The organism is Salinisphaera sp. LB1 (genome assembly GCF_003177035.1).
In the GTDB taxonomy this organism is placed as follows: domain Bacteria; phylum Pseudomonadota; class Gammaproteobacteria; order Nevskiales; family Salinisphaeraceae; genus Salinisphaera.
The window spans coordinates 460,819-518,161 of record NZ_CP029488.1 but is presented as its reverse complement, the minus strand read 5'-3'; the positions used below and the strand labels follow the sequence as shown (position 1 = coordinate 518,161).

Sequence of the window (57,343 nt, the reverse complement as noted above, 5' to 3'; positions counted from 1 at the left end):
GACCGGGTATGCGTTTTAAAACCCCGACATGAACACATCTGCGATGCGATCATGAGTAATGCTTCCAGTGTGTCGATCGAGCGCATCAAGCGTGATGCGAGAGCGCCGTCAGGATGCCGCATTCGTGCACTTCGTGTTCGCCGCCGCGCGACTAGCGTCGGTGCCCGGCGAGGCGCAGCAAATCGGTGACCGCATCCACCTAAACCCCAAGCGCAGCCTCGATGCGACTGCCGCGCGTTCGAGCGCATTGTCGTCGTAGAGATCGTCTGGCTGTTCCTGCTCACCCGCCATGGCGAACACAGAGGGGGCTGTCGGGGTGGTGACGGATACCGCCCGATCCGGCGTCATCGTGGGTGCGGCCATCGCAGTGTTGTTTCTGCAGCAATCCTTGGTCGAGTTTCGCCCGACGCATGCCGGCGGCGCAGGCGAATGATGAGGCCGCTCAGGTGCGGTTTCGGCCCGGATCATTGCGGCAAGCGCGCAAATCGACAGCCGCAAACGAACACGGCCGGCATAGCGTGGGCCGTGTTCGTTCAATGGGGCGGCTACCGGGTAGCCTTCTATACTTCGAGATAATCCAGAATGCCCTTGGCCGCTTCGCGGCCTTCGAACACGGCGGTGACGACCAGGTCTGAGCCGCGCACCATGTCGCCGCCGGCGAAGATCTTCGGGTTGGAGGTCTGGTGCTTGAAGCGGCCCTGCTCGGGCGCGATCACGCGACCGCCGTCATCGCATTCGATCTCGTGGGTGTCGAACCAGTCCTGCGGGTTGGGGCGGAAGCCGAAGGCGATGATCACACGATCCGCCTCGATGACTTCCTCGGTGCCGGGCACGGGCTCGGGTCGGCGCCGACCACGCTCGTCCGGTTCGCCGAGCTGGGTGGTGACCATCTTGATGCCTTCGACGTGGGTGTCGCCCACGATTTCGACCGGCTGACGATTGAACAGGAACTGCACGCCTTCTTCCTTGGCGTTTTCCACCTCGCGGGCGGAGCCCGGCATGTTCTCTTCGTCGCGCCGGTAGGCGCAGATGACTTCCTTGGCGCCCTGGCGAATGGACGTGCGGTTGCAGTCCATCGCGGTGTCGCCGCCGCCGAGCACCACCACGCGCTGGCCGGACATGTCGACGAAGGGATGCTCGCCCTTCACGCCGATCTCGCGATTGATGTTGCCGACCAGGAAGGGCAGCGCTTCGTAGACGCCTTTCAGGTCCTCGCCGGGGAAGCCGCCCTTCATATAGGTGTAAGTGCCCATGCCCATGAACACGGCATCGTATTCTTCCATCAATTGTTCGATGCTGATGTCGTGGCCGACTTCGACACCGAGCCGGAATTCCACGCCCATGCCTTCCATGACTTCGCGGCGGGTTTCCACCACTTCTTTTTCGAGCTTGAAGGGCGGGATGCCGAAGGTGAGCAGGCCGCCGATGCGTGGGTATTTATCGAACACCACGGCCTTGACGCCGCCGCGCACGAGAATATCCGCTGCACCCAGACCGGCCGGGCCGGCGCCGATCACGGCGACCTTCTTGTCGGTCCAGACCACGTTGGAGACGTCCGGCCGCCAGCCCTGCTTGAAGGCCTCGTCGGTGATGTACTTCTCGACCGAGCCGATGGTGATGGCGCCGAGGCCATCGTTCATCGTGCAGGCGCCTTCACACAGGCGGTCCTGCGGGCAGATGCGGCCGCAAATCTCGGGCAGGGTGTTGGTGGCGTGCGACAGCTCGGCCGCCTCGAACAAATTGCCCTCGTTGACCATCTTGAGCCAGTTGGGGATGTAGTTGTGCACGGGGCACTTCCACTCGCAATACGGGTTGCCGCAGGAAATACAGCGCCCGGCCTGTTGCGAGGCGGTCTCCTTGTCGAACTGGCCGTAGATCTCGGCGAATTCGTGAATGCGTACGGGCACGGCCACCTTGGCCGGGTCCTGACGCGGCACGTCGAGAAACTGAAGATTGTTCTTTGCCATCGATGTCTCTTGTCGCGATGCGGGATCGGGCCGCGGCCGATTGCCGCGGCCCATGACCGCCTTAACTAGGCCGCGCGGGTGAGCGTGTCGAGAATGGTCTCCACGCTTTCCGCCTTGGGCTTGACCAGCCAGAACTGGCCCACGTAGTCGCGGAAGTCCTCCAGGATTTCCGAGCCCCAGGCGCTGCCGGTGGCGTCTACATAGGCCTCGATGAGCTGATACAGATAGTGGCGATGGGCCTCCATGTTCTCGGAGACCACGCGGTGGATATCGATCAGCTCGTGGTTATAGCGGTCAACGAACTCACGTTTTTCGTCCAGCACGTAGGCTGCGCCGCCGGTCATGCCGGCGCCGAAGTTGACGCCGGTGCCGCCGAGCACGACCACGCAGCCGCCGGTCATGTATTCGCAGCCGTGATCGCCCACGCCCTCGACCACCGCGGTGGCCCCCGAGTTGCGCACGCCGAAGCGCTCGCCGGCCTGGCCGGCCGCATACAGCGTGCCGCCGGTGGCACCGTACAGGCAGGTATTGCCGATGATTGCTGCCTCGCGCGCCACGAAATCGGAATGCTCCGGCGGACGGATGATGATGCGACCGCCGGCCATGCCCTTGGCGACATAGTCGTTGGCGTCGCCGGTGAGCTGGAGATGCAGCCCGCCGGCGTTCCACACACCGAAGCTCTGGCCGGCGGTGCCGGTGAGCGCCAGCGTGATGGGCGCATCCTCCATGCCGAGATTGCCGTGGCGGGACGCGATCTCGCCCGACACCCGCGCGCCGATGGAGCGATCACTATTGCGCACGTCGTATTCGAACCGGCCGCCCGACTTGTTCTCGATCGCATCCAGCGTGTCCGCGACCATGCGCTCGGCCAACTCGCCCTTGTCGAAGGGTTCGTTGTGCGGCGAGACACAGTACATTGGGTTGTCGTCGGCCAGCCCGCCCTTGGACAACAGCGGTTTCAGGTTGAGGCCGGCCTGTTTGGAGGTCTCGCCGGGCAGGATTTCCAGCAGATCGGTACGCCCGATCAAATCCTCCAGCCTTTTCACGCCGATCGAGGCCATGATCTCGCGGGTATCCTGGGCGATGAATCGGAAGAAGTTCTGCACCATTTCCGGAATGCCGATGAAATAGCGCTCGCGCAGAGTCTCATTCTGCGTGGCGACACCCGTTGCGCAGTTGTTCAGATGACACACGCGCAGGTACTTGCAGCCGAGGGCCACCATCGGGCCCGTGCCGAAGCCAAAGGATTCCGCCCCCAGGATCGCCGCCTTGATCACGTCCAGCCCAGTCTTGAGACCGCCGTCGGTCTGCACCCGGACTTTTTCACGCAGGTCGTTGGCGCGCAGGGTCTGGTGGGTTTCGGACAGGCCCAGTTCCCACGGCGTGCCGGCATAGCGCACGGACGTCAGCGGCGAGGCCCCCGTACCGCCGTCATAGCCGGAGATGGTGATCAGATCGGCGTAGGCCTTGGCCACGCCGGCGGCGATCGTGCCCACGCCCGGCCCGGCCACCAGCTTGACCGAGACCAGCGCTTTCGGATTGACCTGCTTGAGGTCGAAGATCAGCTGGGCCAGGTCCTCGATCGAGTAGATGTCGTGATGCGGCGGCGGGCTGATCAGCGCCACGCCGGGCCGCGAATAACGCAGCCGGGCGATCATCTCGTTGACCTTGTGGCCGGGCAGCTGGCCGCCTTCGCCGGGCTTGGCGCCCTGGGCGATCTTGATCTGCAGCACTTCGGCGTTGACCAGATAATGCGGTGTGACGCCGAAGCGGCCCGAGGCCACCTGCTTGATCTTGGACATTTTGTCGGTGCCGAAGCGGGCCGAATCCTCGCCACCTTCGCCGGAGTTCGAGCGCCCACCCATGCGGTTCATGCCCTGGGCCAGCGACTCGTGCGCCTCGGGCGACAGGGCGCCGAGGCTCATGCCGGCGGAATCGAAGCGCGGGGTGATGTCCTCGATCGACTCGACTTCGTCGATATCGATCGGCGCCAGGTCGTCGCGCAGGCCGAGCAGATCGCGCAGCACGGCGACCGGCCGGCCCTGCACCACGCGGGCATATTCCTGGTACTTGGCATACTCGCCGGAGGACACGGCTTCGTGCAGTGTGGCAATCACGTCCGGGTTGTAGCAGTGGTATTCCTGGCCGTACACGAACTTGAGGATGCCGCCCTGGTCGATTGCGATACGCGTGTTCCAGGCGTGCTCGGCCAGATGCGCGGCATCGGCCTGCAGATGCGCGAAGCTCGCCCCGCCGATACGCGAAACCGTACCCGAAAAGCACAGATCCACGACCTCGTCAGCCAGGCCCACGATTTCGAACAGCTGGGCACCACGGTAGCTGGTGATCGTGGAAATGCCCATCTTGGACATGATCTTGTACAGGCCCTTGTTGATGCCCTTGCGATACGAGGCGCACAGTTCGTCGGCGTCGCGGCCCTGGATCTGGCCGACGTGCACCAGGTCGTTGAGGCATTCATAGGCCAGATATGGATGGATCGCGGTCGCACCGTAGCCGATCAGGCAGGCGAAATGATGGGCATCGCGTGCCGTGGCCGTATCCACGACGAGGTTGGCGTCGCAGCGCAGGTTCTCGCGGGTCAGGCGGTGATGCACCGCGCCGGTGGCCAGCAGCGCCTGGATCGGTAGCTGCCCTTGTTCGACGTTGCGATCGGTGAGCACGATGATGGTCTTGCCGCCGCGGACCTCGTCGACCACGCGATCGCAAAGCGCCTCGATCGCCTCGCGCAGATCGTCGTTGGCCGGATAGGTGAGATCCAGCGTGACGTTCGCATAGTCTTCATCCTCGACCGATAGCAGGCGCCGGAACTTGCCGGTGGACAGCACCGGCGAATCGACTACCAGTCGTTTGGCGCGGGCCTCGGACTCGTCGAAGACATTCAGCTCGCGGCCGAAGCAGGTCTCCAGGCTCATCACGATGCGTTCGCGCAGCGGATCGATCGGCGGATTGGTGACCTGGGCGAACTGCTGGCGGAAATAATCGAACAGCACCCGGTCCACGCGCGACAGCACGGGAAAGGGCGTATCGTCGCCCATCGAGCCGGTGGCTTCCTGGCCGGCCTCGGCCAGCGGGCGTAAGACCTGGTCGCGCTCTTCGAAGGTCACATGGAATAGCTTTTCCAGCGATTTGAGGCGCGGGCGCTCCATCCAGGCTTCGTCGCGCGTATCGGTCAGGCGCGACTCAAGGATACGGGAATGCTTTTTCAGCCACTGCTTGTACGGCGCGCGGCCGGCGAGGCGTGCATCGATGTCGCGCGGGTTGAGCAACTCGCCGTTGTCGGTATCGATCGCCAGCATGTCGCCGGGCTTGAGCCGGCCCTTGGTGACCACGTCCTCGGGTTTGTAGTCCCACACGCCGATTTCGGAGGCCAGCGTGATGTGGCGATCCTTGGTGATCACGTAGCGCGCCGGCCGCAGGCCGTTACGGTCCATGGCACAGGCGGCATAGCGGCCGTCGGTAAGCACGATACCCGCCGGGCCGTCCCACGGCTCCATATGCATGGAGTTGTATTCGTAGAAGGCACGCATGTCGGCCGACATATAGTCGACGTTCTGCCAGGCCGGCGGCATCAGCAGGCGCATGGCATAGAAGATGTCCATGCCGCCGGCGAGCAGGATCTCGAGCATGTTGTCGAGGCTGCAGGAATCCGAGCCGTCCATGGACACCAGCGGCAGGATGGATTCCAGATCCGGCAGGTCCTTGGAGGCGAATTTGGAGGCTCTGGCGGTCGACCAGTTGCGATTGCCGGTGATGGTGTTGATCTCGCCGTTGTGGGCGAGATAACGGAACGGCTGGGCCAGGCGCCACTGCGGCAGCGTGTTGGTCGAAAAACGCTGGTGGAATACACACAGCGAGGTCTCGAGCCGTTCGTCGGCCAGATCCTGGTAGAACACGGTGAGATAGCTCGGCATCACCATGCCCTTGAACGAGAACACGCGCGCCGACAGCGAGGGCACATAGAATGTGTCGTCGTCGGGCAGGGCGTTCTCGGTCCGCCGGCGGGCGATGATCAGCCGGGTCTCGAACACGTCACGGTCCATGTCCGCGGGCGCATTGACGAAGATCTGCTCGAAGCGGGGCAGGGTTTCCAGCGCCTCGGCGCCGCAGGCCGATTCGGCATCGATCGGCACATCACGCCAGCCGGCGACCATCAGACCGGCGGCTTCCAGCTGTTTTTCCAGCTCGGCCCTGGCGGCGCCGGCGGTGTCCTCGTCCAGACTCAGGAACACAATGCCGCTGGCATAGTGTTCGCCGAGTTCGATGCCGGCTTCGTGGGCGACGGTGCGCAGAAACGAATCGGGCTTCTTGATCAGCAGCCCACAGCCGTCGCCGGTCTTGCCGTCGGCCGCGACCGCCCCACGATGGGTCAGGCGCTCCAGCGCGCCGATCGCGGTATCGACCAGCCAATGGCTGGGCTTGTCGTCCATATGGGCGATCAGGCCGAAGCCGCAGGCGTCTTTTTCGAACTCTGGTGAATAGAGTCCGCCTTCAAATTTGTGCATAGTCCATTCCCTCGGATGGGCTACGGCCCGGAAAGCCGAGCGCAATCGCGCTGGACCGGCCGGACCCGGAAGTCGTCGCCGCGCAAACCGCGGCCCGCCAAGCGGGTTACGCAACGGGGGGGGAGCGCGGTTTCGGCAGCGACGGGCGGCGCCACTCTTCTGGCGCGCGAGCGGTGGAACCGCTGAATTCAATATAAAAGGCCAGCGAGCGACAATCAATCGCCGAACGCTGTCAAGACCTCAGGCGGCCAGATAATGGTGCAGTGTATCGTCCAGCGCCGCACCATAGTTTTCGTAAATCACAGCCTGTCCGATATCGGTCAGCAGCACCAGGCGCAGCGCGCCGGCGGTGACTTTCTTGTCACGCTGCATCAGGTCGAGAATGCGCCTGGCCGAGGTCTCGCTCGGCGGGGCGGTCGGCAGGCCGGCGGCGGCAATCACCGTTTCGATGCGCGCGACATGCGCCGCGCTTAGCCAGCCCAGCCGCCGCGACGTGTCGGCCGCCATGCACATGCCTGCGGCCACGGCCTCGCCGTGTAGCCAGGCGCCGTAACCGAGTTCGGCCTCGAGCGCGTGACCATAGGTATGGCCGAGATTGAGCAGGGCGCGCTGGCCGGCTTCGCGCTCGTCGGCCACCACCACCTCGGCCTTATTAGCGCAGGAGCGACGGATGATCTCGGTAATCAGCGCCGGCTCGCGCGCGTTGATGCCGGCCATGTTCGCCTCCAGCCAGTCGAAGAAGTGGGCGTCGCGGATCAGGCCGTACTTGATGACCTCGGCCATGCCCGCGGCGAATTCGCGCGCGGACAGGGTGGCGAGCACGTCGATGTCGGCCAGCACGCGCTTCGGTTGGTGGAAGGCGCCGATCATGTTCTTGCCCAGGCGATGATTCACGCCGGTCTTGCCGCCGACCGAGGAATCGACCTGGGCCAGCAGCGTGGTCGGCACCTGGACGAAATCGATGCCGCGCTGGTAGATCGCGGCGGCGAATCCGGCCAGATCGCCGATGACGCCGCCGCCGAGGGCGACCACGGTCGCGTCGCGCCCGTAGCCGTGGGCCAGCAGGTGCTCGGCAATCGTGTCGAGCGTGGCCATCGATTTATGGGCTTCGCCGTCGGGTAGAATCAGCGTATCGACCGCGTGCCCGGCGTCACGCAATGCGGCCTCGACCGGTTCGCGGTAATGGCGCGCGACCGTGTCGTTGGTCACGATGAGCACCTGCTGGCCGCGGATCGCCCCGTCGTAGGCGGCGGCCCGGCCGATCAGCCCAGGGCCGATGAGGATGTCGTAGGCACGGGTATCGAGTTCGACGCGCAGGGTGGTTGCGGCAGGGGTATCACTCATTGTTCCATCCGGTCTGGGGGCTTGAGGCGTCATCGGCGGCTTCGAAGCGAACAGGCTCGACCGTGCGCCGACGACGCACGACCACGCTGCCGGCGATTTTGTCGTGCCAGCCCTGTTTGCGCGAATCAATACCCACCCAGATCAGGCCGAGGCCGAGCGGCAGGGTGGAGACGTAGTAGCCCAGATAGCGCAGGATCGATTGCGCGGTGCGCAGGCGCTCACCGGTTTCGGCATCGACCACGCGGGCGCCGATCGCCATCTTGCCGGGCGTGGCCTCGCGGGTTAGCCAGAAGATGACGACGACGACCGCCGGCAATAGCCAGTACAGAACCACATGCAGCGGCCCGGGCGGCGCCAGGGCGAGCGCGTCGAAGTTGATGCGTCCCGAAGCGGTAAACAGCTGCGGGGCCGCGCGGTTTGCTCGCGCGGCCCCGGGAATCAGCGACAGCAGCGGGAAGACCAGAAACAGCAGGAGCGCGCTATCGATGATCGACGCCCATACACGGATCCAGAATCCGGCATAGATCCACGCGCTGCCGGTTTCCGGCTGCCTCATCAGGCCGTGCCGATGGCTTCCAGCTGCTCGACGATTTCGCGGGCGAGCTTGCGCGCCTGTTGATCGCCCGTGGTGACCACGACGTCGGCAATCGAGCGATATAGCGGGTCGCGAACTTCCATCAGCTGGGTGAGCGTGGCTTCCAGATCCTCGCTGCCCGCCAGGATGGGCCGGCTGTTGGACTTGCGCGTGCGCGCAAGCTGCTGCTCCAGCGAGGTCTCGAGATAGACCACGACGCCGCGGGCGGACAGCAGATCGCGCGTGCTCGGGTCAAGCACGGCGCCGCCGCCCGTGGCCATGACGGTGTTGGGCTGTTCCGACAATTCCGCGATCATGTCACGTTCGCGCTTGCGGAAACCTTCTTCACCTTCCATGTCGAAGATGAAGGAGATATCCACGCCGGTGCGCTTTTCGACTTCCTGATCGGAGTCGACGAACGTCATGCCCTTGAGCTCGGCGATACGCCGGCCCACCGTGGTTTTGCCGGCCCCCATGGGGCCGACCAGATAGATGTTCGGGTTTAATGCCATGTACTCGTTACAAGTAGTTGAATACGAAAGCCACGACCACGGGTCTTAATCCGTGTTCGGATCGTAGGTCGTCGCGCATACGCCGTCCATGCCGAACGGGCTGATCTGGCCCGGAGGATCGTCGGAGCTGGTGCTGACGTCTGCTGCGGCAGCCGGCACAACAATAAAGCGTTCCGCATCGTGTCGCTGCCCTGCGCAGAGGCCGCCGCACGCCAGCGTACTTTAACCCAACCGGAGACGCTTTTTGGATAGGTTATATCAATTTCGGTCGTGCCGTCGTCGTTCGGACCGGCGGGACGCGGCACGCTCGCGACGGTGCCAACAATGAGTGTGCCATTTTCGGCCAAGTCTTCGCCACTATTCGGCAGACTTGCGCCAGGGGCGGTTGCGGGCGCCGCCGAAATCGTTCGCGATCCGCCGCGGGCGCGGAACCATCGGATGTGTTCGTCATCCGTCGGCTGTCGGTGTTCGTCGCGGCCGTAGATGGTCGCAATGCCGAACCGGTTGCCTGCATCCGCGGGCCGGTGGCCCGGCCAGCGACGACCCGGGCGTGGCCGGGCTCAGTGGCTGTCCGCCGTCAGATTGTTCTGCAGTATCTTCGGTGTGACGAAGACCAGCAGTTCCTGCTTGTTGCGTTGACGCGAATGGTTCTTGAACAGAGCGCCCAGCAGCGGGACCTTGCTCACGAACGGGACATCGCCCGTGGTATCGCGATTCGTCTGTTCGAAAATGCCGCCGAGCACCACGGTGTCGCCGTTATCAACCAGGACCTGGGTGGTGAGGCTGCGGGTGTCGATCGACGGCACCGAGCCGCCCTGGGAGGTCGGGACGTATTTGCCGACCGAATCCTGGGTGACCTTCAGGTTCATGATGACTTTCTTGTTCGGCGTGATCTTGGGCGTGACGTCGAGGCTGAGCACCGCTTTCTTGAACTGGACGCTCGTGCCCTGATTGCTGCCCACGGTGCCGGACTGATAAGGAATTTCCTGGCCCTGTTCGATGTTCGCTTCCTGGCCGTCGGCGGTGATGATGCGCGGCGAGGAGATGATCTCGCCGTTATCCTCCGACTCCATGGCCGACAGCTGCAGGTTAAGGCTGAACGTGTCGGAGATGATGCTGGCCGAAAGGAGGCTCGTGGCACTGGTTGCCGGCAGACTGACCGAATAGCCGCCGTTATTGGCGCCGTAGGCACTGCCCAACGAGCCTGAACTCTGGGCGCTCAGGGCGTTATTCAGCTTGGAGTTGTTCACGCCGGTCTGGGAAATACCCAGGCTGCGGGTGAAATCGCGATTGGCGATCACGATGCGTGACTCGATCAGCACCTGGCGGACAGGGATGTCGAGACGATCGATCAGGCTGCGGATCTGGTCGAGTTTTTCGCGTGTGTCGGTAACCAGCAGGCTGTTGGTGCGATCGTCGACCGTGACATGACCGCGCGGTGAAAGCAGGGACTGGTTGTTGCCCGAGCCGCCGGCGTTACCCGACGGTGCGGCGTTGCCGCCGCCCGAAGATGCCGTGCCGTGCGGCGCCGCGGTATCGGATTTCAGAATGTTGGCGATGTCCGAGGCGCGGGCGTAGTTGATCTGGATGATCTCGGAATGCAGCGGGGCGAGATTGTTGGTCGCCTCGCGGGCGGCAGCCTTGGCTTTTTCGCGATTGGCGATCTCAGTCAGCGGCGCGACCGTGATCACATTGTTATTGCGCGTCATGCCCAGGCCCTTGGCATTGAGAATGATATCCAGTGCCTGATCCCAGGGGACGTCGTCGAGCTGCAGGGCAATGGTGCCGGATACGCTATCCGAGACCACCATGTTCACGTTGGCCACGTCGGCAATGATCTGCAGCACCGAGCGAATTTTGATGTTCTGGAACGACAGCGAGATCTTTTTGCCGTTGTACTGTGGGTGGGCCTGCTCGCGCTGTTTCTTCTGGGCGCTGGTGAGCGGCTGCAGTTCGATGTAGAGATGATTGCCGGTCTGATAGGCCAGCCGCTGGAATTGTGCGCCCTTGGCCGGGGTGATGACGATGCGCGTGTTATCGCCGCGCGACATGGCGTCGACCGTGCGTACGGGCGTGGCGAAATCGGTGACGTCGAGACGCCTGGCCAAGTGTGCGGGCAGCTGGATACCCTGCAGACGCACCACGATCTTGCCGTCCTTTCGCGTGATGTCGACCGGTGCGTTGGTGCCGTTGAGGGTGATCTCGATACGGCCGGCGCCCTGATCGCCGCGCCGGAAGTCAATGTTCTCGATCGCCGAGGCCGGCCCCGAAGGCGAGGCGGTATCGTGCTCGGCGCCCGAGGAGCTTTGCGTGGCAGTCTGTGCGTTCGGCGCGGCCGGTGCGTGCGCCGGGCCGCCGAGGTGGACGATCAGCTCGTCGCCCTGGCGCTGGATGTGGTAGTTGACCATCTGCGTGAGTTCGATCACCACACGGGTCTTGCCATCGGCGGCCGCGGCGGTGACCGCCTGGACCGGGCCCTCGGCGATGCGCTGATAGCGTTTGTCGAGCGCGAGCGTGGTATGGGGCAGATCGATGGATATACGCGCCGGCTTCTCGACCGTGAATACCGATGGCGATGGTGCTGGCCCGGACAGCTTGAAGCGAAGGCTGACACGATCGCCACTGCCGGCCGCGGTGCTGATCGATTGCAGCGCGAGCGACCCGGCGGCGGGGCCGGCCATGGCGCCGACGGGCGCCAGCAGCGCCAGGCACGCGGCGACCAGCAGGGCGAGCGCTGGCAGGGAGCGGGATCGGTGGGTCATTGGCTTCATGGCTGGTCGAAATCCCCAGGATTCATTGCTGCGGCGGCGCGAGCGTCGCGCCTTGCTTGGTGTAGCCGCCGTTGCCGTCGGGCACGATCTCGGTGAGCGTGACGCCCGCCGGGCTGATCGTGTCGACCCGGCCGTAGTGGCGTCCCATGTGGTCGCCGGGGGCGACGCGATGCACCACTTGGTCGGGGGCGGCGATCAGGGCGTAGGTCACGCCGTTGCTGGTGATCGTGCCCACCATGCGCAGGGCATCCAGCGGAAACTGTTCGAGCGGATCAAGCGGCCGGTCGAGATTCGGGCGCACGCCGTTATCGTTGGCGGGCGCGTGGTTGCCCGGCGCGGCGAACGGTGAGCGGCGGCCCGCCGGTTTATAGGTGTAGGGCTTGTAGCTGGCGATTTTCGGCATGGGCTTGACCGGCGGTGCCGGTCGCGCCTTGATGCGGGCAACGAAGCTGGCCAGGTCGTCCGTGTTCGATCCACAGGCGCCCAGCACGGCGCACAGGCCGATGACCCCGGCCCATCGTGCGGCGCGATGCATGGATCGAAACCCCGTCACGACTTGCCCTTCCCGTCTTTGCCGTGATCCTGCGTGCCGGTGGTGTCGCCGAGATAGCGATAAGTGCTGGCGGTCAGGCTCATGCGCAGCGGGCCTTTGCCCTGCTCACTCTGCGCGGCGTGTCTGCTGCTCTTGCCGACCGGCCGGATATGCACGTTGCTGATGGTCACGATACGCGGCAGCGCGGCGACATCGGAGACGAACGTGGCGAAATGATGGAAGTCGCCGGTGACGATCAGGTCGTTCGGCAGTACGGCGTAGAAATCCTTGGTCACTTCGGGTTCGGGCTTGAACAATTCCTCGTCGAGGCCGTTGGCCGAGCGGGTCTGCGAGACATCGCGCAGCAGGCTCGGTACCTCGGTCTTGCTTGGCAGCTGGGCCAGCAGATTGCCGAACTCGGTCTGCATGGTGGCCAGCTGATCACGATAGGCCCCGAGGTTGGCCACCATCGCCTGCTTGACGCGGAACGATTCCTTGAGCTGGCTTTCCTGGTGCCGGGCATCGGCCAGCGCATCGCGCTTGGGCAGCACGAAGTACCAGGCCGCGATCAGCATGATCACGAGTGACACCACCGAGATTGCCAGGCCATAGGCCCAGGTCGGCCAGCTGCCGATATTGTTCTGGTCGAGGCTGCGCAGCTCGTCGATGTATTCGCTAAGCGGCCTCATGACGCACGCCCTTTGCCGGCGGCGTCGCCCGAAGTGCCGTTCTGCGTCTGATCGGGCGAGGTGCTATCGACCTTGAGCGTGAAATCCGCCCGGCGCTTGCCGTGGCTGTCATCGCGCTTGATCACGATCAGCCGGGGATTGGTGAACCAGGGCGAATTGTCCAGGTTGGTCATGTACTCCGACACGCGCGCGTTGGATTCGGCCACGCCGTCGAGCGTGGTGGTCGTGCCCTTCTCGTCCAGCCCGGTCAGATAGACGCCATCGGGAATGGTCGCGGTCAGTTGATCGAAGTAGTGGACGATAGCCGAGCGTGAGCGCTGCAACTCGCCGATCACCTGCATGCGGTTGATCAGATCCTCGCGGGTCTTTTTCAGTTCGCGGATCTCGGCGAGCTGCTTGTCGGCGGTCGCGATCTGTTGCTGCAGATAGTGGTTGCGCGCCTGCTGTGCATCGATCAGATGGTCGTAGTAGATCACCGGCAATATGCCGACCACGATGACGGTGGCGACGGCGGCGCCCACGAGTTGCGCGATGAAGCGCTTGCGCTTGTATTCACGCTGTTCGGCGCGCCAGTCCAGCAGGTTGATGCGTACAGCCAGGGTCTGCGGATGGCTCATACAGCACCTCGCAGAGCCAGGCCGGCGGCGACCATCAGGCTCGGGGCGTCGCTATCGACGTGATTGCGGCGTGCCGCCGCGCTCGCCAGCATGCCGCCGAGCGGATTGCCCAGGCTCACGGGCCAGGGCAACAATTGGGCCAGCGCGTCGTGCAGGCCGGGGTAGAGCGTGGACGCGCCAACCAATACCACGTGATCGATCGGCTCGTCGCCCCCGCTGGAGGCGGACTGGTAGAAGGTCAGCGTGCGGTCGATGTGTACCGCCAGCCGTTCGGCGAATTCACGCACGTTTTCGGCGATATCCGGTGCGCTGATCCGGCCGCTACGCAACTGGGCTCGCAGGGCATCGACGTCCGGTGTTTCGTAGCGTTCCATCAGGGCGGCGTCGAGCGCGGCCCCGCCAAAACCGATTTCGCGCGCGTACAGGCTGCGACCTTGGCGCTGGATCGTCAGGCGTGTGGTATCGGACCCGATGTCGAACACGGCCACGCTGTCGGCATCCGACACACCCTCGATCCGGCTCAACAGCAGCGTGCAGGCATTCTGCAGTGCGTATTCCTCGACATCCACGAGCTGCACCCGCATGTGGGCCATCTCGATCGCGGCAGTGCGCATCTCGATGTTGTCGCGCCGGCAGGCGACCAGCAGCACACGGTTGAACTGGGCGTTATCCGGATCCGGTTCGAGCACCTGGAAATCCAGATTCACCTCCTCGATGGGGTGCGGGATATGGTGCTCCGCATCGAAATGGATCTGTTGTTCCATCTCGGCGTCGTCGAGGCTGGCCGGCATCAGAATGGTCTTGCTGATCACCGACGGCCCGGACACCGCGATCGCGGCATCGCGCGTCCGGCTGCCGCTGCGCTCGAGTGCACGCAGGGTCGCGCGTGCGACGGCTTCGGCGTCGAGGATCTGGAAGTTGCGGATCGCCCCTTCGGGCACGGCCTCGCTGGCATAGGCCAGCACCCGGAACTCGTCGCCGGTGCGATCCAGCTCGAGCAGCTTGACCCGCGTGGCGCTGATATCGACCCCCATCAGCCCGCGGCGGCGCCGTATCGAATTCGTCAATCTCCCCATGTGCCGCTTTCCGTGCCGGCCGCGTTCCTAGCGTCGCGTACCGAGATTACCCCCGCGGTCACTATACCCGACCGGCACGGACTGACAACGTTGGAAATGTGATAAAGCGTTGAATCGCCGAAAAATACCGACGAACGGCGCGAAATGGCGTGTCGAAATTTCTTACGGAATGCGCGCGGCGCCGGCTCGCAGGGTGGCGTCAGCCATGCCCGGCGTATAGCGTGCGCCGTAGTGCCGCGGCGGCCGACGCCGGTCCGCCGGGTTCGGCGGTCGCCGTGTGCGACAGCCGTCGCGTCCGGTCGGTATGATGCGCAGTTCGATGTGCTGGAAGTGCCCGTAGGTTGGCGACTCGATGAAGAAAAGATCACGCGGCGTCCGCGTCGTCATAGTGCTGCTGGCCGGGCTGCTGTCGGCGATTACGCTGGCGGTTTGCCTGGTTGCCGGGGTCTATCTGTATTTTGGCCCGCAGCTGCCCGATGCCGGTGATATCGGCCAGGCCCAGTTCAACGAGCCGCTACGGGTCTATACCGCCGATCACAAACTGATTGGCGAATACGGCACCGAGCGCCGCAAGCCGGTGACCTACGACCAGATCCCCAGGCAGCAGGTGAATGCCTTCGTTGCCGCCGAGGACGACCGATTCTGGCAACACCCGGGGATCGACTATCAGGGCATGATGCGCGCGGTGATCCATCTGATCACGACCGGCCGCAAGACCCAGGGCGGTTCGACCATCACCATGCAGCTCGCCCGCAATCTGTATCTTTCCGATGCCAAGACCTACACCCGCAAGATCAAGGAGATGATTCTGGCGTTGCGGCTTGAGTCGAAGCTGACCAAAAAGCAGATCATGGAGTTGTATCTCAACAAGATCTATCTCGGTGAGCGCGCTTACGGCATTGGCGCGGCGGCACAGGTTTACTACAACAAGCCGCTGGACAAGCTCAATCTGTCGCAGCAGGCCATGCTGGCCGGTCTGCCGAAAGCGCCCTCGGCGTTCAACCCGATTGCCAATCCCAAGCGCGCCAAGGAGCGCCGCGATTATGTCTTGCGGCGTATGCACGCCCTCGGTTTCATCGATGACGCGGCCTGGAAGCGGGCCCGGAATGCACCGGTCACCGCTGGCGAAGGCAGCGGCGAGAAGAACCCGATGCGCTACGAGGCGCGCTACGTGGCCGAGATGGTGCGCCAGGACATGGTGGCGCGCTACGGCGACAAGGCCTACACCGGCGGCTACAGCGTAACCACGACCATCCGCAGCAAGCGCCAGCAGGCGGCCGACCACGCCTTGCGCAAGGATCTGCTGGCCTACGATGCGCGTCATGCCTGGCACGGCCCGGAAAAGACGCTGGATTCTTCCACCGTGGATGATCCGAAAGCGCTGCAGGATGCGCTCGACAACATGGTCACGCGCGGCGGGCTGATTCCGGCGGTGGTCCTGTCCACCGACGGCCAGCGGATCCGCCTGATCACCGATCAGTACGGCAAGATCAGCATCGGTGCCGACCAGATTCCGTGGCTGCATGGGCACAAGGCCGCGAGTACGCTGGTCAAGAAAGGCGATGTGGTGCGCTTGGCGTATACCGGCTCGAAGGATAAGGACAAGCAGTGGACGCTGGCCGAGATTCCCAACGTCCAGGGCGCCCTGGTGGCGATGAACCCGCACACCGGTGGCGTCGAGGCGCTGGTCGGTGGCTTCGACTTCGGGCTGTCGAAATTCAATCGCGCCGTGCAGGCGCGGCGCCAGCCGGGCTCGTCGTTCAAGCCGTTCCTGTATTCCGCCGCCCTGGCCAACGGTTTCACCGCGGCGACAATCGTCAACGATGCGCCCGTGGTGTATCAGGGCTCGGGGGTCGATGACTCGTGGCGCCCGAACAACTACTCCAAGACGATTCACGGGCCCACGCGGCTCCGCGAAGGCCTGGTGCATTCGCTGAACCTGGTCTCGATCCGGGTGCTGCGCCGCATCGGCGTGGGTACGGCCATCGACTACATCAGCAAGTTCGGCCTGCCGGCCGATCAGATGCCGCACAACCTGTCGCTCGCGCTCGGCAGTGCGACCTTCTCGCCGCTGCAGATGGCCGGCGGTTTCTCGGTGTTCGCCAACGAGGGCTTCCGGGTCAAGCCGCACTACATCAGCCAAATCACCGACGGGCAGGGCAAGGTTGTGTTCCAGGCCAAGCCGAAGGTCGCCTGCGATAGTGTCGACCATTGCCCGGCGCTGGATCAGACCGCCGGCGCCGATGACGCATCGCGGCTGGCGCCGCGGGTCATCCCGGCCGACAACGCCTATATCATCGGCGACATGATGCGGGACGTGATCCGGCACGGCACCGGTCGCGGCGCGCTCAAGCTCGGCCGCAAGGACCTCTCCGGCAAGACCGGCACCACCAACAAGCAGATCGATGCCTGGTTCTCGGGCTTCAACGCCAATCTCGTGACCGTGACCTGGGTCGGCTTCGACAAGCTCAAGCCGATGGGTCATGCCGAAACCGGGGCGCACGCGGCCCTGCCGATGTGGACCGATTTCATGGGCACGGTGCTGGCGGGCAAGCCCGAGGCGATCCCGCCCAAGCCCGACGATATTGAAACCGTGCAGATCAATCCCCAGACCGGCCAGCGCGCACTCAACGGCGGCGGCATTCCGGAGATCTTCCGCAAGGGCCACGCACCAACGGTTGAGGAGGCCCGTCATTCGGGCAAGCACGATTCGAGCAACGAAGTTCAGCAGCTGTTCTGATCGAAGGCGGCGACCCTATCGAGCGATGTCGCCGCCTTTGTCGATTCATTTGGAGGCGATCATGGCCAGTGCCCGCAAACAAGCAGCGCAGCGTCAGCAGTTGGCGCAGGTGGCCGCCCGTCTGATGGCCGAACAGGGCATTCGCGACTTCCGCGTCGCCAAGCACAAGGCGGCCCATCAGATGGGCATCGACGTTCGCCAGTCGATTCTGCCCAAGAACAGCGAGATCGAGGCCGCGCTGGCCGAGCATCAGCGCCTGTTCTCCGCCGAGGATCAGCCCGCCGAACTGGCCGATATGCGGCGCGCGGCGTTGTCGGCCATGCGACTTCTGGCCGATTTCAAGCCGCGGCTGGTGGGTGACGTATTGTCCGGGCTGGCGAACGCCCATTCGGATATCCAGCTGCATGTGTTCGCCGAACATTCGGAAAGCTTCGACCTGTTTCTGCAAGGGCGGGGCATTCCCTTCGAGATCGCCGAACGTCGTTATCGGTTCGCCGAGGGGCATCGGTTCTATCCGGCATTCCGCTTCGTTGCCGGCGAGCACCGCTTCGAGGCCACGCTGTTTTCCGCTACCGAGATTCGCGAGGCCCCGAGAAGCCTGGTTGACGGCGCGCCGATGGATCGGGCCAATGTCAATCGTCTGATCGAATTGATCGACCAGGCCGAGCTCGAGCGCCGCCTCGCCAGTCTCTGACCGGGCGCGTAGCCGACCGCAACACCCGGCCGCCAAAAACGCCGGCGCGGCATGATTCGGCCGTTGTCGGCGTTTTGACGGCCACGCGATCCCCCACGAATCGAGGCAAAGAGCGACTGGTTGATTCTGCCGGCGGCGGATGCGGGTCGTGCCCGGCTGCGGAACCCCGTTCCATGGCTTGAATGGGGCGAGTAGCAGCGCCCTGTGTCCCGGCCGCGGAGCCGTTGCTTGCTCTGCGAACGTCAGCCCCTGCCGGCTTATCCGGAAGGCCGGCCATGCGGGCGCGAGCTGCGCTTCGATAAAGTGCATGCAATCTGACGGCGCCCCAATTCGGCGCAAAGACCGCACGATTGGCGGTTTTATCGTCGCTGTGACCGTCTTCAGCCGTGTGGCACGCCGTGTGCATGCAATCCAGCACGATTGAATTTGTGCCTGTTGCCCCATGTCGTCATCGCATTCGGATGAAAACCTGTCGCCGCGTCGGTCCCTGCGGACCGGTCAGGCGGTCGACGACATGGTGGCGGTGTTGTCGGAAGAAATCGTGTCCGGCCAATGGCCGCCGGGCAGCCGGCTGCCGGCCCAGCACATCGCGCGACGTTTCTCGGTGTCGCGAACGCCGGTTCGGGAAGCGCTGAGTCAGCTCTGTGCCATGGGGTTGGCTGAAAGCCGGCCCCACCGCGGTGTGATCACCGCACAGATATCGCAGAGCGGCCTGCTCGCCATGTTCGAAGCGATGGCGGAGCTGGAAGCGTGTTGTGCACGGCTGAGTGCGCAGCGCATGACGCTCGCCGAACGCCATCAGTTGAGTGCGATGCATGAAGGCTCGCGCGATTTGCGGATATCCACGCGCTCGAATGAATACGCTGCCTTCAACGACGAATTCCACTCGTTCATCTATCAGGGCTCGAAAAGCGATTATTTGATCGAGTTGACGCTGTCGACCCGCGCCCGACTGGCGCCTTTTCGTCACACCCAGTTCCGGGTCGCACGCCGTCCTGAACATTCCTTCGCCGAGCACAGCGAGATCGTTGCGGCGATCTCCGCGGGGCATGCCGAGCGCGCCGCCGAGGCCGTGCGCCAGCACGTGCTGGCGGTTGCCCACGTGTCGAGCGACTACGTTGCCGCCCGTTCCCGGTCCGGAGAATCACCGTGCCCCGATTGAGCACGCGCCGATCCGGCGAGCGGCGGTCCATCTCTTTTTTCGAAGCGGGCAAGAATCTCTTCTTCCTCAGGAGCGCATGATGAGAAAACTCTTCAGATACATGCTGATCGTTCTGACCCTCGGCATCGGCATTCAGGTCGCCGCGCCAGCAATGGCCAAGGGGCCGATCACCATCGGCATCAGCGACTGGCCGGGCTGGGTGGCCTGGTATGTCGCCGAGCAAAAAGGCTATTTCAAGAAGTACGGCGCCAACGTGAAGCTGGTCTGGTTTCCGTCGTATATCGATTCGGTCCAGGCGCTGGCCGCCGACAAGCTGGATGCCAACAGTCAGGCCCTGATCGATACGCTCGCCCCGATCGAGAAGGGCGTCCCGCTCAAGGTCGTACTGGTGACCGATAACTCGGCCGGCAACGATGCATTCATGGCCAAGCCCGGCATCCAGAGCCTCAAGCAACTCAAGGGCAAGACCGTTGCCTTCGAGCGTTATTCGATCGAAAACTATCTGGCCTACACCGCGTTCAAGCGACACGGGCTCAACATCGACGACAGCAATATCGTGAGCATGACCACCGGCAGTGCGGCCTCGGCGTTGATGGCCGGGCGGGTCGCGGCAGCCGGTGTGTGGAACCCCTGGATCAACCGTATTCAGCAGCACGGCAAAGGCCATGCGTTGTTTACCAGTGCGTCGGCGCCGGGGCTGATTCCGGACCTGCTGGTGGCGCAGCAAAAGTCCCTCAAGGCCAATCCCGAGCAGTACAAGGCCATCGCCAAGGCCTGGTTTGCGGTGGTCCGGTTCATCAATGCCCATCCGCAAGAGGCTGCCGCGATCATGGCGCCGCATGTCGACCTGAAGCCCAAGGAATACGAGTTGTCGCTCAAGGGCACTCGGTTTTTCGGCGAAAAACTCAATCAGAAGGCAATGAACAAAAGCGATGCCCCGGAGTCGCTGTATACCAGCACCCGGGATACGGCTTCCTTCCTGATGAAGTCCGGCAAGCTGTCCAAACAGCCTGATCCGGCCTCATTCATCGACGCGAGCGTGGTCAATCAGGCCATGGCTGCGCAGGACTGAAGGCCATGAAGAGCCAGGCGGTTGCACAAGGGTCGGCCGCGCATGCCGGCACTGATAAACCTCGCGCACGCGATCGCGCCGTGACATCGGCCACGGCGCGACCGGCGGTTCGTCGTCGCCCGCGGCTGCGGCTGCAGCAATCGATTCCGCGCCAGTGGTATGTCACGTTGTCGATACTGGGTTTCGTGCTGCCGCTGCTGGGCTGGGAGCTGCTATCGCGCAGCGGCGTGATCGACAACCTGTTCCTGCCGACGCCGGCAGACGTGGTCGAGCAGGCCTGGGCCTGGGCGCACGGTTCGCTCGCGCAGGACACCTGGGCCAGCATCCTTCGGGTAACGAGCGGTTTCGTACTGGCCGCCTGTCTGGGCGTGCCACTCGGCGTGTTCATCGGGTCGTTCAAGGCCGTGGAAGGCTTCTTCCAGCCGATCAACGATTTCGTGCGCTACATGCCGGCGGCCGCGTTCATCCCGCTGATGATTCTCTGGGTCGGCATCGGTGAAGGCTCGAAGATCGCGATCATCTTTATCGGCGTGTTCTTCCAGATCATCGTCATGGTGGCCGATGTGGTCCGGCAGGTGCCCGGCAGTTGGCTGGAAGCGTCCTACACTCTGGGTGCGACCCGGGGCGAAGCGCTGCGGCTGGTGATCTGGCGCGGCAGCCTGCCGCCGTTGATCAACATCCTGCGCGTGAATATGGGCTGGGCCTGGACCTATCTGGTGGTGGCCGAAATGGTGGCCGCGAACAAGGGGCTCGGTTACGCGATCCTGCAGGCCCAGCGGTTCATGAATACCGCCACCATCTTCGCCGGGATTCTGATTATCGGCGTGATCGGCCTGCTGTTCGACCTGTTCTTCCGTCAGCTGCACCGGCGGCTGTTCCCCTGGCTGCACTGAACGCGCCCAAGATCCGAAGGAATCCGAGATGAGCGATCAAGTCCTGCACATCGAATCCGTGGCGAAACGCTACCCCGACGGCCACGGCGGCATGCAGACCGTGCTCGACGATATTTCGCTGCGCGTCGAGCCGGGCGAGTTCGTCACCGTGATCGGGGCCTCGGGCTGCGGCAAATCGACCCTGCTGCGCCTGGTCGCCGGGCTCGAGCACAGCCAGGGCGGCGTCATCCGGCTCGGCGATCGGGTGGTCGACCAACCTGGAGCCGACCGCGGCATGGTGTTTCAACACTACACGCTGTTTCCCTGGCTGACGGTCAAGCAGAACGTGATGTTCTCGCTCGAACTCGGCGCCAACATGCGGGCGATCGAAACAGAGAGCGAGCTCTCGGGGCTGGTGGATCGTGCCTATGCGCTGATCGAGATGATGGGGCTGGACGATCGTCGCGATCATTATCCCAATCAACTATCCGGCGGCATGCAGCAACGCGTGGCGATCGCCCGCGCGCTGTTGTCACGTCCGCGGGTACTGCTCATGGACGAGCCGTTCGGCGCGCTGGATGCCCAGACCCGCGAGGTCATGCACGACCTGATCCTGCAGCTTTTCGCCGTGGAGCCGACCACCGTGATGTTCGTCACCCACGACGTCGAGGAAGCGGCCTACCTCGGCGACCGGGTGGTCGTGCTGGCACCGCATCCCGGCCGGATCGACGGTATCCATGACATGGCCTGGGGCCGTGAGCGTGAGCCGGCACTCAAGCTCGATCCCGAATTCACCCAGGTCAAGGGCCAGCTGACCGAGCGGATCCGGGCCACCTCGGGGATGGAGGCCGATCACAAGCTGATTGAGCGCATGACCGCGCTCGGTCGCCGTATGCAAGGCCGCGGTGCCCGCTGATCCGCGACGTCCCACCTGTTTCGAATGCCCTGTTTGCGTATCCGGCCGTTCAACGCGGCCCTGTCTTGAGAACTGGAGATCGATCATGAAACGGAACCCATCGCGCCGTGCTTGTTGCGGCCTTATTGCCATCCTCACACTGGTCGCCGTGTCGCTGGCCGGACCGGTGCTGGCGGCGCAACCGCTCAAGCTTGGCGTGGTCAACTGGATCGGCTACGGGCCGCTCTACGTGGCCGATGCCAAGGGCTATTTCAAGGCCGAGGGCGTGGCGGTGCATATGGTCACCTTCAGCGATAACGCCACCATGCCGTCGGCGCTGGCGGGCGGGGCCATTGACGGCGCCGCGCTGACCTACGACCAGGTCATCAACGCCGATGCGAAAGGCCGTGCGCTGCAGGTCGTGATGCCGATCGACTACTCGGACGGCGCCGATGCCATCGTCGCGACCCAGTCGATCACCAAGGTCGAGCAGCTCAAGGGCCAGAAGGTGGCGTTCAATCCGTTGTCGCCGTCGGCTTTTCTGCTCGACTACGCGCTGGAACAGAACGGGCTCAAGCCGGGCGATATCCAGCCTGTGTCGATGACGCCCGACGATGTACCCAGCGCCATGCTGGGCGGATCGATCAAGGTCGGCGTGACCTACGAGCCCAGCGTGTCGCGCATCGTCGATCACGGCAAGGGCTTCCATGTGCTGTATTCCTCGCATCAGGCCCCGGGCCTGATCACCGATGTGCTCGTGTTCAAGAAAAGCTACATCGCTGCGCATCGCGATCAGATCAAGGCCGTGATTAAGGCATATCTCAAGGGCCTGGATTTCATGCAATCGCACCCGCAGGAAGCAGCGGCCATCATCGGCAAGCAGCTGCGTATCGATACCGATCAGGTGGCTGCCCAACTCAAGGGCGTCAAGAACCTGCCACTGGACCAGATGCCGGCGACCTTCGCTCCGGGCTCCAGCAGCCAGTCGTTCTATGTCAGCGGCAAGGTCATCAGCCAGGTTCTGCTGCGCAAGAAGCAGATCGAGTCTGCGCCCAAGATCGCGGACACGATCGATCCGAGCATCGTGCAGTCGCTGTCCAACTGATCGGCCGGCGCCATGAGCCAAGCGCTACTCGTCATCGATATGCAGCGTGATTTCTGCGAGGCCGGCGGCTATGCGGCCGCCTGCGGGCTGGATATCGCGCTGCTGAGACAGCCGATCGAACCGACCGGCCGGCTGATTGCGGCGGCGCGCCAGAACGGTATTGCCGTGATCTATACCCGGGAGGGCCATCGCCCGGATCTGGCTGACTGTCATCCGGCCAAGCTTGCGCGCAGTGCGGCCTGCGGCGCATCGATCGGTGCGCATGCCAGCCTCGGACGCCATCTGGTGCGGGGCGAGCCCGGGCATGATGTTGTGCCCGAGCTGGCCCCGGCCGCCGGCGATCCGATCGTCGACAAACCCGGCTACGGTGCTTTCTACCAGACCGATCTCGAGCTGCTCCTGCAGGCCCGGGGCACGACCCATCTGTATGTAACCGGCGTGACCACCGATATCTGCGTGCACTCGACCCTGCGCGAGGCCATCGATCGCGGCTATGAATGCGTGACCGTCGCCGATGCCTGCGCGGCCGCCGATGTGGGCATTCACAGCGCGGCCCTGGGTCTGATCGAAGGCCCCGAGGGGCCGATCCTCGGTCGGGTACGCGATACCGCGACGGTGCTGGCCGATTGGGGCAGGGGCCAGCCAGCCGCCGCTTCAAACAACGCCAATCAAGGAGCCCTGACCTGATGACAAGCCAAGCCATCGATTACGAAACCCATCTGCCGGGCGGTCAGCACTGGTCGCTGCGGCTGCGTCGCGGGACCACCCTGCGGCTGACGGCCGCCGAGGCCGGCGCCAATGTCGGGTTGTTGATGTACAACCCGGAGAACCTGCTGGAACGGCTGAACCTGCCGGACACCCTCAAGTGCCAGCACAGCTTCAAGCTGACCCGCGGCCATTGTCTATATTCCGACATGGGCCGGATATTCGCCTCGATCATCGAAGACGACCTGGGCTGGCACGACAGCGTCGGCGGCAATCTGAATGCCGGGCACATGGTGGCCAAGGGCTGGCAGCCGGTCAGCTTTCAGGCCGCGCTCAACGACCGGACCCAGACCGGCCACGACAGTTTCCTGATCGAGCTGGCCAAATACGGCCTCGGCGCGCGCGATCTGGCGGCCAATCTGAATCTGTTTTCCAAGGTGGTGGCCGACGATGCCGGTCAGTTGCGCTATGTGCCGGATCATTGTCCGGCCGGGGCCGCGGTCACCCTGCGTTTCGAGATGGATACGCTGGTGGCCCTGCACACCTGCCCCCACGCACTCGACCCCAGCGCCGACTATCCCAGGCGCGGCGTGGATATCGCCCTCGGCACCGCGCCGCCGCCGGACGAAAACGATATCTGTTGGGCGCACTGCGCCGAGAACGCCCGCGGTTTTGCCAACAACCGTCTCTATCACCTCGGCGCTGCGCGCTAATCACGATTCCAGGAGTTCGCCATGACCATCGCGAGTAACCGGCGTGCCGAAAACGCCGTATCCCGCCACCTGATCGACGCCGGCGATCATTACATCGGCCCGGTCCAAGCCGGCCAGACGATCCGTATCGTCGATGTCGACGGCAACGAGGCGGCCGACACGCTGTTCTTCAATGCCGATGATCCATCCGAGCGCTATAGCTGTATGGATACGGTCCGCGAGCAGGGCCAGGTCTATCTGACCACCGGCAGCGAGCTGCGCTCCAACCTCAATAACGTGATGCTGACCATCACCGCCGATACCGTCGGTCGCCACGACACGCTCGGCGGCGCCTGTGCCAGCGAGTCCAACACGGTCCGCTACGACCTGGAAAAACGGCATATGCATTCCTGTCGCGACAACTGGATGCTGGCGATCGCCAATCATCCGGAATACGGCATCGACAAACGCGATATCGCGCACAACATCAATTTCTTCATGAATGTGCCGGTGACCGCCGACGGCGAGCTGTACTTCGACGACGGCATCTCCGGGCCCGGCAAGTATGTGGAAATGGCCGCTGCCATGGACGTGGTGGTACTGATCTCGAACTGCCCGCAGCTCAACAACCCCTGCAGCGGTTTCAATCCGACCCCGCTGGAAGTGTTGATCTGGGATTGATTTTGAATACAGACCAGTCCAGTCCGCGAATGAACGCGAATTAAACGCAAACAGGAAAAGGTTATTTTATCTGCAAATTGCGCAGATTTAACAGATTAAAAACACAGTGTTTTCTTCCTTAATCTGCGTCATCGGCGAAATCTGCGGATAGATGCCTTGTTCGCGTTCATTGGCGAACCATCAAAAAGCGGCCGTGGGACGACTCATGGCGTTGCGAACTTCCGCGGGACGACCCGCGACTAGCGAAATCGAGCCATGTTCAACAAAGTTCTGATTGCCAACCGTGGTGCCATCGCCACCCGCATCCAGCGCAGCCTGCGCGCGGCCGGCATCGGCTCGGTCGCGGTCTATGCCGAGGCCGACCGCGATGCGCCGTTCGTGCAAACGGCCGACGAGGCCTACTCGCTCGGCGCGGGCAGCGCCGCCGAAACCTATCTCGATCGCGACAAACTGCTCGACATTGCGGCCTCGGCCGGCGCCGGGGCGATTCATCCGGGCTATGGATTTCTGTCGGAAAACGAAGACTTCATTGCGGCCTGCGAAGACGCGGGTCTGGTCTTCCTTGGCCCCACCGCCGAGCAGGTCCGCGCTTTCGGCCTCAAGCACGAGGCGCGCCGCCTGGCCGAAGCCGCGGGCGTGCCTCTGGTGCCGGGTTCGGGGCTGCTGCACGATGTTGAGACAGCCCAACGCGAAGCGGCCCGAGTCGGCTATCCGGTCATGCTCAAGTCCACGGCCGGTGGCGGCGGGATCGGCATGCAGGTCTGCGAAGACGAGGCCGGGCTGGTAGGGGCCTTTGAGTCGGTCCGCGGCCTCGGGCAGCGCAATTTCGGCGATGCCGGGGTATTCGTCGAGGCCTATATCGCCCGGGCGCGGCATCTGGAAGTCCAGATATTCGGCGACGGGCAGGGCACGGTCATCGCCCTCGGCGAGCGCGATTGTTCCACCCAGCGCCGCAATCAGAAAGTGATCGAGGAATGTCCGGCGCCGGCCTTGAACGAGGTTGTACGCCGCGAGCTGCATGCCACGGCCATCGCCCTCGGCGAGTCGGTAAACTATCGTAGCGCCGGCACCGTGGAGTTCATCTACGATGCGGCCCGCGAGGCCTTCTTTTTCCTCGAGGTCAATACCCGCCTGCAGGTCGAGCACGGCGTCACCGAAGCGGTCTGGAGCGTGGATATCATCGACTGGATGCTGCGGCTCGGCGCTGGCGAGGCCCTCGATCTGGCCGCGCTGACCCGCGATCTGACGCCGACCGGGCATGCCATCCAGGCCCGGCTGTATGCCGAGGATCCGCACCACGATTTTAGGCCCAGCGCCGGCTTGTTGACGGCAGTCGAGTTTCCCGAGGCCGGCGATCTGCGCATCGATCATTCGATCGAGGCCGGGCTGGAAGTCTCGCCGCTGTTTGACCCGATGCTGGCCAAGGTGATCGTGCATCGCACCGACCGCGACAGCGCGCGGGCACGGCTGGCCGAGGTGCTGGACGCCAGTCGGGTCTATGGCATCGAAACCAATCTGAGCTGGCTGGCGCATGTGCTGCGCGATACGCGATTCGCCGCGGCGGATATCCATACCCGCTGGCTGGGCGCTCTCGACTGGGCGCCGCCGACGTTTGAAGTGCTCGACGCCGGCCCGCTGACCACGATTCAGGATCTGCCGGGCCGGCTCGGCCACTGGGATGTGGGTGTGCCGCCTTCCGGGCCGTTCGATGATTTCTCATTCGCGCTCGGCAACCGGCTGCTGGGTAATCCAGCCGATGCCGCCGGCCTCGAGATCACGCTTGCCGGGCCGACCCTGCGCTTCAATCGGGCAACCCAGGTCGTGCTGGCCGGAGCGGCTATCGAAGCCCATCTGGACGGCGCCGAAGTCGAGACCTGGCAGGTGATCGATGTGCCGGCCGGCGCCACGCTCGCGCTCGGCCGTGTTCAAGGCGGGGCGCGCTGCAATCTGCTGATTGCGGGCGGCATCGATTGCCCGCGCTATCTCGGCTCGCGATCCACCTTCACCCTCGGCCAGTTCGGCGGTCACGCGGGGCGTGCCCTGCGTACCGGCGATACCCTGCCGTTGACGGCGGTCGATCCGGTGCCGGCCCGCCGCCTCGCCCCGGAACTGCGCCCGGTCTTCGGCGCGCCCGGCGAAGGCACCCGGCACTGGGACGTCGCCGTGCTGTACGGTCCGCACGGCGCGCCGGATTTTTTCACCGAAGCCGATATCGACACGATTTTCGGCCATGACTGGGAAGTGCATTTCAATTCCAGCCGGACCGGTATCCGTCTGATCGGTCCGCGGCCGGAATGGGCGCGCGAGACCGGCGGCGAGGCCGGCCTGCACCCGTCGAACATCCATGACAATGCTTATGCCTTCGGCACCCTCGATTTCACCGGCGACATGCCGGTCATACTCGGGCCCGACGGGCCGTCGCTCGGCGGCTTCGTCTGCCCGGCCACGACCGTGCGCGCCGAGCGCTGGAAACTCGGTCAACTGGCCGCCGGCGATACGGTGCGGTTCGTGCCGGTTTCGCTGGAGACGGCCCGGGCACTCGAGGCACGTCAGCGCGCCGTGATCGATACACTTGCCGCGGCGGCCGAACCGAAGCGAGTCGTCGATCGCGGGACGCCGATACTGCGCGAACTCGATGCCGCTACCGCGGGCGAAAAGCTGGTCTACCGCCGTGCCGGCGACGATTTCCTGCTGATCGAATTCGGCGAGATGACGCTGGATATCGCGCTGCGTTTTCGGGCCCATGCCTGGATGCTTTGGCTGCAGGCACATCCGATCGAGGGTAGGGCCGAACTCACGCCGGGCATCCGTTCGCTGCAGATCCACTACGATCCCAATCGGCTGACGCTGCCGGCGCTGCTGGCCCATCTCGAGGCCGCCGAGCGCGAGTTGCGCGAAGTCGAAGATCTGGAAGTGGAGTCGCGGCTGGTGCATCTGCCGCTGTCCTGGGACGACCCGGCCTGCCGCGAGGCGATCGAGAAATACCAGCGCAGTGTGCGCCCGGATGCGCCCTGGTGCCCCAGCAATCTGGATTTCATCCGGCGCATCAACGGCCTGGACAGCGAGGCCGAGATCCGCGACATCCTGTTCAATGCCCGCTATCTGGTCATGGGCCTGGGCGATGTCTATCTGGGCGCGCCGGTGGCGACCCCGCTGGATCCGCGCCAGCGTCTGGTCACCACCAAATACAACCCGGCCCGGACCTGGACCGCCGAGAACTCGGTGGGTATCGGCGGCGCCTATCTCTGTGTGTACGGCATGGAAGGCCCGGGCGGTTACCAGTTCGTCGGCCGGACTCTGCAGATGTGGAATCGCTATCGCGAGACCCGGCATTTCAACAAGCCCTGGCTGCTGCGCTTCTTCGATCAGCTGTCTTTCTACGAAGTGACGCATGACGAGCTGATGGCGATCCGGACCGAATTCCTGCACGGGCGCTTCGATCTTGAGACCGAAACCGTGCGCTTCTCGCTGGCCGAGTACGAGCGCAATCTGGCCGGCACCGAGGAAGCGATCACGGCCTTCCAGGAAAAACGCGAGGCCGCGTTCGCCGAGGAAATGGCGCGCTGGCGTGCCAACGGCCAGTTCACCTTCGAAGACCACGTCCCCGAGACCAGCGAAACCGCCGAGCTGGCGGCCCACGAAGCAGCCGTCGATAGCCCGGTGGCGGGCAGTTTGTGGAAGCTGAAGGTCGCGCTGGGCGACGAGGTCGCCGAGGGCCAGGTCGTGGCGCTGGTGGAATCCATGAAAATGGAAGTGGAGATCGTGGCCCGCGGCCCCGGCCGGATCGCGCGCCTGCCGATCGCCGAGGGTGGGGCGGTCACGGCCGGCCAGCCGGTGGTAATCCTCGACGCCAACACGGAGGCCTCGGCATGACCTGCCGCGATCTGACCCAGCATACGCTGCATGCCGCCTATCGCCGCGGCGAACTCACCCCGAGAACGCTGGTGGCCGGGCTTCTGGCCGACGCCGCCGAGCGCGGCGCCGATCCGACCTGGATCCGGCGCTTGAGCGCCGATGAGCTCGAACCCTATCTGGCCGCGCTCGACGGCGAATCGCCGGACAGCAAGCCACTTTATGGCCTGCCGTTCGCGATCAAGGACAACATCGACCTGGCCGGCATCCCGACCACGGCAGGCTGCCCGGCGTTTGCCTATGTGCCCGAGCGGCATGCCTTCGTGGTCGAGCAGCTGATCGCGGCCGGGGCGATTCCGCTCGGCAAGACCAATCTCGATCAGTTCGCGACCGGCCTGGTTGGCGAGCGCGCCCCGGCCGAATACGGCGTGCCGGGCAATGCCTTCGATCCCGACTATATCCCGGGCGGTTCCAGCAGCGGTTCGGCGGTGGCCACCGCGGCCGGCCAGGTCAGCTTTGCGCTGGGTACCGATACCGCCGGTTCCGGCCGGGTGCCGGCCTGTTTCAACAATCTGTTCGGCCTGAAGCCCACCGTGGGATTGCTGAGCAATCGCGGGGTGGTGCCGGCTTGTCGCAGCATCGATACCGTCAGTCTATTCGCGCTGACCGCCGACGATGCGGCGGCGATTCTCGATGTGGCGGCGGTCTTCGACGCCGACTGCGCCGAGTCGCGCCACCACGATTTCGCCGTCGCCGGGCAGTGCTATGGTCAGGCGCCGGCGTCATTTCGTTTCGGTGTGCCACGGGGCGAGCAATGGCAGACCGATGCCGCTTATACCCACTGCATGGAGACGGCGATCGGTCAACTGCGCGCGCTCGGTGGCGAACCGGTCGAGATCGACTGCAGCCCGATGCTGGCGGCCGCGCAGCTGCTTTATGGCGGGCCCTGGGTCGCCGAACGCTACCATGCAGTGCGAACGCTGATCGAGCGCGAGCCCGAGGCGTTGCATCCGGTCACCCGTCAGGTGATCGAAGGCGGCCGGGCGCTGAGCGCGCTGGATGTCTTCGATGCCGGTTATCGCCTGGTCGAGTACAAGCGGGCGGCCGATCGTCTGCTGGCCGCGGTGGATGTGATGCTCGCGCCGACGACTGTGACGCATCCGAGCAAGGCCGAGGTGACCGCCGAGCCGCTGGCAATCAATACCCGGCTCGGCACGTGGACCAATTTCATGAACCTGCTCGATTACAGTGCACTGGCCGTGCCGGTCGCGATCGGCGACAACGGGCGCCCGGGCGGGGTGACGCTGTTCGGCCCGGCGTTTGCCGATCTGTCGTTGTTGAGTCTGGCGCGCGCGCTGGAAGCACGGCTGGCCCTGCCGCTCGGCGCGACCGGCCAAGCGCGCCCGGCGCTGCCAGCGTTGCCGGCGGCGAGCGATGGCACGCTCGAAATCGCGGTTTGCGGCGCTCATCTCGACGGGTTGGCCCTGAACCATCAGTTGGTGGAGCGCGGCGGCAAGCGTACGGCGATTACCAAAACCGCGCCGCGTTATCGATTGTTCGCGCTCACCGCCGACCGGCCGCCGCGCCCGGCGCTGATCGAGGATGCCGAGACGGGCCGTGCGATCGCCGTCGAATTGTGGCGGCTGCCCATGGCCAGCCTCGGCAGCTTCCTTGCAGGTATTCCAGCGCCCCTCGGTCTGGGCCGCATCGAACTCGTGGACGGCCGTTCGGTGACCGGTTTCATCTGTGCCGCCGGAGCCCTGCAGTCCCAGGGTGAGGTCATCGAAATCACGACCTACGGCGGTTGGCGTGGCTGGCTGGCATCCCGGACCGGGCAGGAGGCGTGCTGATGAATCCCGGACAGCCCGCCGGCTTCACGACCGTTCCCGCTGTCGACATCGGCGATCTGCTCAGTGGCGCTATCGACGCCCGCGCCGAGGCGTTTGCATGGGCCGCGCGGGATGGGGCAGCGAACCGGGAACCACGGCAGGCCAGCACGATTCTCCATGCTCGGGCCATCCGGATCTTCAACCCTCGGCAGGCGTGCCGGGCGCGTGGCGGGATCACGGCGACCGCTGGCCGCTACGCTCGCCGTAGCGGCGTTTCGTGAGCGCGGTCCCGGCGCACTATCGCGGCCTGTGGCGACGCCGGCGTTATGTCGAGCCGGCCGCGGGCCGTGCATTGCTGGAGGATACGGCGACCGAGGTGTATTGGCTGCAGACGGCCTGCTGGCATGCCGATCTCCGGATACCGGTCGATAGCCCGGATTTCACCGGCATCCATAGCCTCGCCGACTGTGATCGTGCGCGGCTAGCCTGGATTGCCGGGCTGACCGCCTTTGCCGGGCGTACCATTGTCGAGGGCCGTTTCTGTACCTGGCACCGGCTGGTGGATATGGCGCCGGGGCGGGACAAGGACATCGGCGCGATGCGGTTTCTATCCGACCGTCTGCTCGAGGAACGCCATCCGGATGGCCGCTATCTTGAACGCTGGGAGAAGGTGGCGTCGGGTGATGCCGCGAGCGAGAGCGCCCGTCTGGACGAAACCGGCCTCCCGGTCTGGTTGCAGCAGGGGGCGCACGCATTCCTGATCCGGCCCCGCCCGCTGCTGGGCGCCGATCACGAGCTTCTGGCATCACCCGACGAACTGTCGACCGCAGCGCTTGCCGAGCGGGCGGCCACCGAGATCAGCTACGTCGGCCGTGCGGCCGAGGGATGGCGCATCGAGCGTTCGACCCATCCGTGGCGCATCGGACAACTCTGTGAGGCGCCGAACGTTGCCGGGCCATGCCCCGGGTGAGAATCGCCGGTGCGATGCGGCGCCCTTGAGACTGGTGCTCAAGCAAGAGGACAGGCGGCGTGCCGGGTTTGCAGCCCGAGAGTGCGGTTGCAGTCGCCCGGATCATTCACGAAAGCCCGGAAAGGGCGGTAGCGTGCGATAGAAGTCGAAGTCGTGATTGGGCCAGAGATCGGCGCCCTCGCTGGTGGCCAACTGCTTTAGCCGTCGGATGCTGTCGACGGCGTCGGTTTCGCGATCCTGCCAGCAATAGCCCGGGGCGATTTCCTCGTCCAGGTTTTCCATCAGGTCCGCGGCGTCGCCGCACAGGATGACCGGTGGCCCTTTGGGCAGCTCGATCAACAACGACATATGGCCGGCGGTATGGCCCGGGGTCTCGATCGCCCGGATACCGGGGGCAAGCGAGTATTCCGCCGGCTGGATACGCCAGTTTTCACGGTCGGCGATTTCGTCGGCGAAGATACCGCTGACCTCGCCGGTGTCCGCCGCCGCGACTTCGTCGCGATGAATATGCACCTCGCAGCCGGGCACATCGCACAGCCCGCCGGCATGGTCGAAGTGCAGATGGCTGAGGAAGACCAGATCGATATCGGCTACCGTCAGGCTCAGGCGGCGAAGATACTCGGGGATGCGCTGGGTCTGCGACATCTCGGGCACTTCGAAGGTCGGCCGCATCGGTTCCAGATAACGCGCGCGCAGTTCCGGCGTCGCGATCTTGTGATAGTCACAGCCGACATCGAACAGGATGCGGCCGTTGGGCGTTTCGATCAGATAAGCCAGGATGGGGGCATCGATGTAGATGCCGCGGCCGTGGCCGCGCGTGGACACGGTCTTTTCATAACGATGGGTGGCCGTCAGCAGTGGCCGGATGCGTAATGCGCCTGTCATGGGGTCTGATCTCCAGGGGCGGAATGCAGAGGTCGAAGGGTGTTGTGACGATGAGCGGCGGCAACACGGTCTGTTGTTGACGGCAACCGACGGGTAACCGAGCGGTTTCCGGGTCAGTCGGCGGTTTTCGTTGCTGTCCTCCGGGCTTCGAATATCTTCGAAACAGGGCCGGGGCCCATGCAGCGAACTCGTCTACGGGCGGTTTGACTATAGATTATCCAGACAACGATCGGTACCGAAGCCGGAGCGATAAAACGACTGTCGCCATCGGGCGCCCCATCGGTGTCATGCCTGCACCGTTCGGCGGGTGGCGAGTCGGCGCGAGTGACGCTTGCGGGACCGGGCGCCTGGTATATCGGCTCCATCGACGGCACGCCGAAATCCGTTGCCGTTCAGTCCCGGATCGAAATGACGGCTGCCGCCAGCCGGCCCAGCTTGGGGTAAACAAACGGTTAAATGACGGGAGGGGCCGGAGCGTGGTATCAAGCAATTACAGACTTGATGGTTCGCCAGGGCCTTATGCAGAACTTCGACACCATTCTTCTGGCCTACGACGGCAGCGAACAGGGGCGGATCGCTTTGCGCCGGTCGTTGCCGCTGCTCGGTGCGGGCGAGGTCCGGACGCATCTGCTGGCCGTCGTACCGTTGACGGGCGCGGTGGCTGCCGCCGAGGGGTTTTACACCGAAAGCATGTACGAGTCCGAGCGTGAGCGGGTGGAGAATATCCTGGCCGAGGGGGTGGACATGCTCAAGGCCAAGGGGATCGACGCCCAGGGTTATGTCCGGGTGGGCGAGCCTGCCCATCAGATCGCGAAACTGGCGAGTGAGCTCGCCGTGGATCTGGTGATCGTGGGGCATCAGCGGCGGGGCGTCCTCGCGCGCTGGTGGCAGGGCTCGGTCGGGGCCTCGTTGCTCGACCGGCTCGATTGCAGCCTGCTGATCGCCCAGGATCCGTCAATCGAAACCTGACACCCCGGTTTCGTACCGCGGTCCTATTTGGGAACGTAGGCCAGCCAGTCGTGGCTCGCGTCGCCGTAGGCGATGAACCAGTCGTTGAGCAGACTGTCGGTTTCGTTGTAGCGCAATGGCCGGCCGCGGGCATCGGTGACCTGGCCGCCGGCGGCCTTGAGCACGGCGTGACCGGCCGCGGTATCCCATTCGCTGGTGGGGCCGAGCCGGGGATAGAAATCGGCCGCGCCCTCCGCGATTACGCAGAATTTCAGCGACGAGCCCATGCTCACGGGTTCGTAGTCGTCCATATCGGCCAGCAGGCGTTCGATGGCGTCCGAGCGATGCGAGCGCGACACCAGAATACGCGGTTTATCCATGTGGGCCGGGCTGACCCGGATGGGCTGGATTTCGCCGTCGCCCTCGCGGCGGAAGGCACCGAGGCCGTTCGCGCCGAACCACAGCGTATCGAGTGCCGGCGCATAGACGGCGCCCAATACCGGCCGGCCGTCCTTGATCAGTGCGATATTGACGGTGAACTGATCGTTGCGATTGACGAATTCCTTGGTCCCGTCCAGCGGATCGACCAGCCAGTACTCGCGCCATTCCGAGCGCGTGTCGTAGTCGATGTCGGCGCCTTCCTCGGACAGCTGGGGCGTGTCCGGGGTCAGGGCCGACAATTCGGCGGCGATCACGCGGTGTGCGGCGAGGTCGGCCTGGGTCAGCGGGCTGTCGTCGTCCTTGGTGATGACGTCGAAATCGCTGCGGTAGATCGGCAGCGTCCTGGCGCCGGCCTCGACGGCGATGCGACAGACGGCGTCAAGCAGTTCGCGGGTGATCTCCATGGCCTAGGCAGTAACGTTCGCAGTAAAACACTGCATCATACCGGCCCTGTTATCGGGCACAAGCCGTATGCGGCCAATCAGCGGCCGCCCGGGGATCGCCGATTGCCGTTACCGCCGCGCCGCCGGTTGTTGCCGCCGCTGCGCGGCTTGCGCTTGCGCTGCGGCGCGCGGGTGTAATCGCGCACGAACGCGTCCTCGGTCGGCATCTCGGCATCGATCTTGTGCTCGATGTAGGCCTCGATGTCGGGCAGCGAGTAGACGTACTCCTCGCAGGCGAAGGAGATGGCCTGCCCGGTGTTGCCGGCCCGTGCCGTCCGGCCGATGCGATGGACGTAGTCCTGGGCGTCCTGCGGCAGATCGAAGTTGATCACATGCGACACATCCGGGATGTGCAGGCCGCGGGCCGCGACGTCGGTGGCGACCATGATCGGGAGTTGGCCGGTCTTGAATTCCTCCAGCAGGCGCAGCCGCTTGTTCTGTGCCACGTCGCCGGACAGGGTCGCCGCATTGAAGCCATTGGCGATCAGCGTGTCCTGAATGCGCTCGGCCATGCGCTTGGTATTGATGAAGATCAGCGTGCGCCCGTCGCCGATGCGCCGCAGGACGCCGATCAGCAGTGCGAGCTTGTCGTCCTTGGAGACGTGATAGAGCTTCTGCTCGATGGCGCCGATATTGACCGTTTCGGTATCGGTGCGTACCAGCTTCGGATCGTTCATGTGCTCGTAGGCGAGCTCGAGTACGCGATGCGACAGGGTGGCCGAGAACAGCAGGTTCTGGCGCCGCCCGGGGGGCGGCATCTTGCGTAACATGTAGCGGATATCGTCGATGAAGCCGAGGTCGAACATGCGATCGGCCTCGTCCAGCACGGCGACCTCGATCGCCTTGAGCGTATAGATCTTCTGCTTGTAATAGTCGATCAAGCGGCCCGGCGTGCCGATCAGGATATCCACGCCTGCCGCGATCGCCTCGCGCTGGGTGTCGTAGCCCGTCCCGCCATAACAGACCACGCATTTAAGGCCTGTGTCGGCAGCCAGCGGCAACGCATCCTGATAGATCTGGTCGGCCAGCTCGCGCGTCGGTGCCAGAATCAGGGCTCGGGGCTGTGCCGCGCCGGAGGGGGCATGCTCGCTGGGTTCCGGCGCCTGCCGGATCAGCCGGTCGAGGGTGGCCAGCAGGAAAGCGGCGGTCTTGCCGGTGCCGGTATGCGCCTGGCCGGCAATGTCGACGCCGGCGAGCGCCAGCGGCAGGGTCTCGGCCTGGATCGGGGTGGCATGGGTAAAGCCCCGCGTGTTCAGACCCGATACAATGCTGTCATGCAGGCCGAGCGCGTCGAGGCGGGTGTCGGTGACCAGCTTGCGCGGGGTGGCGTCGTCGACTGTTTCGGTATCGCTCATTGAATTCTCATCGCGCCGGGGTCGGCGGTTTAAGGGCTGTTTGAAGTTCCGTTCGCGCCCGCTTCACATCGATGACACGGCAGGCCTTGTTTGGTGCTGCGGACACAGTGTAGGCCCGCACAGGCGCGCCGCAACGATGCATTGCGGCCGTATCGGCGTTGTCCGGCGGCGTGGTGTCCGCCTGTAAACAAGCAGCGCCACAACGCCGTCGGGCCGGCATCGCGCGCGGTGCGGCCATGCTCGGCCGCCCGCGCCACGCCGGGCAGGATCAGCGCCCGCGGCGCGGATCTCGTACGAAACATGAACAGGGCCCGGAAAAAAAGGGTTGAAAAAATGCTTGAGATTAGCTCCAATACAAGCGAAGATTATGCATGCAACAAACCGTTGCACGCTCGAGTTGCATCAACTCGCTTTCCGGCGCTTGTTTTGTGCAACCCGCACTATAACAGTTTGTAGCCGTGACGACCGGGTCGCAGGGCTTCGCAAGCTTGCAAACTTTTCCCGCGCCCTTAGTTAGGTGTTTGAGGCTTTGCTCCTTCGACGGATCGAAAGCCGATCAACCCGATTCCATATTTGTCCTGCTCGGATGTGAGGACGCTCCATGAGTGAAAATATCGTCAAAGTCAGTGACGACAGCTTTGAAAACGACGTGCTGTCGGCCAAGGGCCCTGTCCTGGTCGATTACTGGGCCGAGTGGTGTGGTCCATGCAAGCAGATCGCCCCGGTGCTCGACGAGCTCGCCGATCAATACGAAGGCAAGCTGACGATCGCCAAGCTTAATGTCGACGAAAACCCCGACACCCCGCCGCGCTATGGTATTCGCGGTATTCCGACCCTGATGCTGTTCAAGGACGGCGAAGTGGCCGGCACCAAGGTCGGCGCTGTCTCCAAGAGCCAGCTTGCCGAATTCGTCGATCAGCATATCTAGTCTGATTCGACCCGCGTGCCGCCGAGGGCGATTGGCGGCACGCATCGAACATCCATCCTTGAATCGTTGCCCGACCCGGCGACGACATATCCCGAACGAGCGTATATAACCGTGTCCGAAGAAACTGTTGAAGAACGCCAGTCCAAGGATTCCACCCCTTCGAATAACAACAACGGTGGTACCGGCGGCAACGGCGGCAACAACAACCGTCGAGGCCGGCGTCGCAAGAACAGCAATGGCGGCGGCTCTGGTAACAACAACAATAATAATAATAATAATAAGAAGAGCAGCAGCGGGAATCGCGGTCGGTCCGGCGGTAACAAGGGGCCGAACAATCCGCCCAACGAGGACATCGACGAGGCGGAATTCGAAGCCTATGCCGGCGTCGCCGGGGATGGACCGATTCTCAATCTGACCGAACTCAAGCGCAAGACGGCCGCCGAGTTGATGGAGATGGCCCAGGACATGGACCTGGACAATATCTCGCGGCTGCGCAAGCAGGACCTCATCTTCGCCATGCTCAAGGCGCATGCCAGGTCCGGTGAGCGCATCTACGGCGACGGCGTGCTCGAGATCCTGTCCGATGGCTTCGGCTTTCTGCGCTCGAACGAGTCGTCCTACATGGCCGGCCCGGACGATATCTATGTCTCGCCCAGCCAGATCCGGCGCTTTTCGCTGCGCACGGGCGACAACATCCGCGGGCGTATTCGGCCGCCGAAGGAATCGGAGCGCTACTTCGCGCTGCTCAAGGTCGATGACATCAACGAGGATCCGCCCGAGAAATCCAAGGGCAAGGTGCTGTTCGAGAACCTGACGCCGCTGTTTCCGACCGAACGGTTGCACATGGAACTCGGCAACGGTTCGACCGAAGACATCACCGCGCGCACCATCGACCTGGTTGCGCCCTTCGGCAAGGGCCAGCGCGGCCTGATCGTCTCGCCGCCCAAGGCCGGCAAGACGATGATGATGCAGAACATCGCCCAGTCGATCGCGCATAATCATCCGGACTGTCATCTCATCGTGCTGCTGATCGACGAGCGGCCCGAGGAAGTGACCGAGATGGAGCGTGGCGTACGCGGCGAAGTGGTGTCGTCGACCTTCGACGAGCCCGCCTCCCGCCATGTCCAGGTCGCCGACATGGTGATCGAGAAGGCCAAGCGTCTGGTCGAGCACAAGAAGGATGTCGTGATCCTGCTCGACTCCATCACCCGTCTGGCCCGGGCCTACAACACGGTTGCGCCGTCGTCCGGCAAGGTGCTCACGGGTGGCGTGGACGCCAACGCGCTGCAGAAGCCCAAGCGCTTCTTTGGTGCCGCGCGTAACGTGGAAGAGGGCGGCAGCCTGACCATCATGGCCACCGCGCTGATCGAGACCGGCTCCAAGATGGACGAAGTCATCTACGAGGAGTTCAAGGGCACCGGCAACATGGAGATTCATCTGGATCGCCGTATCGCCGAGAAGCGGGTCTATCCGGCCATTCACGTCAATCGGTCCGGCACCCGTCGCGAAGAGAAGATGGTCCCGCAGGACGAATTGCAGCGCATGTGGGTGCTGCGCAAGCTCCTGCATGGCATGGACGACCTGGCGGCCATGGAGCTGCTCATCGATCGCATGAAGCAGACCAAGACCAACGCCGAGTTCTTCGACTCCATGAAGCGCTGACCCGGGTTGCGTCAGGAAAAAGCGGGCTCCGGCCTGCTTTTTTCGGTTCTTCGCGGATTACGGGGGCCATTGCGCCCTGCGGGTCCCGAGCGTTCAAGCAAGTGTAGATATGAGTAAGCAGTGCACTGGGCTGGCAGCGCCGAACAGGCGCTCGGAAAGCCCCGTCCCGGGCGTCTTCGCCGAACTCCGGTTTCGCGCTGCAGCGCGAGTCACTTCTCTTGCTTGCTCACGAGAAGTAACCAAGAGAAAAGCACCCGGCACGGCGCCGGCTTCGCCGGTTCACGTCGAGGCGTGGTGCCGGCGGGATGCGCCCAGAACGCACATCGCTTTGGCGATGCTCAAACAGGCTGGACGCACCGGCGCCGTGCGCCGGACACCCGCCGGCACCACGCCTCGCCGTCGCCGCACAACGGGACGGAAATACAGACACGGCGCATCGGAGCTTGGCGTATTCCGTAAACCGTTGTATCGCGGCCCATCTATTAATCCGGCATCAAAACAGCTGACTTGATCAGCTGCTTTCAACGCCTTCAAAAATAAAAGCCGGCGCCTGTCCGTCTTTTATTTTCAAAGGCTTCGCGGCCGATGGCCGCGGCGAGCATACGGTCGCATACGCGCGCTATTAACCCGAAAAATCATCTATTTTTGTGCCGGGTTAATAACTATCGAGCCCAGCATCCGGCTCGCCCCGATCCCGAAAATACGCGAAGAGCCTTTTTTTATGCCGGTATCGTGGCACCGGCGCGTGCCATCACCCCGGGCTCAGGGTCGTGGCGCCGAAGCGAGCTTATCCGTCAGTGCCCGCACCATGCCGCGCGCAATGTCCTGCCAGCCGCGGGACAGGCTGTCGACCAGTGCCGGATAGCCGTCGCCGGCCAGTGGGACGGTCTTTTCGAAGGCGTGTCCGTCCAGGATCTTGCCTTTCGGTCCGACCAGCGTCCAGCGCCCGGCGATATGCGCCGCGCCGTCGTAATGGCCTAGAAACTGGTCGACGTGCGTCTGCAGCCGGAAGCGGCCGTTTTGATCGCCGCTGGCGGGCACGACATTCACGCCGGCCAGGCGTTGGTTCAGCGTGGCGTAGAGGTCGTCGGTGAGCTGTCGGGAAAGCGAGGAAGCCCAGCGGTTGTTGTTGGCGATGACGACCTTGTGCGGCCCGGTCTGATAGACGATGCCGCCCTGGTCGAGATAAGACGCAGTCGTGACCGGCGCGATCATCAAGGTCGGTGCGCCGGGCTGTGGCGTGGTGTCCGACGCACTGGCGCCGGCGTCCAGTACGAACAGCGAGGGCGAACGCTGCGTCGTTGCACAGCCGGTGAGCGCGATGAGCGACACGCCCAGTGTCGCGGCTGTGAAGATGCGGCGTAGCGAGGCGCGGAAAAGCATCATGGATGGGCCCTCGGGACCGGGTCCTTGCCGTCGGGACGGCCGAAGATCAGCGAATTGGGGTGGTCACGCAGCGTGCGTGTCAGCGGCGCGGCATTGTCGAGGACCTGGTTCAGACGGTCGATGGTCTGGTTGAGCTGCTGATAGGCCGGCGCGCCTTGCTGGAAGTTGTCGAGTGTGTGCTGCAACTGTTGCAGCGTATCGCTGAGCTGCCCCGGCAGCTTCTGTGTGCCCGGCTCGGCCAGCAACGCATTGATGCGGTGTGTGGCCTGACGCAGTTGCTCCAGTGTCTCGTTGGTCGTGCGCGCGGCATGCTTGACCTGGTCGACGATCGGGCCGATGTCCAGCTTGTTGAGCTTGTCCATGAGATTCGACAGCTGCTGCTGGATGCTCGTGATCTGGCTCGGCTCACTGGGGAATACCGGATACGGGCCCACCTTCTTCGCGTCGTAGTTCCTGGCATGTTGATCGAAGGTCAGGTCGACGAACATCGCGCCGGTCAACAGATTCGAGGATTTAACCGTTGCCCGGAGCCCGTGTTTAAAGAACTGTCGATTGCGTTCGTGCCACTGCTTATTGGTCATGCGGGCCCAGGCCAGGCTCGGGCGTTGTGGCTCGATGGCGATCAGTACCGGAATCTTGAAGCCCGAAAAACTTGAGGGTTTGAAATCCGGCGGATAGAAGGGGACCTTCTCCACTGTGCCCACGCGTAGCCCGCGATACTCGACCGCCGCGCCGGCATTCAGCCCGCGTACCGAGTCGTCGAGCAGAACCACGTATCTGAGCTGGCGTTTGTAGCGATCCTGGGTCGCGGCATTGTGCGTCGCGTAGAGTTTGAAGCGTTCGTCATTGCTTGCGGGCTGGCCGCTTTCCACGTCCGCCGGCTGGCCGAAGGTAACGCCGCCGGCCAGCACACTCTGCAGCGAGCCCAACCGGACATCGACGCCGTCGGAGCCCAGATGCAAATCCACGCCGGAGCGCAGCCAGAACTGTGTGGCGTGGGTGATCAGCTGGGAATAGGGCTTGCTGATGAATACGGTGTAGCGGGTCTGGCGCCTGGCGATCGAGAATCGGCTGTCCTCGATCCGGCCGACATTCTGCCCCTGGTAGACGATCGGATCGCCCACCGACAACGTATTGTCGCCGGAATTGATCAGTTTCACCGTCAGCCCCGGCTTGTTGCTGGGCATCGGTGGCGGGCTGTCCTGAACGTTGAAGTGGCGCTTGTCGCTGCGTTTCTTGGCCGGGCGCAGCTGCAGGTAGGCGCCCGACAGGATGGTGTTCAGGCCGGAAATCCCCTGTGGGCCGACGCGCGGCTTGACCACCCAGAACGTCGCACCGTCGCCGAGCAGCTTGCCGGTGTCCGGATTCATCTGCACGGTGACCTGCGCGCCCTGGCCGTCGTCGGTCAGCGCCACGCCCGTGACATGGCCGACCTGCACGCTGCGCACCTTGAGTTGCGTGCTTCCGGCCTCAATGCCCTCGGCCGTATCCATGTCCAGCGTGATCACCGGGCCGCGGGAGGCCCAATTGTCGTACAGCAGCCAGCCCCCGATCAGCGCGGCGGCGAGCGGGATCAGCCAGACCGGGGAAACACGCCATCGGCGCGGCGTGGTGATTTCGGCGGTATCGTCGGGCGGGTTATCGCTCATGAGGCATTGCCAGGGGCCCGTTCGGGCCAGAGTAAACGGGTGTCGAAGGTGAGTGCCGCGATCATGGTAAGGATGACCACGCCGGCGAAGGCGATCGCGCCGGGCCCGGGTTCGATCGACATCAGCGTGCCGGCCTGAACCAGGGTCGCCAGCACCGCGACCACGAACACGTCAATCATCGACCAGCGGCCGATTTTTTCCGTGATGCGGTAGGCGCGCGTGCGCGCCAGCGAGGCGGCGGGCCGACCGCGGGCGGCGATGCAGAGCCAGGCCAGGGCCACGATCTTGGAGACCGGCACCACGATGCTGGCCACGAAGATCACCGCCGCGATCGGCCAGTCGCCGGATTCGGCCAGATGCAGGACGCCGGCCGCGATCGTCTGCGGCTGGGCATTGCCGAGGGTTACCGTGGACAGTACCGGATAGATATTGGCCGGGATATACAGCAGCGCGGCGGTAACCAGCAGCGCCCAGGTCAGCTGGATGCGATCGACCCGGAACACATGATGACGCTTGCCGCAGCGCGGGCAGCGGTGGCGCGGGTGGGCCACGAACGGCGTGCCACAAGCGCCGCAGGCGACCAGCGACTGGCTTCTGCCGCTGGCTCCGGCATGCGCCGTCATGTCCGGCTCGGGGGCCGGGGCGATCGCATCCCAGAGTGCGGTCCAGTCGATCAGTGTCACCGTGCGCAGCAACAGCAGCGAATAGATACAAAAGGCGATGAACGACGCCCGGATATGGATATCGGCCAGGGATACGATCTTGACCAGGCTGACCAGCACGCCGACGATGAATACGTCGGACATCATCCAGGGTTCGATCGGTCGCAGCAGGCGGGCCAGCGGTATCGCACCCGGCAGTCGTTGATGGCCGGCGCCAAGGCAGAGATAGACCAGGGCGGCGAGATACAGGCCGGGGAACGCCACCGTGGTTGCCAGCAACACGAGCGCAAGCACGCCGTAATGGTCGCCGAGCAACGCCTCGGCCGTATCGGCGAAGCGCATGACGTGGCCCACGCCATGGGTGGAAAAGCCGAGAAACGGAAACGCGAACACCAGAGCAAGCATGATCAGCGCACCAATGGCGCAGGCCATCGGCGCCTGCGCATCCCGCCGCGCGGTGCCGGTCAGGTGATGATGGCAGCGTGGGCAGTGGGCGCGCTGGCCCGGCCTGCGCGCCGGCAGCCAAACCACCCAGTCGCATTCGCCGCACAGGGCCAGTCGCCGGGCCGTGGTCGGCGAGCCCGGTGTCGCGCTGACGTCAGCGGCGGCCGCGGGCGCCGCCGACGATGCGCCCGTCTTGGACTGGATCAGCGGTTGTCGATATCGACGTAGTCACGCAGGTCGTAGCCGGTATAGACCTGACGCGGGCGCGCGATGCGCATGTTCGGATCGGCCATCATCTCGGACCAGTGCGCCGCCCAGCCGACCGTGCGCGCGATGGCGAACATCGGCGTGAACATGTTGATCGGAATGCCCAGCGCCTGATAGATGATGCCGGAGTAGAAATCCACGTTCGGATACAGCTTGCGCTCGACGAAGTAATCGTCTTCCAGCGCCACCCGCTCCAATTCCAGCGCCAGTTCGAACAGCTTGTTGTTCTGCATGTTGTAGTGCTCGAGCACTTCATGGCAGTAGCTGCGGATGACCTTGGCGCGCGGGTCGAAGTTCTTGTACACGCGGTGGCCGAAGCCCATCAGCTTGAACGGGTCGTCCTTGTCCTTGGCCTTGTCGAGATACTTGGAGACCTGCGAGGCGTCGCCGATCTCGGCGAGCATGTTCAGCACGGCTTCGTTGGCGCCGCCGTGGGCCGGGCCCCAGAGTGCGGCGATGCCGGTCGAGATGGCGGCATAGGGGTTGGCTCCGGTGGAGCCGGCCATGCGCACGGTCGAGGTCGAGGCGTTCTGCTCGTGATCGGCGTGCAGGATGAACAGGATATCCAGCGCCTTGGCCGCGACCGGATCGACTTCGTACTCCTCGGCCGGCACGGCGAACATCATGCGCAGCAGGTTCGAGGCATAGTCGAGATGATTCTTCGGACCGATCTTGGGTTGGCCGATGGAGTGCTTGTAGGCCGCGGCCGCGATGGTCGGCATCTTGGCGATCATGCGATGCGCGAAGATATCACGGTGCTCCGGATCGCGGATGTCGGTGGTGTCGTGGTAGAACGCCGACAGCGAGCCCGTGATGCCGGTGAGTATGGCCATCGGATGGGCGTCGTAATGAAAGCCGTCGTAGAACTTGACCAACGACTCGTTGAGCATCGTGTGGTGGGTGATGGAATCGCGGAACGCCGCCATCTGATCCGGGGTCGGCAGTTCGCCGTTGAGCAGCAGATAGCAGACTTCCAGATAGCTCGACTTTTCGGCCAGCTCCTCCACCGAGTAGCCGCGATACATGAGCTTGCCGTTCTCGCCGTCGATGAAGGTAATGTCGGAATCGCAGGAACACGTGGCAGTGAACGCCGGGTCGTAGGTGAATACGCCCTGTTTCTGGTTGAGTGCGCGCACATCGACGGCCGGCGTGCCCCGGGTCCCTTCGACCAGGGGTAACTCGGTCGTCTGGCTCTCGTCGCCGTTAATCAATTTGTACGTGTTAGCCATGGTGAGTCTCCCGAAAGTTGTCGCAGGGCTCCCTACTGATCGGATACATCGATCGCGGGCTGCGGGTAATGCGAAGGGTATTCAATGCGCGCCACGCCGGTTTCCACTGCGGCGGCGGCAACCGCCGGCGGTACGAAGTCGATCAGGCGCGGATCGAACGGGCTGGGGACGATATAGTCCGGCCCGAACGACATGCTGTCCTGGCTGTGCGCTTCCAGCACTGTATTGGGCACCGGGCGGCGGGCGAGTTCGCCCATGGCGCGGGCGGCGGCGACGCACATCTGCATGTTGATGCGTCGCGCGCGCACGTCCAATGCGCCGCGGAAGATATAGGGAAAGCCCAGCACGTTATTGATCTGGTTCGGATAATCCGAACGGCCCGTGGCCATGATCAGGTCGTCGCGAACGGACTTGGCATCTTCCGGCGTGATCTCGGGATTGGGATTGGACAGCGCGAACACGATCGGTCGGGGCGGCATGGACGCGATCTGCGCCTTGGATACCGTGTCCGGCCCGGATAAGCCGATGAACACGTCGGCGATCGCCATCGCGTCATCGACGGTGCGCTTGTCGGTCCGGGTGGCGAATTTGGCCTTGTATTTCGACAGGTCGTCGCGGCCGTCGTGGATCACGCCCTTGCTGTCGCACATGTAGATGTGCTCTTGGGTCACGCCCATCTCGATCAGCAGATTCATCGAGGCAATGGCCGCCGCACCCGCGCCCATGCACACGATCCGGGCGTCGGCGAGCTTCTTGTCCTGCAGTTCCAGCGCGTTGATCAGGCCGGCGGCGACAATGATCGCGGTGCCGTGCTGGTCATCATGGAACACCGGAATATCCAGCCGCTCGATCAGTGCGTTCTCGATCTCGAAGCATTCAGGGGCGGCGATGTCTTCGAGGTTGATACCGCCGAAGGTCGGCGCGATGCGCGTGACCGTCTCGATCATCGCCTCGGCGGTATCGGCATCGACCTCGATGTCGAATACATCGACATCGGCGAATTTCTTGAACAGGACAGCCTTGCCTTCCATCACCGGCTTGCTGGCCAGTGCGCCCGTATTGCCCAGGCCCAGCACCGCCGTGCCGTTGGAAATCACCGCAACCAGATTACCCTTGGAGGTATAACGGTAGGCGTCTTCCGGGTTGTCGCGAATTGCCTTGACCGGCTCTGCCACGCCCGGCGTATAAGCCAGCGAGAGTTCGCCGTAGGTGGTGAACGGTTTGGTTACCGAGATGCCCAGCTTCCCCGGTTTGGGGCGGGCGTGGTAATCCAGTGCTTCCTGTTTGCGTGAATATTCGGCCATGTAGCCCAATTGGTTGTTCTGCGGCATTGCCCGCGCGGGACCGCGCGGGCGCACAGCGAATGACGGTCGAGTATAGACGGCGGTCCGCGTCGCAGCCAGCCGCCGGCCCCCGCCTCATGCCTGGACGCCGAAACTAACCGTTTTCCGGCTCGGCGTCGACATGATCCAGCGCGCCCGCGTCGTCGGTCGCGATGGTCAGCACGATCGGCTGGCAACAGACGAAACAGTCCTCGACGTAGCGCTGATTACCCGCGGTGGTGTCCACCACGATGGTGATGGTTTCGCCGCAGTAGGGACAAACTACGCTGGGTTCGTCAATCATCAAAGCAGACCGGCGAGAATGGTGTCGAGAAAATACCAGCCATGGTCGCTGGCGCGCAGTGTTTCGGCATCGGCCACGAGCAACTGCCGGTTGATCGGGTCGGCCAGCGTGCTCAGCAGTTGTGCCCATGCCAGGCCGGTACGCGCTTCGTATTCCGGGCGCACGAGGCCGTCGCGTCGGCGCAGGCCGTTGAGCAATGCTTCGAAGCGGGCATCCTCGGGTGTCAGATGGCGGGTCTCGGTGATCGCGGCGGGCGAACCGGCGGACTTCATGTAGCCGGCCGGCCAGCGCTGGCGCGCGGTACGTACGATTGTCCCGTCGCCCAGCGTCTGCTTGCCGTGGGCGCCGGCGCCGATCGCCAGATAGTCACCGAAGCGCCAGTAGTTATCGTTGTGCCGACAACGGTGGTCGCCGCCCCAGGCGGAGACTTCGTACTGGGTATAACCGGCGCTGCGCAGACGTTCGGCCGCGGCTTCGAACAGGTCCGCGACCCGGTCGTCGTCGGGGCGTGGGGGCGGTCGCCGATGAAACGGCGTGCCGGGTTCCAGCGTCAGCTGATAATAGGAAATGTGGCCCGGATCCCGGGCCAGCAGCGTGTCGATGTCGGCCAGGCCGGAGGCCAGGGTCTGGCCCGGCAGGCCGAACATGAGATCGCAGTTGAGCCGCTCGATGCCGGCGGCCTGGACATCGGCGATGGCGGCCAGCGCTTCGCCGGGGCCGTGGATGCGTCCGAGCGCGGCCAGGCAATCGGCATCCAGGCTCTGCACGCCCAGCGAGATACGGTTCACGCCGGCCGCGGCCATATCCACGAAGCGGCTGCGCTCCGTGGTGCCGGGGTTCGCCTCGAGCGTGATCTCGCAGTCCGCGGCCAGCCCCAGCCGCCGGTCCAGGGCGTTGAGCACCCGCCCGATCGCGGCTCCGGAGAACAGGCTGGGCGTGCCGCCGCCGATGAACACGCTGGTGATCGGGCGGGTCTCGTCGGCGGCGGCGAGCCGCCAGTCCGCGAGCAATGCATCGATATAGGCCGATTCCGGCAACTCCGCCGGCGCCCGATGCGAATTGAAGTCGCAGTACGGGCATTTGGCCACGCACCACGGCAGATGCACGTAAACCGCCAGCGGCGTGGCCGCGGCATCGCCGCGAGCCCGCGGGGCGTACGACGCCGTTTCAGCGACGTTCACGAAACCGGTCGATAAGGGTCGCCATGGCGCGGCCGCGATGGCTGACGGCGTTCTTTCGCTCGGCGGTCAGTTCCGCCGCGCTCGCATTCTCTTCGGTCGCCCAGAACAACGGATCGTAGCCGAAGCCGCCGTCGCCGCGGGGGGCGGACAGAATCCGGCCGCGCCACACGCCCTGGGCGATCACCGGCACCGGATCGTCGGCCGCCCGGGTCGCAACCAGGCAGCAATGGAAGGCCGCGCCCCGCCCGGAGTCCGGCACGCCGGCCAGTGCTTCGAGCAGCGCGGCGTTGCTGGCCGCGTCGTCGCCATGCGTGCCGGCAAAGCGTGCCGAGCGGATGCCCGGGGCGCCGTCCAGATAATCCACCGCCAGGCCGGAGTCGTCGGCGATCGCCGGCAGGCCGGTCGCCGCCGCGGCATGACGCGCCTTGATCAAGGCATTGTCGACGAAGGCGACGCCGTCCTCGACAGCATCCGGGACGTTAAATGCCGCCTGGGATACGACTTCGATATCGAGTTCCGCCAGAAGCGCAGCCAGCTCGCTGAGCTTGCCGGCGTTGGCGGATGCGAGAACCCAGCGTTCGGTCATGCTCAGCCCTCGGCCAGCGCGGCGCTCTGGATTTCGATCAGTTCGCCAATGCCTTTCTGGGCGTGGCCGATCAGCGCGTCGAGTTCGCCGCGGGCGAAGGCATGGCCCTCGGCCGTGCCCTGCAGCTCGATGAAGCCGCCGGCTTCGTTCATCACCACATTCATGTCGGTCTCGGCCTGGCTGTCTTCGGCATAGTCGAGATCGAGCACCGGCGCGCCGGCATAGATGCCGACCGACACCGCCGCCAGCTGACCGTGCAAGGGGCTGGATTTCAGCTTGCCGTCGGCCACCAGACGGTTCATCGCATCGACCAGGGCGACATAGCCGCCGGTGATCGAGGCTGTGCGGGTGCCGCCGTCGGCCTGGATCACGTCGCAGTCGATCGTCACCGAACGCTGGCCGAGCGCTTTCAGGTCCATCACCGCACGCAGGCTGCGTCCGATCAGGCGCTGGATCTCGATCGTGCGCCCGCCTTGTTTGCCGCGCGCGGCCTCGCGCCCGTTGCGACTGCCGGTCGCGCCCGGAAGCATGCCGTATTCGGCCGTCAGCCAGCCCGAGTCGGTGCCGCGCAGCCACGGCGGTATGCGCTCTTCGACGCTGGCGGTGCAGATCACGCGGGTGTCGCCGAACGACACCAGTACCGAACCGGCCGCGTGCTTGGTGAAATGGCGCTGGATAGTCACGTCACGGAGCTGGTCGGCGGCGCGGCCGCTGGGTCGGTTGATCAAGTTCGCCTCGCGAGGGTTTGAGTGGAATAGTCCGCTAGTGTATCAGCGCCCCCGCCTGTCTCGCCGGCCGGGCAAAGTGCGCCGGTCGCGCCCGGGGTGGGTGCCGGCTGTGCGATACTGCGCGCCATTCGGCGACCATAAGCAATCGATCAAGGCACGCGTATGACCCGCAGCATGACCGGATTCGCACGCCGCGAGGCCCAGGGCGAGTGGGGCGAGCTCGTCTGGGAGCTGCGCAGCGTCAATCACCGCTATCTCGATGTATCTGCCCGCCTGCCCGAGGCGCTGCGCGCACTCGAGCCCGCCATCCGCGAGAAAGTGGGCCAGTATGTCGGCCGCGGCAAGGTGGAGGTGACCGCCCGGCTGGCAACCGCCCGCCCGGACCAGTCGATCGAGATCGACAGCGAACGCCTGGCCGCAGTGTCCGCCGCGGTCGATACCGTGCGCTCGAGCGTGATCGATTGCCGGGCGCCGGATGCGCTGCAGCTGTTGACGTTTTCCGGCGTCCAGAAAGAGATCGAGCCGGACACCGAAACGCTGCAGGCCGCGGCGCTGGAATCGCTGGACACGGCCCTCGCCGATCTGCGCGACATGCGCGCGGCAGAAGGTGCGCGTCTGGCGGATATGCTGGTGACCCGGGCCGATGCGATCGGGCAACACGCCCAGGCGGTGCGCAGCCGTGTGCCCGATGTGCGGGCCGAGCAGGCCGACAAGCTGCGTGCCCGGCTCGCCGAGATGGATGTCGAGGCCGATCCGGCGCGGGTCGAAACCGAGCTGGTCATGGCGGCCCAGCGCATGGACGTGGCCGAGGAACTGGATCGACTGGGCGCGCACATTGAGGCGCTCAAGAACGCCCTGACGCGCGACGATCCGATCGGGCGCCGGCTGGATTTCCTGATGCAGGAGTTCAATCGCGAGGCCAACACGCTCGGCTCGAAGTCGGTCGATGCCGAGGTCACCGGGCACGCGGTGGAAATGAAGGTGCTCATCGAGCAGATGCGCGAACAGGTGCAGAACATCGAATGACCTTGGCAAATCACACCGATAACCGAGCCGGCCGGCTGTATGTCATCTCCGCGCCGTCCGGCGGCGGCAAGACCAGCCTGACGCGTGCCGTGATCGCGCGCCTCGGCGAGGGCGGGCGCATCGCCCGCTTCTCCGTGTCGTACACGACGCGCGCTGCACGCGCCGGCGAGGTCGACGGCGTGGACTACCACTTCGTCACGCGCGAGGTGTTCGAGGCCATGATCGCGCGCGGCGAGTTTCTGGAGTATGCACGCGTGTTCGATCACTATTACGGCACGTCGGCCGCCGAGACCGAACGCTGGCTCGACGCCGGCCAGGATGTGGTGCTGGACATCGACTGGCAGGGCGCGGCTCAGGTCCGCGAACGCGCGCCGCAGGCCGTGACCATTTTCATCCGGCCGCCGTCGCGGCAAGAGCTCGAACGGCGCCTGCGGGCCCGCGGCTCGGAGGACGAGGCCGCGATCCAGCGTCGGCTGGCCGAGGCCGACGACGAACTCGCCCACGCCGACGATTACGACTACCAGATCGTCAACGACCGCTTCGAGCGGGCGCTGGACGAATTGAGCCGGATCTTCGAGCGCACCGCCTGATTGCGCTGGCTGCGAACGCCTTGAATCGTTATACTGATGGATTGCGCTAGAAATGCGAGGTACCCATGGCGCGCGTTACCGTTGAAGATTGTCTCGAACACGTCGACAACAAGTTCCAATTGGCGGCCATCGCGTCCAAGCGGGCTCGGCAGCTCGCGCGCGGCGCGCATTCCCAGCTGGACTGGGAGGACGACAAGCCGTCTGTGCTCGCGCTGCGCGAGATCGCCGAAGGCTTGATCAGCCGCGACATCCTGAAAGAGCCGGATCTGCCGCCCATGTCGTCGAGCATGGAAGCGCCGCGCCCGGCCGAGCCTGGCGAGGAAGATTTCCAGGCCGATGAAAAACGCGGCGTGAAGAAGGCCGGCGCCGACGAATGAGGGCAGCGCGGGCCGGGCGTGCCGCGGCGCGCGCCCGGCCGCTCGCGACCCGCGCCGGAAGACTCGCCAGTCCCGCGAAATCAAAGTAATCTGAGGCCATGGAACTGAATGGCCTGACACGTATCCAGAGCAAGATCCGCACCTCGCGCATATCGCGCGAGTACGGCATCAATGCGCTCGCCGAGCATCTGGAAACCTACCTGCCGGCCGAGCAGATTGCCCAGGTCCGATCGGCCTACGAGTACGGTGAGCGCCAGCATCGCGGCCAGTTCCGCAAAACCGGCGAACCCTACATCTACCATCCGCTGGCGGTTGCCCGCATTCTGGCCAACATGCGCCTGGATGCCACCACCTTGATGGCGGCGATTCTGCACGATGTGATCGAGGATACCGACGCGGCGCGCGACGAGGTCGCGCAGCGCTTCGGTGCCGAAGTGGCCGCGCTCGTCGACGGCGTATCCAAGCTGGACAAGGCCCAGTTCCGCAGCCGCGAGCAGGCCACCGCCGAGAGTTTCCGCAAGCTCATGCTGGCGATGACGCACGATATCCGCGTGATCCTGGTCAAGCTCGCCGATCGCCTGCACAACATGCGCACGCTCGGCGGCATGAGCCCGAAGAAACGCGCCCTGATCGCGCGCGAGACGCTCGAAATCTATGCGCCGATCGCGCGCCGGCTGGGCATCAACAGCATGCGCGAGGAGCTCGAGGAGAAGGGCTTTGCCAATCTCTATCCGCGGCGCTACGAGGTGCTGCTGCGGGCCTCGCGCTCGATCACCGGCGATCGGCGCAGCCTGCTGCGCGAGATCGAGGAAAACCTCTCGCGTGCGGTCGCCGCCGAGGGGCTGACGGCCGCGGTCCGGGGCCGGCGCAAGAATCTGTACAGCATCTATCGCAAGATGCGCGAGAAGCATCGGCGTTTTCTCGATGTCTTCGATCTGTACGGCGTACGGGTGATCGTGAACACCGTCGATGAGTGCTATCGCGTGCTCGGCATCGTGCATCATCGCTATCGGCCGATTTCCGAGCAGTTCAACGACTATATCGCCAACCCCAAGCTCAACGGCTATCAATCGCTGCATACCACGGTGCTGGCGCGTGGCGGCCTCAAGTTCGAGGTTCAGATCCGAACCCGCGAGATGGACCAGATCGCCGAATCCGGCATCGCGGCACATTGGCAATACAAGCTGGGCGAGTCGGTCGGCAAGCTCGGCAATCTGGATACCAGCGCCTGGCTCGGGCATCTCGCCGAGATGACCGAGGGCGAGCGGGACTCGCTGGCCTTCGTAGACAACCTGCGCCTGGACCTGTTCCCCGATGAGGTGTACGTGTTCACGCCCAAGGGCCAGATCATCCAGCTGGCCAAGGGCTCGACCTGCGTGGACTTCGCCTACGCGGTGCATACCGAGCTCGGCAACCGCTGTGTGGCCGCCCGTGTCGATGGTCACCTGGCGCCGTTGAACAACAAACTGAAGTCGGGCCAGACGGTCGAGATCATCACCGCGAAGCATGCGCGGCCGAACGCGGCCTGGCTGCATTTCCTGCGCACCGGCAAGGCACGCTCGGGGGTGCGCAGCTATCTCAAGAACCAGCGCGAGGACAAGGCGCGCGAACTCGGCGAGCGTCTGCTGGAAAAATCGCTATCCGATCTGGGCCTGTCGTTGCGCCGGCTGTCGCGCAGCGATATCGATCGCGGCCTGGCCGAGATGGGCGAAGCCAGTCTGCCGGCGCTGTATGCGGCCATCGGGCTCGGCCGGCGGCTGGCGCCGCTGGTGGCGCGGCATTTCCTGGCCAGCGATGCCCCGGTGGCGGCCGGCAAGCGCGCCAAGCCGTTGGCGGTGCAGGGCACCGAAGGCCTGGTGGTGGAATTCGCCAAGTGCTGTCATCCGGTGCCGGGCGACGCGATCCACGGTCAGGCGAGCGTCGGCCGCGGACTGGTGGTGCATCGCACCGGTTGCGCCTATTCATCGCGCAAGGGCGCGTCCAATGATCGTGTGGAACTGACCTGGGCCGACAATGTGTCCGGCGACTACGACGTGGAGCTGCGCGTGACCGCGTCCAACGAGCGCGGATTGCTGGCCAATATTTCATCGCGTATTGCCGACGGGGAGTGCAGTATCGAGAACGTCAATTTCCCCGAGCGCGGCGGTGCGCTGGTGACGATTCGATTCCTGATCGGCGTTCGCGACCGCCAGCATCTGGCCAGCGTCATACGGCGCATTCGCCGTATCCCGCAGGTGGAAAAGGTCGAGCGCAGCTGACCCGCGCCGGTCGACACGTCGGGCCCGATCAACGAAAACGCACGCTGGCGTCTGGGCCGAAACGAAATGCTGTGTAAAAATACAGCCTCTGTTTTTACCACCGCGGAGTCGCCATGCAGCCGATCAACCAGCAGATCATCCACACCGAGAACGCCCCAGCGGCGATTGGGCCGTATTCCCAGGCCGTGAGCGCCAACGGCACGATCTTCGTCTCCGGGCAGATTCCGCTTGACCCGGCAACCGGCGAGCTGGTCGACGGCGATTTCAAGGCCCAGGTCGAGCAGGTTTTCGACAATCTCACCGCGATCGCCGAAGCCGCGGGCACGACCCTGGCCAATGCGGTGCGCATCGGCATCTATCTGACCGACATGGATCAGTTCGCCGTGGTCAACGAAGTCATGAAGGCGCGTTTCAACGCGCCGTATCCGGCGCGTGCGGCCATCGGTGTGGCCGCCCTGCCCAAGAATGCGGCCGTCGAGGCGGATGCCATCCTCGCCGTCGATTAGGGCCGCCTCGGGACCGCAAGCGGCGACCCCGCCGGCGGCCACCGCCAGCATCAGACGGCTGGCCGGCGTCGGTCCCAAGCTGGCGGATCGGCTGGCCGGCCTCGGCATCGTCTCGATTGGCGATGTCCTGCTGCACCGGCCGTTGCGCTATGAGGACAGAAGCCGGATCACGCCGGTGCTCGAACTCGCGCCCGGGCGGGCGGCGCTGGCGGTGGTTCGTGTCGAATCCGCCGAGGTCCGGATGGGCCGGCGGCGCAGCCTGCTCGTGACCACGTCGGACGGCGCCGGGCGGCTGTGGCTGCGGTTCTTTCATTTTGGCCCGGCGCAGCAGGCGCGGCTGGCGCCGGGCACGTGGCTGCGCATCTACGGCGAGCCGCGCGGTGGTGCCTATGGCCCGGAAATGGTCCACCCGGAAACCGAGGTGGTGGCCGATGCCGCGGCCGGACATGATTTCGTGCCATCGTTCACCCCCGTGTATCCAGCGACCGCGGGGGTAACCCAGAATCGTCTGCGTGACCTGGTCGGACAGGCGTTGACGCTGCTGGACCGGCCCGACTTCTGGCCCGAGGGGCTGCCGGCGGGCCTCACCGGGCCGGCGCTGGCCCTATCGGCCGCCGAAGCCCTGCGCCGGATTCACGCGCCGCCGCCCGGCGCCGATCTGGCGGCCCTGGCCGACGGCCGTGACGCCGCCTGTCGGCGCCTGGCGTTCGAGGAACTGCTCGGCCACCAGCTGGCGCTCCGGTCGCGGCGCAAGCAGATCCGCAGCGATCGGGCACCCGCGATGCGCGAAGCCGGGCGCGGCCTGGCGCCGTTGTTCGAAGGCCTCGGTTTCGCGCCGACGGCCGCGCAGCGCCGCGTGATCGGCGAGATTCTGGCCGATATGGCGGCGGCTTCACCGATGCTGCGGCTGGTGCAGGGCGATGTCGGTTCGGGCAAGACGGTGGTTGCCGCCGCGGCCCTGCTCACCGCCGTCGACAACGGCTGGCAGGGCGCCTTCATGGCGCCAACCGAATTGCTGGCCGAACAGCATCACGGCGCATTGTCGCGCTGGCTGGAACCGCTCGGCGTGCCGGTCTGGCTGATCACCGGCAAGCGCAAGAAGGATGAACAGATCGTCGCCGCGATCGCGGCCGGCACGCCGGGCGTTGCGGTCGGCACCCATGCGTTGTTCCAGAGCGCGGTCGAGTTCGGCCGGCTGGGTCTGGCGGTGATCGACGAGCAGCACCGCTTCGGCGTCGACCAGCGTCTGGCGCTGCGCAACAAGGCGGGCTCCGGGCGCACCACGGCGCATCAGTTGATCATGACGGCGACCCCGATTCCGCGCACACTCGCGATGAGCGCCTATGCCGATCTGGATACCTCGGTCATCGACGAGTTGCCGCCCGGGCGCACGCCGATCACGACCGTCGCCATCCCGAACACCCGCCGTGATGAAGTGATCGCCCGCATCGGCGATGCCGTGGCCGAGGGCCGGCAGGTGTACTGGGTCTGCACCCTGATCGAGGCCTCGCACAAACTCGAGGCCCAGGCCGCGGAAGCGGCGGCCGAGTCGCTCTCGGAAGCCCTCGACGGCGCCCGTGTCTCGCTGGTTCACGGACGCATGAAGGCCGCCGACAAGGCCCGTGCGATGACGGCCTTCAAGGACGGGCGCATCGATATCCTGGTGGCGACTACGGTCATCGAGGTGGGTGTGGACGTGCCCAACGCCTCGCTCATGATCATCGAGAATGCCGAGCGCCTCGGGCTGGCCCAGCTGCATCAGCTGCGCGGACGGGTCGGGCGGGGCACGGTCGCCAGCCACTGCGTGCTGCTCTACCAGGGGCCGCTGTCGGATACCGCACGCGCGCGGCTCGCGGCACTGCGCAAGACTTCCGACGGTTTCGCCATCGCCCGCGCCGACCTGGAACTGCGCGGCCCGGGCGAAGTGCTGGGTACGCGCCAGACCGGCGCCCAGGCCTTCCGTATTGCCGATCTGGTGCGCGATGCCGATCTTGCCGAATCGGCGCTCGGCCTGGCCGACGACGTGCTCGCCTATCACCCGCGCGAGGCGGAGATCCTGATCGCACGCTGGACCCAGGCCGGTGCCGCGTACGCGCGGGTGTAGCCTGCCAATCGGGCGCTACACCCTACAGCCAACGCTTGCGCTTGAAGTAGACGAGCATGCCGATCACCAGTATCAGTATTCCCCCCAATAGCACGGGGTAGCCATAGGCGAATGACAGTTCCGGCATGTTCCAGGGGTACTTGGTGTCGAAGTTCATGCCGTACACGCCGACGATGAACGACAACGGCATGAACACGGTCGCGATCAGCGTGAGTACCCGCATTACGTCGTTGAGTCGGGCCGAGGCCAGCGACAGATGCGTGTCGAGCAGAGATCGGGCGGTGTCGTAATAGCCGTCGGTGAGATCGACCACGCGCTTGGCGTGATCCTGTACGTCGCGAAAGTACGGGCGGTTGTCGTCGTGGATCAGAGGATGCTCGAGGCTGATCCAGCGCACGAGTAACTCGTTCTGTGAAATCAGCACCTTGCGCATGCCGATCAGGCGGCGTCGCAGATCGTGGATGACACTGATCAGGTCATCCTTCCGGTCGTCGAAGATCCGGTCCTCCAGGTCTTCAAGCTGGTCGTGATAACCCGCCAGCACGGCGAAACCGGAATCGACCACGACATCGGCCAGACAATAGCCGAGATAATCCGACTCGGCGCGGGCGATGCGCCCGTGGGCGGCATGAATGCGCTCGCGTACGGGGGCGAACACGTCGTGGTCGCCGGCATGAAAACTGAGCACGAAGTCCTGGCCGATGAACACGCTGACCTGCTGGAAGACGACGTCGTCGTCGTCCATGTGGGGCAGTGCAAGCGTGGCGAACAGCGTGTTGCGATAAGCATCGAGCTTGGGCCGCTGGCCGTTGTTGAGCACGTCTTCCAGCGCCAGCGGATGCAGCGTGAAATCCGCCCCCAGGCGCGCCAGTTGGGCCGCGGTCACGTCGCCCTCGAAATGCAGCCACGTCAGTTTGTGGTCGCTCTGCGCTACTGGCGCCAGCACCTTGTCCAACTGGTCCTCGCAACGCTCGACTGCGCCGCCGGAGCCGCCGAAATCCATCCGATAGATCAGCAGTTTGCCGATCCGGTTCTCGGGGGCCGGGTCCACGAGTGAGCCGGGGCGGCGGCCGGGCGAGGGACGATGAGACAACAGATAACCGAGCATGATGAACAACGGTGCGGACGTTGGCCGCTCAGTTAATCGCAGGCATTGCCGGGCGGCAAGCCCGATGGCCTCAGGCACGAGCCACGCAGTACACCTCGACGGAGCTCGCCCCGGCGGCCCGGGCCGCACGCGCCATCGCGCGGGCGGTGCGCGTGGTGGTCATGACATCGTCGACGATGGCGACGCGGCGCCCGCCGAGATCGCGGCGGGCGGCAAAGGCGTGGCGCACGTTGGCCGCGCGCTGCGCGGCGTCGAGCGTGCTCTGGCGTGGTGTATCGCGCAGCCGGTCGAAGGCGTCGCGATCGAGCGGCCAGTCCAGCCGGCGGGCCAGATGGGCGGCGATGCGCTCGGCCTGGTTGAAGCCCCGGCGACGAAACGCCGCCGGATGTAACGGCACGGGGGTGATCAGATCGGGCGGGCACGGGTGCTCGGCCGCGACGCGCTCGGCCAGCAGCTCGCCGAGTACGCGGGCATGGCCCAGTTGCCGACGATATTTCAGCTCGCCGATCATCCAGGCGATCGGCTGGCGATAGTGAAAAGCGGCCAAGGCATGATCGAACCGGGGTCGGCGCGCACACGCCGTACACACGCGCGAGGACGCGGCCTCCGCGACAGCGATCGCGCAGTACCGGCATTGCGCGTCGAACACCGGCAATTCGCCACGGCAGCCCGCGCACAGGCCGGCGTCGGCATCGACCGGCGCGGCGCAGACCGGGCAACGCGGTGCGAGCCACGCCGATCGGGTGCTTTTTAACCACTGGTAAAGGAATGACGTCATTTTAGGTTGACGGCTGATGGCGGCTGCATAAAGCTGTGGGCGCTGCATCTTCTAAGGCCATCCTGCCATGACCGATACCACCGGAGCCGGCGCGCTGCGCCACGACTGGACTCGCGCCGAAGTCGAGACCCTGTTCGCGCTCGACTTTCCCGAACTGATGCACCGCGCGCAGGGGGCGCACCGGGCGCATTTCGATGCGCGCGACGTGCAGCTCTCCACGCTGTTGTCGATCAAGACGGGCGCCTGTCCCGAAGACTGCGCCTATTGCCCGCAAAGCGTGCGTTTCGCCACCGGGCTCGACC

At 64.8% G+C, this 57,343-nt stretch carries 50 protein-coding genes and 1 pseudogene (1 of these 51 cut by a window edge); 26 read left to right on the top strand and 25 right to left on the bottom strand.

Annotated features, from left to right (window positions below):
- The first annotated feature begins 94 nt into the window (after positions 1-94).
- On the top strand, positions 95-259 hold the full coding sequence (locus SALB1_RS18945) for a hypothetical protein (protein ID WP_158590590.1): 165 nt from the start codon (positions 95-97) through the stop codon (positions 257-259).
- Positions 260-289: 30 nt separating this feature from the next.
- The gene (locus SALB1_RS18940; RefSeq protein WP_158590589.1) at positions 290-433 is read left to right on the top strand and encodes a hypothetical protein; all 144 of its coding nucleotides are present in this window, start codon (positions 290-292) and stop codon (positions 431-433) included.
- 127 nt (positions 434-560) lie between these two features.
- Here the strand turns inward: SALB1_RS18940 and SALB1_RS02230 are convergent, their stop codons facing one another.
- The 10 genes from SALB1_RS02230 to pilM all read right to left on the bottom strand — a co-directional run bounded on the left by SALB1_RS02230 (position 561) and on the right by pilM (position 14,605).
- A complete protein-coding gene (locus SALB1_RS02230; protein ID WP_109995228.1) occupies positions 561-1,967 on the bottom strand; it encodes an FAD-dependent oxidoreductase in 1,407 nt (468 codons plus the stop codon).
- A gap of 65 nt (positions 1,968-2,032) precedes the next feature.
- Positions 2,033-6,490 carry a glutamate synthase large subunit gene (gene gltB, locus SALB1_RS02225; protein ID WP_109992378.1) on the bottom strand — a complete coding sequence of 1,486 codons (4,458 nt, stop codon included), beginning with the start codon at positions 6,488-6,490 and terminating at the stop codon, positions 2,033-2,035.
- Positions 6,491-6,730: 240 nt separating this feature from the next.
- Complete coding sequence (gene aroB / locus SALB1_RS02220) at positions 6,731-7,834, bottom strand: 3-dehydroquinate synthase (protein ID WP_109992377.1); 1,104 nt, start codon at positions 7,832-7,834, stop codon at positions 6,731-6,733.
- Positions 7,827-8,390 (bottom strand): RDD family protein, encoded by a 564-nt coding sequence (locus SALB1_RS02215; RefSeq protein ID WP_109992376.1) that lies wholly within the window; start codon positions 8,388-8,390, stop codon positions 7,827-7,829. Before SALB1_RS02215 ends, aroB begins: the two co-directional genes overlap by 8 nt.
- Positions 8,390-8,920 (bottom strand): shikimate kinase AroK, encoded by a 531-nt coding sequence (gene aroK / locus SALB1_RS02210; RefSeq protein WP_109992375.1) that lies wholly within the window; start codon positions 8,918-8,920, stop codon positions 8,390-8,392. The genes SALB1_RS02215 and aroK overlap by 1 nt, the downstream gene beginning before the upstream one ends.
- Before the next feature lie 560 nt (positions 8,921-9,480).
- Complete coding sequence (gene pilQ, locus SALB1_RS02205) at positions 9,481-11,682, bottom strand: type IV pilus secretin family protein (protein ID WP_199678661.1); 2,202 nt, start codon at positions 11,680-11,682, stop codon at positions 9,481-9,483.
- Between the two features lie 31 nt (positions 11,683-11,713).
- On the bottom strand, positions 11,714-12,244 hold the full coding sequence (locus tag SALB1_RS02200) for a pilus assembly protein PilP (RefSeq protein WP_145961219.1): 531 nt from the start codon (positions 12,242-12,244) through the stop codon (positions 11,714-11,716).
- Entirely contained in the window at positions 12,241-12,912 is a 672-nt protein-coding gene (locus SALB1_RS02195) for a type 4a pilus biogenesis protein PilO (protein ID WP_109992373.1), read from the bottom strand. The genes SALB1_RS02200 and SALB1_RS02195 overlap by 4 nt, the downstream gene beginning before the upstream one ends.
- Positions 12,909-13,529, bottom strand: coding sequence for a PilN domain-containing protein (locus tag SALB1_RS02190; RefSeq protein WP_109992372.1), 621 nt, complete (start codon positions 13,527-13,529; stop codon positions 12,909-12,911). The genes SALB1_RS02195 and SALB1_RS02190 overlap by 4 nt, the downstream gene beginning before the upstream one ends.
- A complete protein-coding gene (gene pilM, locus SALB1_RS02185; protein ID WP_109992371.1) occupies positions 13,526-14,605 on the bottom strand; it encodes a type IV pilus biogenesis protein PilM in 1,080 nt (359 codons plus the stop codon). The genes SALB1_RS02190 and pilM overlap by 4 nt, the downstream gene beginning before the upstream one ends.
- A gap of 352 nt (positions 14,606-14,957) precedes the next feature.
- On the opposite strand from pilM, the gene SALB1_RS02175 reads away from it, so the two are divergent.
- The 14 genes from SALB1_RS02175 (at position 14,958) to SALB1_RS02110 (ending at position 31,874) form a co-directional block, all read left to right on the top strand.
- Positions 14,958-17,345, top strand: a complete 2,388-nt coding sequence (locus tag SALB1_RS02175) for a penicillin-binding protein 1A (protein WP_109992369.1) — start codon at positions 14,958-14,960, stop codon at positions 17,343-17,345.
- A 61-nt stretch (positions 17,346-17,406) separates the two neighbouring features.
- Positions 17,407-18,039, top strand: a complete 633-nt coding sequence (locus tag SALB1_RS02170) for a hypothetical protein (protein WP_109995226.1) — start codon at positions 17,407-17,409, stop codon at positions 18,037-18,039.
- 442 nt (positions 18,040-18,481) lie between these two features.
- The gene (locus SALB1_RS02165) at positions 18,482-19,201 is read left to right on the top strand and encodes a GntR family transcriptional regulator (protein WP_109992368.1); all 720 of its coding nucleotides are present in this window, start codon (positions 18,482-18,484) and stop codon (positions 19,199-19,201) included.
- A gap of 79 nt (positions 19,202-19,280) precedes the next feature.
- Positions 19,281-20,273, top strand: a complete 993-nt coding sequence (locus SALB1_RS02160; RefSeq protein ID WP_199678660.1) for an ABC transporter substrate-binding protein — start codon at positions 19,281-19,283, stop codon at positions 20,271-20,273.
- Between the two features lie 5 nt (positions 20,274-20,278).
- On the top strand, positions 20,279-21,166 hold the full coding sequence (locus SALB1_RS02155; RefSeq protein WP_109992366.1) for an ABC transporter permease: 888 nt from the start codon (positions 20,279-20,281) through the stop codon (positions 21,164-21,166).
- A gap of 28 nt (positions 21,167-21,194) precedes the next feature.
- On the top strand, positions 21,195-22,061 hold the full coding sequence (locus SALB1_RS02150; protein WP_109992365.1) for an ABC transporter ATP-binding protein: 867 nt from the start codon (positions 21,195-21,197) through the stop codon (positions 22,059-22,061).
- A gap of 85 nt (positions 22,062-22,146) precedes the next feature.
- Complete coding sequence (locus SALB1_RS02145; RefSeq protein WP_109992364.1) at positions 22,147-23,145, top strand: ABC transporter substrate-binding protein; 999 nt, start codon at positions 22,147-22,149, stop codon at positions 23,143-23,145.
- 12 nt (positions 23,146-23,157) lie between these two features.
- Entirely contained in the window at positions 23,158-23,832 is a 675-nt protein-coding gene (locus SALB1_RS02140; RefSeq protein WP_109992363.1) for a cysteine hydrolase family protein, read from the top strand.
- Complete coding sequence (locus tag SALB1_RS02135; protein WP_109992362.1) at positions 23,832-24,563, top strand: urea amidolyase associated protein UAAP1; 732 nt, start codon at positions 23,832-23,834, stop codon at positions 24,561-24,563. The genes SALB1_RS02140 and SALB1_RS02135 overlap by 1 nt, the downstream gene beginning before the upstream one ends.
- 21 nt (positions 24,564-24,584) lie before the next feature.
- On the top strand, positions 24,585-25,223 hold the full coding sequence (locus tag SALB1_RS02130; RefSeq protein WP_109992361.1) for an urea amidolyase associated protein UAAP2: 639 nt from the start codon (positions 24,585-24,587) through the stop codon (positions 25,221-25,223).
- Between the two features lie 255 nt (positions 25,224-25,478).
- Positions 25,479-29,096, top strand: coding sequence for an urea carboxylase (gene uca / locus SALB1_RS02125; RefSeq protein WP_109992360.1), 3,618 nt, complete (start codon positions 25,479-25,481; stop codon positions 29,094-29,096).
- Complete coding sequence (gene atzF / locus SALB1_RS02120) at positions 29,093-30,925, top strand: allophanate hydrolase (protein ID WP_109992359.1); 1,833 nt, start codon at positions 29,093-29,095, stop codon at positions 30,923-30,925. Before uca ends, atzF begins: the two co-directional genes overlap by 4 nt.
- Positions 30,925-31,185 carry a hypothetical protein gene (locus SALB1_RS02115; protein WP_145961218.1) on the top strand — a complete coding sequence of 87 codons (261 nt, stop codon included), beginning with the start codon at positions 30,925-30,927 and terminating at the stop codon, positions 31,183-31,185. Before atzF ends, SALB1_RS02115 begins: the two co-directional genes overlap by 1 nt.
- Positions 31,182-31,874, top strand: a complete 693-nt coding sequence (locus tag SALB1_RS02110) for a hypothetical protein (protein WP_109992357.1) — start codon at positions 31,182-31,184, stop codon at positions 31,872-31,874. The genes SALB1_RS02115 and SALB1_RS02110 overlap by 4 nt, the downstream gene beginning before the upstream one ends.
- A 102-nt stretch (positions 31,875-31,976) precedes the next feature.
- Here the strand turns inward: SALB1_RS02110 and SALB1_RS02105 are convergent, their stop codons facing one another.
- The gene (locus SALB1_RS02105) at positions 31,977-32,759 is read right to left on the bottom strand and encodes an N-acyl homoserine lactonase family protein (protein ID WP_109992356.1); all 783 of its coding nucleotides are present in this window, start codon (positions 32,757-32,759) and stop codon (positions 31,977-31,979) included.
- 519 nt (positions 32,760-33,278) lie between these two features.
- Between SALB1_RS02105 and SALB1_RS02100 the strand changes: the two genes are divergently transcribed.
- The gene (locus tag SALB1_RS02100) at positions 33,279-33,728 is read left to right on the top strand and encodes a universal stress protein (RefSeq protein WP_158590588.1); all 450 of its coding nucleotides are present in this window, start codon (positions 33,279-33,281) and stop codon (positions 33,726-33,728) included.
- A gap of 23 nt (positions 33,729-33,751) precedes the next feature.
- Here the strand turns inward: SALB1_RS02100 and cysQ are convergent, their stop codons facing one another.
- A complete protein-coding gene (gene cysQ, locus SALB1_RS02095; RefSeq protein WP_109992354.1) occupies positions 33,752-34,552 on the bottom strand; it encodes a 3'(2'),5'-bisphosphate nucleotidase CysQ in 801 nt (266 codons plus the stop codon).
- 77 nt (positions 34,553-34,629) lie between these two features.
- The gene (locus SALB1_RS02090; RefSeq protein WP_109992353.1) at positions 34,630-35,946 is read right to left on the bottom strand and encodes a DEAD/DEAH box helicase; all 1,317 of its coding nucleotides are present in this window, start codon (positions 35,944-35,946) and stop codon (positions 34,630-34,632) included.
- A gap of 601 nt (positions 35,947-36,547) precedes the next feature.
- Between SALB1_RS02090 and trxA the strand changes: the two genes are divergently transcribed.
- Together trxA and rho are read left to right on the top strand one after the other, a co-directional pair.
- A complete protein-coding gene (gene trxA / locus SALB1_RS02085; protein WP_109992352.1) occupies positions 36,548-36,874 on the top strand; it encodes a thioredoxin TrxA in 327 nt (108 codons plus the stop codon).
- 447 nt (positions 36,875-37,321) lie between these two features.
- The gene (gene rho / locus SALB1_RS02080) at positions 37,322-38,536 is read left to right on the top strand and encodes a transcription termination factor Rho (RefSeq protein ID WP_199678889.1); all 1,215 of its coding nucleotides are present in this window, start codon (positions 37,322-37,324) and stop codon (positions 38,534-38,536) included.
- A gap of 762 nt (positions 38,537-39,298) precedes the next feature.
- On the opposite strand, the gene SALB1_RS02075 is transcribed toward rho, so the two are convergent.
- The 9 genes from SALB1_RS02075 to rph all read right to left on the bottom strand — a co-directional run bounded on the left by SALB1_RS02075 (position 39,299) and on the right by rph (position 48,294).
- On the bottom strand, positions 39,299-39,922 hold the full coding sequence (locus SALB1_RS02075; protein WP_109992351.1) for a membrane integrity-associated transporter subunit PqiC: 624 nt from the start codon (positions 39,920-39,922) through the stop codon (positions 39,299-39,301).
- Positions 39,919-41,571, bottom strand: a complete 1,653-nt coding sequence (gene pqiB / locus SALB1_RS02070) for an intermembrane transport protein PqiB (RefSeq protein WP_109992350.1) — start codon at positions 41,569-41,571, stop codon at positions 39,919-39,921. Before pqiB ends, SALB1_RS02075 begins: the two co-directional genes overlap by 4 nt.
- On the bottom strand, positions 41,568-42,785 hold the full coding sequence (locus tag SALB1_RS02065) for a PqiA/YebS family transporter subunit (RefSeq protein WP_370453240.1): 1,218 nt from the start codon (positions 42,783-42,785) through the stop codon (positions 41,568-41,570). The genes pqiB and SALB1_RS02065 overlap by 4 nt, the downstream gene beginning before the upstream one ends.
- 95 nt (positions 42,786-42,880) lie before the next feature.
- Positions 42,881-44,173 carry a citrate synthase gene (locus SALB1_RS02060; protein WP_109992348.1) on the bottom strand — a complete coding sequence of 431 codons (1,293 nt, stop codon included), beginning with the start codon at positions 44,171-44,173 and terminating at the stop codon, positions 42,881-42,883.
- A 32-nt stretch (positions 44,174-44,205) separates the two neighbouring features.
- Positions 44,206-45,477 carry a malic enzyme-like NAD(P)-binding protein gene (locus SALB1_RS02055; RefSeq protein WP_109995224.1) on the bottom strand — a complete coding sequence of 424 codons (1,272 nt, stop codon included), beginning with the start codon at positions 45,475-45,477 and terminating at the stop codon, positions 44,206-44,208.
- A 133-nt stretch (positions 45,478-45,610) separates the two neighbouring features.
- Positions 45,611-45,799: a CPXCG motif-containing cysteine-rich protein gene (locus SALB1_RS02050; RefSeq protein WP_109992347.1), complete on the bottom strand. Its 189-nt coding sequence runs from the start codon at positions 45,797-45,799 to the stop codon at positions 45,611-45,613.
- Positions 45,799-46,980, bottom strand: a complete 1,182-nt coding sequence (gene hemW, locus SALB1_RS02045) for a radical SAM family heme chaperone HemW (protein ID WP_109992346.1) — start codon at positions 46,978-46,980, stop codon at positions 45,799-45,801. Before hemW ends, SALB1_RS02050 begins: the two co-directional genes overlap by 1 nt.
- On the bottom strand, positions 46,967-47,566 hold the full coding sequence (gene rdgB, locus SALB1_RS02040; RefSeq protein WP_109992345.1) for an RdgB/HAM1 family non-canonical purine NTP pyrophosphatase: 600 nt from the start codon (positions 47,564-47,566) through the stop codon (positions 46,967-46,969). Before rdgB ends, hemW begins: the two co-directional genes overlap by 14 nt.
- Before the next feature lie 2 nt (positions 47,567-47,568).
- Entirely contained in the window at positions 47,569-48,294 is a 726-nt protein-coding gene (gene rph / locus SALB1_RS02035) for a ribonuclease PH (RefSeq protein ID WP_109992344.1), read from the bottom strand.
- Positions 48,295-48,456: 162 nt separating this feature from the next.
- Here rph and SALB1_RS02030 point away from each other — a divergent pair, with 162 nt between their 5' ends.
- From SALB1_RS02030 to recG, 6 genes are all read left to right on the top strand, one after another.
- A complete protein-coding gene (locus SALB1_RS02030; RefSeq protein ID WP_199678659.1) occupies positions 48,457-49,320 on the top strand; it encodes a YicC/YloC family endoribonuclease in 864 nt (287 codons plus the stop codon).
- Positions 49,317-49,910 carry a guanylate kinase gene (gene gmk / locus SALB1_RS02025; RefSeq protein WP_109992343.1) on the top strand — a complete coding sequence of 198 codons (594 nt, stop codon included), beginning with the start codon at positions 49,317-49,319 and terminating at the stop codon, positions 49,908-49,910. Before SALB1_RS02030 ends, gmk begins: the two co-directional genes overlap by 4 nt.
- Positions 49,911-49,975: 65 nt before the next feature.
- Positions 49,976-50,287, top strand: a complete 312-nt coding sequence (gene rpoZ / locus SALB1_RS02020; RefSeq protein ID WP_109992342.1) for a DNA-directed RNA polymerase subunit omega — start codon at positions 49,976-49,978, stop codon at positions 50,285-50,287.
- Positions 50,288-50,385: 98 nt separating this feature from the next.
- Positions 50,386-52,545 carry a bifunctional (p)ppGpp synthetase/guanosine-3',5'-bis(diphosphate) 3'-pyrophosphohydrolase gene (locus SALB1_RS02015; protein WP_109992341.1) on the top strand — a complete coding sequence of 720 codons (2,160 nt, stop codon included), beginning with the start codon at positions 50,386-50,388 and terminating at the stop codon, positions 52,543-52,545.
- A 113-nt stretch (positions 52,546-52,658) separates the two neighbouring features.
- Positions 52,659-53,051, top strand: coding sequence for a RidA family protein (locus SALB1_RS02010; RefSeq protein WP_109992340.1), 393 nt, complete (start codon positions 52,659-52,661; stop codon positions 53,049-53,051).
- Positions 53,029-55,155, top strand: coding sequence for an ATP-dependent DNA helicase RecG (gene recG, locus SALB1_RS02005; protein ID WP_109992339.1), 2,127 nt, complete (start codon positions 53,029-53,031; stop codon positions 55,153-55,155). Before SALB1_RS02010 ends, recG begins: the two co-directional genes overlap by 23 nt.
- Before the next feature lie 22 nt (positions 55,156-55,177).
- On the opposite strand, the gene corA is transcribed toward recG, so the two are convergent.
- The 3 genes and pseudogenes from corA to SALB1_RS19795 all read right to left on the bottom strand — a co-directional run.
- Complete coding sequence (gene corA / locus SALB1_RS02000; RefSeq protein WP_145961217.1) at positions 55,178-56,341, bottom strand: magnesium/cobalt transporter CorA; 1,164 nt, start codon at positions 56,339-56,341, stop codon at positions 55,178-55,180.
- Positions 56,334-56,810 (bottom strand): ComF family protein, encoded by a 477-nt coding sequence (locus tag SALB1_RS18935; protein ID WP_158590586.1) that lies wholly within the window; start codon positions 56,808-56,810, stop codon positions 56,334-56,336. The genes corA and SALB1_RS18935 overlap by 8 nt, the downstream gene beginning before the upstream one ends.
- Positions 56,811-56,846: 36 nt before the next feature.
- A pseudogene (locus SALB1_RS19795) lies at positions 56,847-57,041 on the bottom strand (double zinc ribbon domain-containing protein); the annotation flags it as partial.
- A gap of 67 nt (positions 57,042-57,108) precedes the next feature.
- Between SALB1_RS19795 and bioB the strand changes: the two are divergent.
- Positions 57,109-57,343 carry the start of a biotin synthase BioB gene (gene bioB, locus SALB1_RS01990; protein WP_109992336.1) on the top strand. It continues 803 nt past the right edge of the window, so 235 of the gene's 1,038 nt are visible here — the first part of the coding sequence; its start codon is at positions 57,109-57,111; the stop codon falls past the right edge of the window.

What these genes read in the sequence shown, in the direction of transcription:
- SALB1_RS18945 (WP_158590590.1), top strand. Translation starts at nt 95, where the DNA reads ATGCGAGAGCGCCGTCAGGATGCCGCATTCGTGCACTTCGTGTTCGCC.
- SALB1_RS18940 (WP_158590589.1), top strand. Translation starts at nt 290, where the DNA reads ATGGCGAACACAGAGGGGGCTGTCGGGGTGGTGACGGATACCGCCCGA.
- SALB1_RS02230 (WP_109995228.1), bottom strand. Translation starts at nt 1,967, where the DNA reads ATGGCAAAGAACAATCTTCAGTTTCTCGACGTGCCGCGTCAGGACCCG.
- gltB (WP_109992378.1), bottom strand. Translation starts at nt 6,490, where the DNA reads ATGCACAAATTTGAAGGCGGACTCTATTCACCAGAGTTCGAAAAAGAC.
- aroB (WP_109992377.1), bottom strand. Translation starts at nt 7,834, where the DNA reads ATGAGTGATACCCCTGCCGCAACCACCCTGCGCGTCGAACTCGATACC.
- SALB1_RS02215 (WP_109992376.1), bottom strand. Translation starts at nt 8,390, where the DNA reads ATGAGGCAGCCGGAAACCGGCAGCGCGTGGATCTATGCCGGATTCTGG.
- aroK (WP_109992375.1), bottom strand. Translation starts at nt 8,920, where the DNA reads ATGGCATTAAACCCGAACATCTATCTGGTCGGCCCCATGGGGGCCGGC.
- pilQ (WP_199678661.1), bottom strand. Translation starts at nt 11,682, where the DNA reads ATGACCCACCGATCCCGCTCCCTGCCAGCGCTCGCCCTGCTGGTCGCC.
- SALB1_RS02195 (WP_109992373.1), bottom strand. Translation starts at nt 12,912, where the DNA reads ATGAGGCCGCTTAGCGAATACATCGACGAGCTGCGCAGCCTCGACCAG.
- SALB1_RS02190 (WP_109992372.1), bottom strand. Translation starts at nt 13,529, where the DNA reads ATGAGCCATCCGCAGACCCTGGCTGTACGCATCAACCTGCTGGACTGG.
- pilM (WP_109992371.1), bottom strand. Translation starts at nt 14,605, where the DNA reads ATGGGGAGATTGACGAATTCGATACGGCGCCGCCGCGGGCTGATGGGG.
- SALB1_RS02175 (WP_109992369.1), top strand. Translation starts at nt 14,958, where the DNA reads ATGAAGAAAAGATCACGCGGCGTCCGCGTCGTCATAGTGCTGCTGGCC.
- SALB1_RS02170 (WP_109995226.1), top strand. Translation starts at nt 17,407, where the DNA reads ATGGCCAGTGCCCGCAAACAAGCAGCGCAGCGTCAGCAGTTGGCGCAG.
- SALB1_RS02165 (WP_109992368.1), top strand. Translation starts at nt 18,482, where the DNA reads ATGTCGTCATCGCATTCGGATGAAAACCTGTCGCCGCGTCGGTCCCTG.
- SALB1_RS02160 (WP_199678660.1), top strand. Translation starts at nt 19,281, where the DNA reads ATGAGAAAACTCTTCAGATACATGCTGATCGTTCTGACCCTCGGCATC.
- SALB1_RS02155 (WP_109992366.1), top strand. Translation starts at nt 20,279, where the DNA reads ATGAAGAGCCAGGCGGTTGCACAAGGGTCGGCCGCGCATGCCGGCACT.
- SALB1_RS02150 (WP_109992365.1), top strand. Translation starts at nt 21,195, where the DNA reads ATGAGCGATCAAGTCCTGCACATCGAATCCGTGGCGAAACGCTACCCC.
- SALB1_RS02145 (WP_109992364.1), top strand. Translation starts at nt 22,147, where the DNA reads ATGAAACGGAACCCATCGCGCCGTGCTTGTTGCGGCCTTATTGCCATC.
- SALB1_RS02140 (WP_109992363.1), top strand. Translation starts at nt 23,158, where the DNA reads ATGAGCCAAGCGCTACTCGTCATCGATATGCAGCGTGATTTCTGCGAG.
- SALB1_RS02135 (WP_109992362.1), top strand. Translation starts at nt 23,832, where the DNA reads ATGACAAGCCAAGCCATCGATTACGAAACCCATCTGCCGGGCGGTCAG.
- SALB1_RS02130 (WP_109992361.1), top strand. Translation starts at nt 24,585, where the DNA reads ATGACCATCGCGAGTAACCGGCGTGCCGAAAACGCCGTATCCCGCCAC.
- uca (WP_109992360.1), top strand. Translation starts at nt 25,479, where the DNA reads ATGTTCAACAAAGTTCTGATTGCCAACCGTGGTGCCATCGCCACCCGC.
- atzF (WP_109992359.1), top strand. Translation starts at nt 29,093, where the DNA reads ATGACCTGCCGCGATCTGACCCAGCATACGCTGCATGCCGCCTATCGC.
- SALB1_RS02115 (WP_145961218.1), top strand. Translation starts at nt 30,925, where the DNA reads ATGAATCCCGGACAGCCCGCCGGCTTCACGACCGTTCCCGCTGTCGAC.
- SALB1_RS02105 (WP_109992356.1), bottom strand. Translation starts at nt 32,759, where the DNA reads ATGACAGGCGCATTACGCATCCGGCCACTGCTGACGGCCACCCATCGT.
- SALB1_RS02100 (WP_158590588.1), top strand. Translation starts at nt 33,279, where the DNA reads ATGCAGAACTTCGACACCATTCTTCTGGCCTACGACGGCAGCGAACAG.
- cysQ (WP_109992354.1), bottom strand. Translation starts at nt 34,552, where the DNA reads ATGGAGATCACCCGCGAACTGCTTGACGCCGTCTGTCGCATCGCCGTC.
- SALB1_RS02090 (WP_109992353.1), bottom strand. Translation starts at nt 35,946, where the DNA reads ATGAGCGATACCGAAACAGTCGACGACGCCACCCCGCGCAAGCTGGTC.
- trxA (WP_109992352.1), top strand. Translation starts at nt 36,548, where the DNA reads ATGAGTGAAAATATCGTCAAAGTCAGTGACGACAGCTTTGAAAACGAC.
- rho (WP_199678889.1), top strand. Translation starts at nt 37,322, where the DNA reads ATGGAGATGGCCCAGGACATGGACCTGGACAATATCTCGCGGCTGCGC.
- SALB1_RS02075 (WP_109992351.1), bottom strand. Translation starts at nt 39,922, where the DNA reads ATGATGCTTTTCCGCGCCTCGCTACGCCGCATCTTCACAGCCGCGACA.
- pqiB (WP_109992350.1), bottom strand. Translation starts at nt 41,571, where the DNA reads ATGAGCGATAACCCGCCCGACGATACCGCCGAAATCACCACGCCGCGC.
- SALB1_RS02060 (WP_109992348.1), bottom strand. Translation starts at nt 44,173, where the DNA reads ATGGCTAACACGTACAAATTGATTAACGGCGACGAGAGCCAGACGACC.
- SALB1_RS02055 (WP_109995224.1), bottom strand. Translation starts at nt 45,477, where the DNA reads ATGGCCGAATATTCACGCAAACAGGAAGCACTGGATTACCACGCCCGC.
- SALB1_RS02050 (WP_109992347.1), bottom strand. Translation starts at nt 45,799, where the DNA reads ATGATTGACGAACCCAGCGTAGTTTGTCCCTACTGCGGCGAAACCATC.
- rdgB (WP_109992345.1), bottom strand. Translation starts at nt 47,566, where the DNA reads ATGACCGAACGCTGGGTTCTCGCATCCGCCAACGCCGGCAAGCTCAGC.
- SALB1_RS02030 (WP_199678659.1), top strand. Translation starts at nt 48,457, where the DNA reads ATGACCCGCAGCATGACCGGATTCGCACGCCGCGAGGCCCAGGGCGAG.
- gmk (WP_109992343.1), top strand. Translation starts at nt 49,317, where the DNA reads ATGACCTTGGCAAATCACACCGATAACCGAGCCGGCCGGCTGTATGTC.
- rpoZ (WP_109992342.1), top strand. Translation starts at nt 49,976, where the DNA reads ATGGCGCGCGTTACCGTTGAAGATTGTCTCGAACACGTCGACAACAAG.
- SALB1_RS02015 (WP_109992341.1), top strand. Translation starts at nt 50,386, where the DNA reads ATGGAACTGAATGGCCTGACACGTATCCAGAGCAAGATCCGCACCTCG.
- SALB1_RS02010 (WP_109992340.1), top strand. Translation starts at nt 52,659, where the DNA reads ATGCAGCCGATCAACCAGCAGATCATCCACACCGAGAACGCCCCAGCG.
- recG (WP_109992339.1), top strand. Translation starts at nt 53,029, where the DNA reads ATGCCATCCTCGCCGTCGATTAGGGCCGCCTCGGGACCGCAAGCGGCG.